General features: G+C 61.8%; 45 protein-coding genes. 19 read left to right on the top strand and 26 right to left on the bottom strand.

Annotation, left to right across the window (positions count from 1 at the left end; genetic code table 11):
- Positions 1-752: 752 nt before the first annotated feature.
- Together ACFE70_RS11925 and ACFE70_RS11920 are read right to left on the bottom strand one after the other, a co-directional pair.
- Positions 753-2,861 carry an IPT/TIG domain-containing protein gene (locus tag ACFE70_RS11925; protein ID WP_375417973.1) on the bottom strand — a complete coding sequence of 703 codons (2,109 nt, stop codon included), beginning with the start codon at positions 2,859-2,861 and terminating at the stop codon, positions 753-755.
- A gap of 799 nt (positions 2,862-3,660) precedes the next feature.
- Complete coding sequence (locus ACFE70_RS11920; RefSeq protein WP_375417972.1) at positions 3,661-5,208, bottom strand: DUF4394 domain-containing protein; 1,548 nt, start codon at positions 5,206-5,208, stop codon at positions 3,661-3,663.
- Positions 5,209-5,484: 276 nt separating this feature from the next.
- On the opposite strand from ACFE70_RS11920, the gene ACFE70_RS11915 reads away from it, so the two are divergent.
- The 3 genes from ACFE70_RS11915 (at position 5,485) to ACFE70_RS11905 (ending at position 7,855) form a co-directional block, all read left to right on the top strand.
- Positions 5,485-6,096 carry an RNA polymerase sigma factor gene (locus ACFE70_RS11915; protein ID WP_375417971.1) on the top strand — a complete coding sequence of 204 codons (612 nt, stop codon included), beginning with the start codon at positions 5,485-5,487 and terminating at the stop codon, positions 6,094-6,096.
- A 171-nt stretch (positions 6,097-6,267) separates the two neighbouring features.
- On the top strand, positions 6,268-6,648 hold the full coding sequence (locus ACFE70_RS11910) for a hypothetical protein (protein ID WP_375417970.1): 381 nt from the start codon (positions 6,268-6,270) through the stop codon (positions 6,646-6,648).
- Between the two features lie 511 nt (positions 6,649-7,159).
- Positions 7,160-7,855: a hypothetical protein gene (locus tag ACFE70_RS11905; protein WP_375417969.1), complete on the top strand. Its 696-nt coding sequence runs from the start codon at positions 7,160-7,162 to the stop codon at positions 7,853-7,855.
- Positions 7,856-7,917: 62 nt separating this feature from the next.
- Here ACFE70_RS11905 and ACFE70_RS11900 read toward each other — a convergent pair whose 3' ends face one another.
- The 10 genes from ACFE70_RS11900 to ACFE70_RS11855 form a co-directional block, all read right to left on the bottom strand.
- Positions 7,918-10,527 (bottom strand): DEAD/DEAH box helicase family protein, encoded by a 2,610-nt coding sequence (locus ACFE70_RS11900; RefSeq protein WP_375417968.1) that lies wholly within the window; start codon positions 10,525-10,527, stop codon positions 7,918-7,920.
- Positions 10,528-10,536: 9 nt separating this feature from the next.
- Positions 10,537-12,384, bottom strand: coding sequence for a DNA methyltransferase (locus ACFE70_RS11895; RefSeq protein WP_375417967.1), 1,848 nt, complete (start codon positions 12,382-12,384; stop codon positions 10,537-10,539).
- A gap of 10 nt (positions 12,385-12,394) precedes the next feature.
- Complete coding sequence (locus ACFE70_RS11890) at positions 12,395-13,120, bottom strand: toll/interleukin-1 receptor domain-containing protein (protein WP_375417966.1); 726 nt, start codon at positions 13,118-13,120, stop codon at positions 12,395-12,397.
- A 274-nt stretch (positions 13,121-13,394) separates the two neighbouring features.
- A complete protein-coding gene (locus ACFE70_RS11885; RefSeq protein ID WP_375417965.1) occupies positions 13,395-17,141 on the bottom strand; it encodes a M1 family aminopeptidase in 3,747 nt (1,248 codons plus the stop codon).
- A gap of 186 nt (positions 17,142-17,327) precedes the next feature.
- On the bottom strand, positions 17,328-18,227 hold the full coding sequence (locus tag ACFE70_RS11880; RefSeq protein ID WP_375417964.1) for an ABC transporter ATP-binding protein: 900 nt from the start codon (positions 18,225-18,227) through the stop codon (positions 17,328-17,330).
- A gap of 322 nt (positions 18,228-18,549) precedes the next feature.
- On the bottom strand, positions 18,550-21,087 hold the full coding sequence (locus tag ACFE70_RS11875; RefSeq protein ID WP_375417963.1) for a TonB-dependent receptor domain-containing protein: 2,538 nt from the start codon (positions 21,085-21,087) through the stop codon (positions 18,550-18,552).
- A 223-nt stretch (positions 21,088-21,310) separates the two neighbouring features.
- Positions 21,311-21,682 (bottom strand): hypothetical protein, encoded by a 372-nt coding sequence (locus tag ACFE70_RS11870; RefSeq protein WP_375417962.1) that lies wholly within the window; start codon positions 21,680-21,682, stop codon positions 21,311-21,313.
- A gap of 90 nt (positions 21,683-21,772) precedes the next feature.
- Positions 21,773-23,098, bottom strand: a complete 1,326-nt coding sequence (locus tag ACFE70_RS11865) for a helix-turn-helix transcriptional regulator (RefSeq protein ID WP_375417961.1) — start codon at positions 23,096-23,098, stop codon at positions 21,773-21,775.
- A gap of 351 nt (positions 23,099-23,449) precedes the next feature.
- Positions 23,450-24,616 (bottom strand): PA14 domain-containing protein, encoded by a 1,167-nt coding sequence (locus ACFE70_RS11860; protein ID WP_375417960.1) that lies wholly within the window; start codon positions 24,614-24,616, stop codon positions 23,450-23,452.
- Positions 24,617-24,931: 315 nt separating this feature from the next.
- Entirely contained in the window at positions 24,932-26,221 is a 1,290-nt protein-coding gene (locus tag ACFE70_RS11855; RefSeq protein WP_375417959.1) for a helix-turn-helix transcriptional regulator, read from the bottom strand.
- Between the two features lie 134 nt (positions 26,222-26,355).
- Between ACFE70_RS11855 and ACFE70_RS11850 the strand changes: the two genes are divergently transcribed.
- The 6 genes from ACFE70_RS11850 to nfi all read left to right on the top strand — a co-directional run bounded on the left by ACFE70_RS11850 (position 26,356) and on the right by nfi (position 34,811).
- Entirely contained in the window at positions 26,356-27,201 is an 846-nt protein-coding gene (locus ACFE70_RS11850) for a ribonuclease H-like domain-containing protein (protein ID WP_375417958.1), read from the top strand.
- 411 nt (positions 27,202-27,612) lie between these two features.
- Positions 27,613-28,644 carry a T9SS type A sorting domain-containing protein gene (locus tag ACFE70_RS11845; protein WP_375417957.1) on the top strand — a complete coding sequence of 344 codons (1,032 nt, stop codon included), beginning with the start codon at positions 27,613-27,615 and terminating at the stop codon, positions 28,642-28,644.
- Between the two features lie 327 nt (positions 28,645-28,971).
- Positions 28,972-31,185, top strand: a complete 2,214-nt coding sequence (locus tag ACFE70_RS11840; protein WP_375417956.1) for a T9SS type A sorting domain-containing protein — start codon at positions 28,972-28,974, stop codon at positions 31,183-31,185.
- Between the two features lie 262 nt (positions 31,186-31,447).
- Positions 31,448-32,293 (top strand): OmpA family protein, encoded by an 846-nt coding sequence (locus ACFE70_RS11835; protein WP_375417955.1) that lies wholly within the window; start codon positions 31,448-31,450, stop codon positions 32,291-32,293.
- Positions 32,294-32,397: 104 nt separating this feature from the next.
- The gene (locus ACFE70_RS11830) at positions 32,398-33,972 is read left to right on the top strand and encodes a serine hydrolase (RefSeq protein WP_375417954.1); all 1,575 of its coding nucleotides are present in this window, start codon (positions 32,398-32,400) and stop codon (positions 33,970-33,972) included.
- A 149-nt stretch (positions 33,973-34,121) separates the two neighbouring features.
- Positions 34,122-34,811, top strand: a complete 690-nt coding sequence (gene nfi / locus ACFE70_RS11825; RefSeq protein WP_375417953.1) for a deoxyribonuclease V — start codon at positions 34,122-34,124, stop codon at positions 34,809-34,811.
- A 75-nt stretch (positions 34,812-34,886) separates the two neighbouring features.
- Here nfi and ACFE70_RS11820 read toward each other — a convergent pair whose 3' ends face one another.
- Genes ACFE70_RS11820 through mnmH form a run of 4 tightly spaced genes read right to left on the bottom strand, consistent with a single transcriptional unit; the run spans position 34,887 to position 38,275 of the window.
- Positions 34,887-35,759, bottom strand: a complete 873-nt coding sequence (locus tag ACFE70_RS11820) for a glutamate--tRNA ligase family protein (RefSeq protein ID WP_375417952.1) — start codon at positions 35,757-35,759, stop codon at positions 34,887-34,889.
- On the bottom strand, positions 35,741-36,811 hold the full coding sequence (gene selD, locus ACFE70_RS11815; protein ID WP_375417951.1) for a selenide, water dikinase SelD: 1,071 nt from the start codon (positions 36,809-36,811) through the stop codon (positions 35,741-35,743). The genes ACFE70_RS11820 and selD overlap by 19 nt, the downstream gene beginning before the upstream one ends.
- Before the next feature lie 20 nt (positions 36,812-36,831).
- Positions 36,832-37,221, bottom strand: a complete 390-nt coding sequence (locus ACFE70_RS11810; protein ID WP_375417950.1) for a VOC family protein — start codon at positions 37,219-37,221, stop codon at positions 36,832-36,834.
- Positions 37,211-38,275 (bottom strand): tRNA 2-selenouridine(34) synthase MnmH, encoded by a 1,065-nt coding sequence (gene mnmH, locus ACFE70_RS11805; protein ID WP_375417949.1) that lies wholly within the window; start codon positions 38,273-38,275, stop codon positions 37,211-37,213. Before mnmH ends, ACFE70_RS11810 begins: the two co-directional genes overlap by 11 nt.
- Before the next feature lie 230 nt (positions 38,276-38,505).
- Between mnmH and ACFE70_RS11800 the strand changes: the two genes are divergently transcribed.
- The 9 genes from ACFE70_RS11800 (at position 38,506) to ACFE70_RS11760 (ending at position 47,279) form a co-directional block, all read left to right on the top strand.
- On the top strand, positions 38,506-39,978 hold the full coding sequence (locus ACFE70_RS11800; RefSeq protein ID WP_375417948.1) for a NuoM family protein: 1,473 nt from the start codon (positions 38,506-38,508) through the stop codon (positions 39,976-39,978).
- A gap of 169 nt (positions 39,979-40,147) precedes the next feature.
- Complete coding sequence (locus ACFE70_RS11795; protein WP_375417947.1) at positions 40,148-41,572, top strand: NADH-quinone oxidoreductase subunit N; 1,425 nt, start codon at positions 40,148-40,150, stop codon at positions 41,570-41,572.
- A gap of 73 nt (positions 41,573-41,645) precedes the next feature.
- Positions 41,646-41,816 (top strand): hypothetical protein, encoded by a 171-nt coding sequence (locus tag ACFE70_RS11790; RefSeq protein WP_375417946.1) that lies wholly within the window; start codon positions 41,646-41,648, stop codon positions 41,814-41,816.
- Positions 41,817-41,881: 65 nt separating this feature from the next.
- The gene (locus tag ACFE70_RS11785) at positions 41,882-42,592 is read left to right on the top strand and encodes an HNH endonuclease (RefSeq protein WP_375417945.1); all 711 of its coding nucleotides are present in this window, start codon (positions 41,882-41,884) and stop codon (positions 42,590-42,592) included.
- Positions 42,593-42,728: 136 nt separating this feature from the next.
- A complete protein-coding gene (locus ACFE70_RS11780; RefSeq protein ID WP_375417944.1) occupies positions 42,729-43,235 on the top strand; it encodes a DUF1990 family protein in 507 nt (168 codons plus the stop codon).
- Entirely contained in the window at positions 43,219-43,935 is a 717-nt protein-coding gene (locus ACFE70_RS11775) for a DUF1990 family protein (protein ID WP_375417943.1), read from the top strand. The genes ACFE70_RS11780 and ACFE70_RS11775 overlap by 17 nt, the downstream gene beginning before the upstream one ends.
- 156 nt (positions 43,936-44,091) lie before the next feature.
- Positions 44,092-45,204 carry a glycoside hydrolase family 18 protein gene (locus ACFE70_RS11770; RefSeq protein WP_375417942.1) on the top strand — a complete coding sequence of 371 codons (1,113 nt, stop codon included), beginning with the start codon at positions 44,092-44,094 and terminating at the stop codon, positions 45,202-45,204.
- Between the two features lie 445 nt (positions 45,205-45,649).
- Complete coding sequence (locus ACFE70_RS11765; protein ID WP_375417941.1) at positions 45,650-46,693, top strand: NAD(P)-dependent alcohol dehydrogenase; 1,044 nt, start codon at positions 45,650-45,652, stop codon at positions 46,691-46,693.
- A gap of 64 nt (positions 46,694-46,757) precedes the next feature.
- The gene (locus tag ACFE70_RS11760) at positions 46,758-47,279 is read left to right on the top strand and encodes a DinB family protein (RefSeq protein WP_375417940.1); all 522 of its coding nucleotides are present in this window, start codon (positions 46,758-46,760) and stop codon (positions 47,277-47,279) included.
- A 68-nt stretch (positions 47,280-47,347) separates the two neighbouring features.
- On the opposite strand, the gene ACFE70_RS11755 is transcribed toward ACFE70_RS11760, so the two are convergent.
- The gene (locus ACFE70_RS11755; protein ID WP_375417939.1) at positions 47,348-48,592 is read right to left on the bottom strand and encodes a pyridoxal phosphate-dependent aminotransferase; all 1,245 of its coding nucleotides are present in this window, start codon (positions 48,590-48,592) and stop codon (positions 47,348-47,350) included.
- Positions 48,593-48,826: 234 nt separating this feature from the next.
- On the opposite strand from ACFE70_RS11755, the gene ACFE70_RS11750 reads away from it, so the two are divergent.
- Entirely contained in the window at positions 48,827-50,584 is a 1,758-nt protein-coding gene (locus ACFE70_RS11750) for a catalase (RefSeq protein ID WP_375417938.1), read from the top strand.
- Positions 50,585-50,707: 123 nt separating this feature from the next.
- On the opposite strand, the gene ACFE70_RS11745 is transcribed toward ACFE70_RS11750, so the two are convergent.
- The 9 genes from ACFE70_RS11745 to ACFE70_RS11705 all read right to left on the bottom strand — a co-directional run bounded on the left by ACFE70_RS11745 (position 50,708) and on the right by ACFE70_RS11705 (position 57,502).
- The gene (locus ACFE70_RS11745) at positions 50,708-52,726 is read right to left on the bottom strand and encodes a M1 family metallopeptidase (RefSeq protein WP_375417937.1); all 2,019 of its coding nucleotides are present in this window, start codon (positions 52,724-52,726) and stop codon (positions 50,708-50,710) included.
- 160 nt (positions 52,727-52,886) lie between these two features.
- Positions 52,887-55,268 carry a glycoside hydrolase family 3 N-terminal domain-containing protein gene (locus ACFE70_RS11740; protein ID WP_375417936.1) on the bottom strand — a complete coding sequence of 794 codons (2,382 nt, stop codon included), beginning with the start codon at positions 55,266-55,268 and terminating at the stop codon, positions 52,887-52,889.
- 110 nt (positions 55,269-55,378) lie between these two features.
- Positions 55,379-55,654 (bottom strand): DUF2442 domain-containing protein, encoded by a 276-nt coding sequence (locus ACFE70_RS11735; RefSeq protein ID WP_375417935.1) that lies wholly within the window; start codon positions 55,652-55,654, stop codon positions 55,379-55,381.
- A complete protein-coding gene (locus ACFE70_RS11730) occupies positions 55,638-55,871 on the bottom strand; it encodes a DUF4160 domain-containing protein (protein WP_375417934.1) in 234 nt (77 codons plus the stop codon). The genes ACFE70_RS11735 and ACFE70_RS11730 overlap by 17 nt, the downstream gene beginning before the upstream one ends.
- A gap of 125 nt (positions 55,872-55,996) precedes the next feature.
- Positions 55,997-56,170 (bottom strand): hypothetical protein, encoded by a 174-nt coding sequence (locus ACFE70_RS11725; protein ID WP_375417933.1) that lies wholly within the window; start codon positions 56,168-56,170, stop codon positions 55,997-55,999.
- Positions 56,171-56,183: 13 nt separating this feature from the next.
- Complete coding sequence (locus tag ACFE70_RS11720; protein WP_375417932.1) at positions 56,184-56,303, bottom strand: DUF2442 domain-containing protein; 120 nt, start codon at positions 56,301-56,303, stop codon at positions 56,184-56,186.
- Positions 56,300-56,704 (bottom strand): type II toxin-antitoxin system VapC family toxin, encoded by a 405-nt coding sequence (locus ACFE70_RS11715; protein ID WP_375417931.1) that lies wholly within the window; start codon positions 56,702-56,704, stop codon positions 56,300-56,302. The genes ACFE70_RS11720 and ACFE70_RS11715 overlap by 4 nt, the downstream gene beginning before the upstream one ends.
- Complete coding sequence (locus tag ACFE70_RS11710; protein WP_375417930.1) at positions 56,701-56,943, bottom strand: hypothetical protein; 243 nt, start codon at positions 56,941-56,943, stop codon at positions 56,701-56,703. Before ACFE70_RS11710 ends, ACFE70_RS11715 begins: the two co-directional genes overlap by 4 nt.
- Before the next feature lie 55 nt (positions 56,944-56,998).
- The gene (locus ACFE70_RS11705; RefSeq protein ID WP_375417929.1) at positions 56,999-57,502 is read right to left on the bottom strand and encodes a hypothetical protein; all 504 of its coding nucleotides are present in this window, start codon (positions 57,500-57,502) and stop codon (positions 56,999-57,001) included.
- Positions 57,503-57,671: the final 169 nt, after the last annotated feature.

The following is a 57,671-nucleotide window of genomic DNA, read 5'->3' as shown; positions in this document are numbered from 1 at the left end:
AAGAGTTTTTTAGCGAAGTTCCTTACTCCTTACCCAAGCCGTAAGGAAACGGCTCCCTGCGTCACGGCGCGGAAGCGGCGTCAGGCTGCTCATTCCCTACCCCCCTCCCTCTCGTCCAACCCACCCGTGGGTTGTCGCTTAGTGTCGGGTTTGGACTGGTAACGGGGGGTAGGGGATGGGCCGCAGCTATTGCGGCCTGTTCTCCGCTACGGCGTTAAGCCGTCGGAAAGTCCACCCACTCCCCGGAAAAGCCGTGAGTGGACTACCTGCTAATAGCGTGCATCGCGCGCGTGAGCCAGCCAGGTACGGTGCCGGCTCCGGCCTGAGCTGCCCGCCGGGCAAAGGGCAGAGAAAACCGAGACCAGCGCCACTTGTGCTCTTGCTGGCGCCCGGTAGCCAGGCCGATGGAACGCAACGCTAGCGTCAGCCGGAAAGCCTCAGTTCCCTACCCCCTCTTCAAGAGGAAACCCGCCGCAGAAGACATCTCCCCCCCCCGCTATTTGCCACCTGTTTTGCCAGCCAGCTACCAGCATTTGCTTTCCTACCCCTTCGCTCCCGCGGGAGGGGGTAGGAAGGTCAGATTGCGCTGGGCGCCAGGTGTGCGAGTGTGTAGCGGACTTCCTTTGACTTGCATAAACCACCGTTATTTCTCAGCTTCCTGCGCCAAAAGTGCCAGAAATGAAAGTGGCAAAAACGAAAATCCCCGCTCTGAAAAATCAGAGCGGGGATTTTTGAAGAAGCAAACGAAGCCGCTAGTTTTTCTGAATGCGGCGCACCGCGACCTGCGTACCCTGGCGCACCTCCAGCAAGTACACGCCGGCCGCCAGCGCGGCGGGCAGGCGCAGCTGCTGGTCGGCGGGCAGGGCGGCCGGGGCCAGCACCACCCGGCCGGTGAGGTCGCGCAGGGCGACGGTGGCGGCGCCCGTCGTGGGCAACGCTACCGTGAGGCGGTCGGTGGCCGGATTAGGAAACACCTTCAGGCCGGGCAGCGCCTGGCTGGCCTGCGCGGCTAAGACCAGATTGAAGGCGGCTGAGCTAGTAGCAGTCCCGCCGGGCGTCACCACCGTGATAGCGCCTGCACTGCTGCCCATATCGCTGGGCACCACAAAGGTGAGGCTGGTGGCTGATACCACTGTGAATGCAGGGATGGCGAAGCTGCCGATGCGCACGGCCGTGGCGCCCGTGAAGTTGGTGCCGGTCAGCGTCACCATCGTGCCCGAACCGCCTCCGGTGGGCGTGAAGCTGGTGATAGTGGGGGCCGGCGCCGTCACGCTGAACGTGGCCGCGGCCGAGGCGCCGCCGCCCGGCGCGGGGCTGGTAACGACGACATTATAGGTGCCGGCCGCCGCAATGGCCTCGGCCGGCACGGTGGCCGTGAGCTGCGTGGCCGAAACCAGCGTCGTGAACAGGGCAACGCCGTTGAAACTCACCACCGAGTTCGCCACGAAGCCGGTGCCGGTCACCGTCAGCATAAAGGCGCCGCTGCCGGCTACGGCCGTGGCTGGCGCCAGCGAGGCGATGGTGGGCGCCGGGTTAGGCACCGTCACGGTGAAGCTGGTGGCGCTGGTGGCCGTGCCGCCGGGCGTGGTGACGGCAATCGGGCCGCTGCTGGCGCCCGCGGGCACGGCGAAGGTGATGCTCGTGGCCGATACCACCGTAAAGCCCGTGATGGCTGCGCCGTTGAGCGTGACGGCGGTGGCGCCGGTGAACTCCGTGCCAGTGAGCGTAACGCTGGTGCCGCCCGGACCGCTGGCGGGCGTGAAGCTGACGATGGTCGGCGCGGCGGCTTCCGGGGCGAAAGCCACGCCGCGAAACGCGGTGTTGGTGCCGGCCGTGGCAATGGCGGCCGGCAGGGCGACCACGCTGGGCGCGGCGTTGTAGCCGGCCTCGTCAGAAACAAGATACAGGCGGCCGGTGCCGCTGGCGGCCAGCGAAACGGCGGTGCCGCTGCTGCTGGTGCCCATCAGGCCGCGCAGGCCCGCCGCGCCGCTGATGGCGCCGTTGAGCACCCAGGCGCCTCCCACCAGGCTCCACTTCTGAATGCCGCCGCCGGCCGTACCGCGGTCATCGGCGATGTAGAGCACATCGACGCCGGGCACGGCGGCGCTCAGGTCGGCGAGGTAGAACGCGTTCGGGCTGGAGCCGGGCGCGCCAGGAAAGCCCGGCAGCAGCGTTACGGCCTGCCCCTCAGCGGTCGGCAGGCCCGTGCCGACCTGGCTCAGGCCGACGTAAGGGCTCGCCGCGCCGGTCACGTACAGGTTGCCCCCGAACGTGTTGATGGCGCGCAGGTTGGTGGGCTGCTCGTTGAGCGGCGTGGAGGCGAAGCCGCCGAAGGGCACGTAGCGCACGCCGGAGTTGGCGCCCACGGCGTAAAATCCTAGCCCATCGGCCGTCGCCGCCGCGCGGATGCTTGCCTTGTCAAATGCGTCGCCCGTGCTGGTGCTGGTATCGAAGCTGCCGTCGGCGGCAATGCGGCCAATCACGCGCGTCACGTCCGTTGTTTCGCTGGCGCCGATGGCCGGCGTGCCTGGTGCGGCGCCGTAGCCCGCCAGCACGAGGTAGCGGCCGTCGGCCGAGCGGGTCAGGTTTAGCTCAGAGGTGGCCGTGCCGCTGGCGGTCAGAATGCGATTGTTGCCGCTGACCGAGGTAGGCAGGTCGATGGTCCGCACGAGCGTCCCGTCGGGCGTGTACTCATCCAGGAATACGGCCGCCGCCGCCCCCGAGAGGATTTCCGAGCCGTCGCCGACGCGGGCCACCACGATGTTGCCGGGCCGGAAAGGGGCGGCCAGCAGGGGCGCGGGCTGCAGAAAAAGGGTGGTGGCCAGGCCAGCCATTAGTTTAGAAAAGTACAAATATTTCATGGACAAGATAAAAAAGAGGAAATGAGAATAAAAAAACGGTCACTGAATTGTCAACCGATGCCCCAAATATAGCTCCTTGCTTCCTAAATGGGGGTAGGAAGAGGAGAAGAAAGGATTTTTTGTTGTTCAGGCGGTAGATTTGGTATGACCCTTAAACTTCTTTTACGAGCCTTTTCGCTGCATTCGTTCGCTGGAAAGTCAACAACTCAACCTCTTATAGTACTATTGATAGGACGACGCAGCGGCTGGTGCTTACCTTTAAAAAAAGGCCTGGCCGCTACCAGTTGGCCGCGAGCAGGGCAACTAGCGCGCAGAGGGACTCCAATCACGTCGCTAGTCAGAAGAAAGTCCGTAGTATTATGTGCCCCTCACACCTCGGTGCGCTGGCCTGCGTTTGGCCAGGGTAGAGCAGTGCGCGTTTTCTAGTCCAGCGTGGTAGGCGGATGAGGTGACGAGTACAGTGTGCTGCTCGCTTCGTTGAGGCAGCCTGAGCCCCATTGCGCCAGGCCGCTTCCGCAATTCGCAATTCGAGGCGGCAGAACAGGTCCTCCACCGAGTTGCGCCGCCGGTTGCGCCAAATCAGAAGCCATGACCTAAGAGTGACCCGGCCAACGGCCCCGGCAGGGAGCCGCCAGAAGTAAAATCATCTTGAAAACTCAAGGCAGCAACCGCCATTTCCTACCCCCCCTTCAAAGCAGAAATGCCCGCAAAGCGACCCGGAAACAACAACGCCCCGGCCAAAAGGCCGGGGCGTTGACTTGTTCGCTAAGCAGGGGGTAGGGACTTGCAGAGGGCCAGGCTAGAAGCCCAGGCCGATGGTGAAGCCCTGGGCCGAGTCGCCGAACTCGCCCAGCGCGCGGGCCGCGCCCGTGGCCGTGTCGATGCGGTAGAGCCGGGTGCGGCCGGCCGAGGAGAGCAGAGCATAGGCGATGCCGCTGCTGCCGCCGATGTCGAAGCCGGTAGCGGCGTCTACGTTCACGCCTAGCGCCCCCACCTCTACCAGCGTGCCGTTGTTGGGCGGCAGCTGCCGGAAAAGCTTGTCCGACGCTACATCAATGTCGAACAAGGTCGTGGTGGTGGTGCCGGCCACGTTGTTGGCGTAGGCCGCGCCGGTCACGGCTGGCGCGCCCGGATTCAGGGCGCCGTCCACGGTAGTAGCGCCGTCGAGCGGATTGATGCGCAGATTCTGGCCGGTGTTGCTTACCACGCGCAGGCGGTCCACGACGGGGTTGAAGTCCACACCGAACGAGGTGCCCATCAGCGGAACGCTCAGGGCGGCTACGAAGGTGGCGGCGCCCGACGAGGCGTTGAGCGTGTAGAGGCGGCCGGCGCTGCCTACGGCATAGATTTGGCCGTTTACGGGCCGGAAATCAATGCCCACAACTGATTCGCCGGCTTGCAGGCCGGCGATGGGCTTGGCCACGGTGCTGCCAGAGTTGGTGGGGTTGAAAATCAGCAGGTTGCTGGCTGCATCAACAGCATAAGCCACCGGGTTGGTCGGGATGGCAATGCCGGTGTACATCAGGTCTTTGTCGTACTTGGCCAGAATGCGGGCATCGCCGGTAGCCAGGTTGACGGTGAAGAGCGTGGGCTTTTTATTGACCTCAAACAGGGCCAGAGCCAGGTCGGAGCCGGGCGCAATGTCGAAGCCGCCGTTGCCGGTTGCTTTCAGCTTGAGGTCGCCGACTTCCACCAGCGTGCCGTTGTTGGGCGGCAGCTGCTTGTAAAGCTTCTGGCCCGCCACGTCGATGTCGTAGAGGGTGGTGGTAGCAGCGCCGGCCACGTTATTCGTGTAAGCCACGGCGGCGATGCGGGCGCCACCGGCCCCGTTGATATCGCCGTCGACGCTAACCACAGTGCCGGTTTCGGGGTTCAGGCGCAGGTTCTGGCCGTCGGCCGTCACCAGGCGGATGCGGTCCACGGTCGGGTTGAAGTCAAAGCCCACCACGGTGCCAGCCAGGGCCGGCGCAAATGGCGCAGTGCCAATGGCGCGCGCGGCGCCGGTCCGCGGGTTGATAACGTAGATTCGGCTGGTACTGCCCACGCCGTAGAGCTGCCCGGTGGCCGGGCGGAAGTCAATGGCCAGAATGGTTTCGCCGGGCTGCAAGCCACTGATGGTCGCGGAACTTACCGGGCGCTTCGGGTCGGCGCCGGCAAACATATCCAGCTGCACCCCGCCCGCCAGGGCGTAAAAGTCGAACGTCAGTTCGGCCTTTTTGGCGTCGCTTATCCCCGTGCTGCCCGTCGGGTTCTGCGTAACGTCGTCCAGGTCCTTGTTGCAACCAGCCAGGGCGAAAAGGAGGGTGGCACAAGCTGCGAGCCTGCCGACGGAATAGGGCGTTCTCATTGGTTTAGGTGGTAAGGAAGTGAAAGATAAATTTGTGAAGAGTTGATGAAGAAGCTACGACGAAGAGATTTCATCGGATTGTTCAATTCTTAGCAGATTGCCATTTTATTTTAGTTGCTCTTCGGCCCGGCCTGATTATCACTATTCTGGTTGCAGTGCTGGCTAAGGTGCTGCCCACTACCTGACTTACTTGCTGCCAGCGGAGGGGGTAGGGAATAAGGCGCGTCCGGCCCCGCCATAAAACATTGCCTTACCTTGAGCGTCTGCCGCCTCACAATGGACCCGTTCTCGCTTTCCCTACCCCCGCCTTCGCCCCTGATGTCGGCCGCCGCCCAGGACCAGCAGATTCAGCTGGCCGTGCGCGAGCAGCGCGGACGCCTGCTGCGCTTTATTCAGCGCCGCATCCCCGACCCCGACCAGGCCGAGGACATCCTGCAAGACGTGTTCGCCGAGCTGGTCGAAAGCTACCGCGTGCTCAAGCCCGTCGAGCAGGCGGCAGCGTGGCTGTTCCGGGTGGCGCGCAACCGCATCACCGACCTCTACCGCCGCAAAAAGCCGGTCAGCCTCGAAGCCGAGTTTGCCGCCGCCGAAGCCAACCCCGACGGTGAGGGCCTGCTCCTGGCCGACCTGCTGCCCGCCCCCGACGACCGCCCCGAAAACCGCCTGCTGCGCGAAACCCTCATGGATGCCCTGAGCGCCGCCCTGGCCGAGCTGCCCGCCGCCCAGCGCCAGGTGTTCGTGTGGCACGAGCTGGAAGACCGGAGCTTCAAGGAGATGGAAGCCGAAACCGGCGTGCCGCTCAAAACCCTGATTTCGCGCAAGCACTACGCCGTGCTGCACCTGCGCAAGCGCCTGCAAAAGCTCTACGATGAGCTGTTTACGGATTGAGGGGGTAGGGATTAGCGCGAAAAGGCGGTCAGGCTGAACGCAATGAAGCATCTTTACTGCTGACTAGCTCAACCGTTTGCTCAAACTGAATGCTTCCCCGGTAGAGATGCTTCGACTCCGCTCAGCATGACGTTCCGCCACTCATATAACTTATAATTACCCCACCCCAACATGAACCGTACCTTCTGGCTGCTCCGCGGCCTTCGCTTCGCCCTCTTCGGCGCGCTCTTCCTGGCCCTGGCCGGCTTCGGCACCATGAGCCTCTGGAACTGGCTGGTGCCGGCCCTGTTCCACGGCCCCCTCATTTCCCTGCCCCAAACCTTCGGCCTGCTCGTGCTGAGCCGCATCCTGTTCGGCGGCTTCGGCGGCGGGAGCCGGGCGGGCGCCTGGGCCCGGCAGCGCCGCGCCTGGCAGCAGCGCCTGGCCGGCCGCCTCGACAGCCTCTCGCCGGAGCAGCAGGAGCAGTTCCGGCAGCAGATGCACAGCCGGTGCAGCATGGGCTGGAAGCAAGCCGCGTCAGCAGTAGCCAAAGAGCAGGCCCAGCCCGCGTAGGGTGCGGGGCTGGCCCCCGCCCGGCGTCCGCGCCGTCGGGCTGGCGGCGCTGGCTCCCTTGCCACATCACGGCTTCTCCGTCAGGCCGATGCCAGCCCCGCGCCCCCCCGCACTAAACCCCTCCCTTCAAGAAAGCTCTTTTCCCCTCGTGGGAAGGAGCTTTTTTTATAGCCTCGCACCGCGACTGGCGGTGCGCTCAATCAGAGGCAGTCATCCCATCGCACTGCCCGGCCTGAAAAATATTCTGCTCCGACTAAAAAATACAATGCTCGGGCCCGATAATATTATACTCTTAATTAAAAATATTCTACTCGCGGATGAAAACACAACCCTGCGCCTAAATAATAGCCAGCTCGGCCTGAGAAATATGCTACTCCGAGCCAAAAACTCGCTTTTAACCCCTAAACAGGCCGGAGCCGGGCTCATTTGGGACGGTAGCCAGCTGCCTGTACCTTAGCAGCCAACCGGCCGGGAAAGGCCGGGCTTATCCATCCTTTATTCCACTTATTTTATGACCGACGTAGAAATTAACTTCCAGGGCATGGCCCTGAACGTACTCAAGCTGCTGAGCGAGGCCCGCCCCCGCTGGGAGCTGCTCTATAAGAAGCTGCTGCCCGATTTCACGGCCCTGGAAACGGCCCTGGCCAGCTTCGACGACAAGGCCCAGCAGCGCAGCGGCACCGGCAGCCAGGGCTACACCGAAGCCAAGGACCTGGCCGAAGTCGCCGCCCTCGACGCGGCCATGCCCGTAGTGCAGGGCCTCAAGGCCCTCTACCAGGACGGCCAGCACCCGGCCCTGGCCACCGTGGCCGCCCACACCCGCACCAAACTCGACGCCCTGCGCGGCCTGACCCAGGTAGCGGCCCTCGAAAGCCTCTACCAGACGGCCCTACCCCTGGCCGCCGAGCTGGCCGAAGAAATGGTGAGCGCCGAGCAGCTTCAAGCCCTGCACGAGCGCACGGCGGCCTACAAGCCCCTCATCGGAGCGGCCCGCCAGCAAATCAACAGCGGCAGCGTGCTGCGCGAGGCGGCCGTGCAGCACCTGGGCGAAGCCCGCGCCGCCCTCGCCCGCCTCGACGTGCGGATGCCCAACCTGCAACCCCTGCTGCCCGAGCTGGTAGCCCAGTACCAGCAGGCCCGCTTCCTCGTGAACGCGGGCAAAGGCGGCGCCAAAGCAGCCCCCGCCCCGGCAGTAACACCTGCGTAGTAGCAGAGGGTAGGAAACGGAAAAAGCCCCGGCTGCGCGAGCGGCCGGGGCTTTTTTGGGTTTTACTTGTTAAATAAATCTGGTGTTGAAGTTTGCAAATCCTCAAAATCATCGGGCTGCATTCGCTCGAACTCAGTTTGCATGACCTTCAAGTAATGCCACTGCACCTTGGTGAGGTCGGTGGCCCGTTCGCACCAAGCGCGGGCGGCCTCGTCTTTGCGGGCTACGTCCACATCTTCGCGGCCTTTAGTTTCAACCAGCCAGTGGGTACCGTCAGGCTGCCGCATTACAAAATCAGGGTAGTAGTGGCGCAGACTGGTGCGGGTGTCGGTGTAGGCAATGGAGAAACCGAAGCTCTCGGGCAGCTTGGCGAAGGCCGCTACGTCGGAGGCTTGGTCGAGGAATTTGGCAAAAGCTTCTTCAAAATCGTTGTCGCACACCACGTAGTTAAAAATGGTGCGGGCCGACTCAAATAACTGGCGGGAGGTTGGGAAGGCGGGGGTGCCGGATAGGGGGCGTCCCTGGTGCAGCAAATCCGGCTCTTTAGTTTCTAAGAGTAGTGGGCGCAAAACCTTCTCGAAGGTTTCAGTCACTACCCAATTAACCTGGGACGTGCTCAGGGCTCGAATAACATTTGGGTCTCTTAAATCCACCTTTTCCCGAAATAAACGCTCGGCCAAATATTGGCGGATTTTGGGCACGAGCGTTGGAAATTGGGAGGGTAGCTTCAGGTTCTCGGCAATGCGCTTGGCATAGTAGCCGATGACCTCTTCGGCTGTAGCGGGCGGGGACAACTCATATTCACGCTCGAACAGCTTTTCCTTAGTTACCACGTCGGTGGCCTCGTACTTGAAGCTCTGATTGGCTTGGCCGGGCTTGCTTTTCACCCGCAACGAGCTAATTGGAAACTTGTCCACATCTAGCGCTTCAATCTCATCGCGCAACGTCTTTTTGCGCACCAACAGCGGCGTGAGGTCGGGCAAGCCGACATCCATAGCTGCCTTTTCCGGCACTGGCTCAATTGCAACAATGCGCAGCTTGTCTTTGCCGACCTCAAACGTGCCAAATTTCAAGCCTTCCGACTTTTCCAGGTCGTCGATAAACTCCAGGAATTTCTTGTTGCCGATAATATCTACCCGCTCGGTAAACCCGCTTTGTGTGAGGTGGCGAAACATCAGGCGCAGCCCCCGCCCGATGGCCTGCTCCGGCAGGATGTTAGCCTTGGACGTGTAGGGTCGCAGGCCCACAACGACGGTCACATTTTGCACGTCCCAGCCTTCGCGCAGCATCATCACCGACACCACGGCGTTGACCGGCGACTTATCATCGTCAATGTCGCGGGCGGCTTTGCGAGCCTCGTCTAAATCCTGGGTTGAAACCTCGCCGCTGCGGTCGGTGTGAATCGTGAGGGCCCCCTCACCGGCAAATTCTGCCGGGTACTTGGTTTGCAGCCAGTGGGCTACGTCGTCGGCTTCTTTCGTGCTGTTCATCATCACGAACAGCACCGGCTTTTTATTCAAGGAATGTAACTGCTCCCGGTACTCGCGCCAGCGCTCTACGCCCGCAACCAGAAAGCCTTCGTAGCGGACGCTAGCAATGTCGGAATTTACCTCATCTACCCGCGAGAGCCCTTTGATGGGCCGCTTTACCAGCCGGTCGTTGATGGCTTGCTTGAGCGGATAATCGGAGGTCGTCCAGGGAAACAGGGCGCCGCTGTTGAAGCGCGGCGTGGCCGATACGTCCAGCTGCAAGGCGACCGGGCAGCGCTTGTGCAAGCGCCGAATAGTTTGATTCCATTCGCTGTCCTCGTCGTGGGTGTGGTGCGCCTCGTCGTTGAGCACCAGCACCGGGCCGGAGCGGGCGGCAATGCGGGTCAGGAAGTCGTCGGCACCATTGGCGCTAGCGCCGAGGGTAGGCGGCACCATACCTAGCAGTGCCGCCAGTGGGCCGGGCACGCCCGACGTGGCCGGCGGGCGCTCATAGAGCTGCTGAATGTTGGTGAGGTACAAGCCGCCTTCGGAGCCGCCAGCTTCGGAGTCGCCGCGCATATAGGCCCGGAAGTCGTCCCACAGCCAGCGGTAGTCCATCGGCAAAATGGGGTCATGCCGGAAGGTGAAGTTGCCCGCGAAATCGGTTAGCAGGCGCTCTAGCACGATGATGTTGGGGGCCAGCAGCAGGAAGGTTTTGGCCCAGCGTTCATCGTGGGGGTAGCGCACGGCGTTGAGGTAGTGCCAAGCCACGGCCAGCGCCATCACTTTGGTTTTGCCGCTGCCGGTGGCCATTTTCACGGCGAAGCGGGCGAATTCGTCGTAGGGCGGCAGGCGCATTTCCTGCCCCTTCACGGGCCGGGCGTAGGTTTCGAGCAGGGTAGCCCGCGTGCGGATGCCCTTCACCTCGTAGAGGTAAATCATGGTTTCCACGGCGTCCTTCTGGCCGTCGTGGTACTGAAAGCGGCGGCCATCGGGCAGGCGGTGGTCGGTGCCGAACCAGTGCCGGAGCAAGTCCCGCGTCACGTCGGTAATGCCCTCGTAGCCGCCGCGTCGCCACGCTTCTACCGCTGTGCGGATGGCCGGCACGCAGGGCGCGGTTTTGAGCTGGTCGCGCACATCTAGCAAGTCCAACTGGGCAACGTTGGGGTCAGTGGCTTTGGCTTTCTTGGGGCGGGGAGGCATAATAGAATCTTATAGAATATCGAGGTCGAACTGTTTGGTCGTGTCGTTGCCCAGAATGTCAATCACCTTCACCATGACGCGGTAGGTGCCCGGCTGCGGGTAGAGGTGGGCGGGCGTTTCGAGGGCAAGCTGGGTTTGGCGGCGGGTGCGGTAGCTCTGCCACTGGTTATGAAAGGTGTCGCCTTGGTAGTCCCAGTCCACGGCCCAGTAGTCCACATATTGGCTCCAGTGCGAAATAGCCTGGCGGGCTTGGTTGGGCACGTCGTCGGGGTTCACCACAAAGTCATTAAGCCGCAGACTCACCGTCCGGGCTTTTTGCTTCACTTGTACGTCCACGTAAGCCAGCTCGGCAAAACTGATGTCACCCTGCTCCACGGCTTTCTTTTCCAGCACTTCGCGCGGAATCTGGTAGAAGCTCAGCTGCACCTTGTGCTGGGCCGCCATGCGCTGGGCAGTATCGTTGAGGTCGAAGGCAAACTCCCAACCCAGGATGTGCAGCGTGTTGGTTTGGGGGCCGTCGGACTTGCCGGCCGCCTGCCAGAACTCTTTCAGCGTGGCCTTGATATCGCCTTCTGTCACGGGCGCGTCCACGCTACCAATGTGAACCAGCGCCCGGCCCTTGCGGCCGTGCAGCCAGGCATAGCCGGGTAGGGATTCGGCGCGGTAGAGCTGAAGCATAAAGTCGCGGTAGGCGGCTTCCTGCGCGGCGCGCTGGGCCGGCTCGCTGAACTGATGCGCCAGCCACTGCTGCCGCTCATACTTGCCCAGGTTTTGCACCGCGAAGGGCTTGACGCCTTCGATGCCCAGCAACCGCTTGCGGGCCGTGTGAATGGCGAAGCGCCCCAGGTCGCAGGTCACCCAGCGGCGGCCCAGCTTCTCGGCCGTGGCCGCCGTGGTGCCGCTCCCGCAAAAGCAGTCCAATACAATATCGCCCTCGTTGCTGCTGGCCTTGATGACGCGCTCAACTAAAGACTCAGGCTTCTGAGTCGGATAATTTACGTTTTGAATTTTATCTGCGGGCTGCAACATTGAAAGTCGCCATACATCATCAATCGTCCGCTCATCTGTTTCAATGTATTGCACTTGCCCAAAAGAATCCTTTGCATTCACAATAGACCCTTTTTCTTTGCTCCAAACCCGTTTGATTTGTTTGACTGTTTCGCCTCGTTTTTCGGTTATTTTATTGAACTGATATTTATTGGACTTGGAATACCAGAAAATGACATCGTGATTGGAGGCAAACCTATTTATGTTGCCCTGAAATTTATTGTAGTAATACCAGATAATTTCATTGCGAAAATTTTCATATCCGAAAACATCATCTAAAATCACTTTGGAATAGTGCGCAACGTGCCAATCCAAATGCACATAAATAGAACCATCCTCAGTCAGCAAATCGCGTAGAATTACTACCGTTTCATAGAACCACTGCAAGTAGCTATCCAAGCCCCGGCCCCAGGTGTCGCGGTAGGCTACTTGCTCAATCACCGACGGCTGCTTAGTGAAGGAAGTGCCGCCCGATACTTCCTCGTCGTCCTCATCGCCGGCGGGCGCGGCGGGCACGGTCGCGGTGAAGGAGAAATTCGCGCCGGTATCAAACGGCGGGTCGATGTAGATGAGGCGCACCTTGCCGGCTAGCTCAGGCAGCAGGGCGGGCAGCACATATTTCTTGTCGCCCCAAATCAGGCGGTTGCGCCATTCGGTCGGCTTGCCCTGCGCGAACAAGGAATACTGGTCCTGACGGAGCTGGGCGCTTTCGTTCACCGTTTCCACGGTCTGGAAGGGTAGGGCCAGGCGCAGAGGGGTAGCGCGGCGGCCATCGGGCAGGTATTTGCCTTCCCATCGTAGTTCAGTCATTCAGCAGAGGTTATTTCGGTTTGGCGCGGGGGGTAGGCTTTTTGGCGGCGGCTTTCGCAGTCGGATTCGGGGTAGGCTTGGCAGCGGATTGGTCCTTAGCCGCCGCTTTGTTTTTGGCAATGGCCCGGCGTCTAGCAATGGCCTTGGCTTTGGCCGCTGCCTCCGCAGTGGGAGCAGTTTTAGCAGCGGCAGGGGTTATGCGCTTAGGCACCTTGGGGGCCGCGGCTTTTGCGGGAACTGCCGCTCTAGCTGCCGCTGGTTTCACTGCTCCGGCCTTTAGCCCAAAGATTTTCATCAGCATCGCGCAGAGCCGAGCCATTTCTTTATTTCGCTGAGCGGTATTAAGCGCCTCTAGTGGTTTATCTGGTTTGTTGAATGCCTGCAACTTGCTAAGCGGCGAGTTGGCGAAATGGCAGTGTCCTACTACAACTGTTAGCAACGTCACGCCTTCTTGCTTGGCGGCTAGCAGTAACGGCGGCAACTCATCGGAGTGGATGAAGTCAGAAGCCATGAAATTGGCGCTCACCAGCAGAATGCCTACGCGGGCCGTAGCGAGTTCTTTCTTAATGCGCGCAAACCACGGTTCGCCGGCTTTCAGGTTCTGGTCGCTCCAGATGCGCAGGCTATGGTCGCGGCTCAGCGGGGCTAAGTGCTTTTCTACCAGTTTGCGCCACTTCTCATCGGCGTGGCTATAGCTAATAAAAACGCTGGTGCGGGCGAGGGCGGCAGTAGGCATGAAGCGAAAGTACGGCAGCAATGCCAACGAAACTAGGCAAAATTACCCCAGCCGCGAGAGCAGCTCAAACAGCAACTGATTGACGTTGTGGTTGACCTAAGCTGGCTCGCCTTTGTTTTGCAAAGACGTGTAAAGAAAAGGCGGATTCGCTTTACACGTGCTTGACTACATGTAAAGCAAACCCGCCTTTTCTTTACATGAGCATAAATCGAAAAGCGCCGACCGCGTCATCGCAGCCGGAGCTTCCCGATACTTCCAAATCCCTACCCCCTCCCTACAGCTCCTTCACATTATCATCCAGCTGCCGGTCGATAATCAGATGATAAGGATCCACGGCCACAGAGGCGGGCTTTTGCGCCACGATGAAGCTTAGCTTGTTGTCGCCGGGGCGCAGGCGGCGCTTCACCAGCAGCAAAGGCGGCACGGGCTTTTTGTCCTTGCCCAAGGCGGGGAAGATGGCTACCGGCAGCCGGTCGCGGGTTTGGTCGGCGGGGCGCTGGTTGCCGAGGCTGTCGGCGTAGAACTTGCTGCTTTTCACCGTGAAATCGACCTGGTAGCGGCCATCGGGCAGCTGCTTGCTCGTGGCGGCGCTCACGCGGTTGTCGTAGAGGGTGATGCGCTCGAACTGGTCGGTGAGGTAGGCTTGCAGCGAGTCGGGCGCGGCCTGGCGCAACGCGCTGATGAACTCCGGCGAGTTAGTATAGGGCGGCGGCTGGAAGGCCACGGCGGCCACGTACTTGCGCAGCGCGCCATTCAGGACGGCTTCGCCCAGGTAGTCTTGCAGGGCATACATCACCACCGAGCCCTTGCGGTAGTGGATGTAGGGCTGGTTTTCGACCAGGGCCAGCGGCACTTCCTTCTTGCTCTCGAAGGCGCGGCCTTGCAGGTAGCGGTTCATGTCAAATTTGAGGAAGCGCTGCATGGTCGTCGGGCCGTTGTGGTGGCGCAGCACCATCAGGGCCGAGTATTCGGCCATGCTCTCGGCCATCAGGGTGCTGCCCTGCACGTTGCCGCCGATGACTTGGTGCGCCCACCACTGGTGCGCCACCTCGTGGGCCGTCACGTAGTAGGGGTAGTTCAGGTCCTCAGGATTCTGGTCATCGACGTTCGCCACGAAGCCGATGCTCTCCGAAAACGGCACCGTGTTGGCGAAGCTCTGGGCAAAGCTCTGGTACTTCGGAAATTCCAGAATGCGCAGCTGCTGGTGCTGGTAGGGCGAGAAGTTGCGCGAGCAGTAGCTGAGCGCGTCCTTGGCGCCGGCGGCCATGCGCTTGAGGTTGTACTCGTGGCCCGGCTGGTAGTAAATCGTGACCGGAACCGTGCGCCGCCCCACCGTGTCCACCCATTTATCCTGGTAAATCTTATAACGGGCCGAGAGGAAGGTGTAGAAGTTGAGCATCGGCCGGTCCATCACGTAGGCGAAGTAGCGGCGGCCGTTTTGCACCCATTCCCGCTGCAAGTAGCCGGGCGCGACGGCCGTCTGGTCGGCCTCGGTGCTGACCGTCGTGCGGAACCGAATCCAGTCGGCGTCTTTGCTGATGTAGGTGTTCTGGCGGGCCTGCAGGTCGTTGACGGCGGCCAGGCGCGGTTTGGGCTTCAGGCCGTAGTTTTTGCGGTCCTGGTCGCCGTCCAGCTCGGCGCGCTCGCGGTAGCCCAGGCCGGGCAGGTAGCCGCTGCTGATGAAGGTGCCGTTGTGCACGATGTCGGTGTTCGTGCCCGCGCTCGGAAAGCCCCGCTCCTGGTAGGTCAGGTCCAACGAGAGGGGTAGGGAATCGCCGGGCGCCAGCGGCCGGGCCAGCCGGTAGAGGCGGAAGCCCAGCGCGGTGTCGTTGAGCGCCAGCGTGGCCTGGCCGGGCGCCCCCAGCGCCAGACTGCGCACCCGCGGATGGTTCTCCACGGGCACGCTTACAATCACCGTATCCAGGGCCCGCGCGTGCTTATTGACCAGCGTAAACGCGCCCCTGAACCGCACGGCGCGGGAACTGGGAAAGATGTCGGTGTCCAGGCTCACGGCCGTGATGCGCGGCTGCGGCACGTCCTGGTAGCGGCGAAACTGCTTTTCGTAGGCCACCTGTTGCTGCTCGCCTTCCTTGGGCGTGCGGTACTCGTTGAGCACGTTGGTATTGTAGAAGATATAGCCGCCCGCGCCCAGGCTGATGAGCAGACCCAGCGCCAGGGCGGCGCTGCTGGCCGGGCTCCAGCGGCGGCGCGCCTCGCGCAGGCGGCCGGTGCTATCGGTGCCGCGCACCCAGAGCAGCACGGCGGCCAGCACCAGCAGCAAGGCCACGCCCGCCCACAGCAGCTTGGTCCACCAGAAGGCGGGTAGGAAATGCCCGTAGCCATTCATGGCCGAGTACGGACCGGGGTTCGAGCCACCGCCAAAGCCCAGCAGCCGGTGCCCCAGCCCCAGCTGGGTGCGAAAAATATTGGCCAGGTAGTAGGCCATCATCACGGCGTAGCCCAGGTATTTGTTGTTGACCACCACCTGCGTGACCATCGCTAGCACGCACATCAGCATCAGAAACGGCAGTTGAAAGAGAAACAGCGCCTGGAGGTAAAGCCCGATTTCGTAGTTGAAATAGCCCTTGAAGGTCTGAATGACCAGCCCGCAGACCAGCACCACCACCAGCAAGACCACCTGCACCAGCCACAAGGCCATGAGCTTGCTCAGGAACGGCACCCAGCTCGGCACCGGCACGGCGTCGGCAATCTGGGCCACGCCCGCCTGCCGCTCGCGCCAGACCAGCTCGCCGGAGTAGAAGATGATGATGGCGAGCAGAAACAGGAAAAACGAGCCCAGCGTGAGCTGAATCACCTCGCTCGTCACCGGGTACGTGGGCGTGTCGAAGGTCTTGCCCACCTGCGCCGAGTTGGCCAGCAGAAAAATGACGCCCGCCCCCGCGATGGCCGCGAAGTAGCGGCTGCGCACGATGCCGCGAAACTCCAATATGGTCAGGCTCCACCACTGCCGCAAACTCATCGCGCCGGAAAATACCTGCGTCACTTGCGGCAGCCGCATCCCTACCCCCCCGCCGGCGCCCAACCCCACCCCCGGCCCCTCCCCGATGGGGAGGGGTGCGTTCAACGATTCTTGTCTGGCACCCCTCCCCATCGGGGAGGGGCCGGGGGTGGGGTTGGCGGGACTAGGGCTGGCCACGCTGGCCCGGCGCGCTTTCTTCGATACCTTCTCCGAAGCAAACGATGAGAACCGGAACCGCGCGTAGCAGAGCGCCAGCAGCCCCAGCCCCACGCCCAGCCACACCGCCCGGTTGAGCAGCACGAAGCCCGAGAGGGGCAGGAGCAGCGTGTTTTTCTCCACCGGCGTCCAGTAGCGCGTCGTGAACGTCAGGGCCGAGAGGCCAAACGCATCCAGTGCCGCCACCAGGTGCTCGTTCTTGAGGTCATCGAGGTAGGCCGAGGAAATCAGATACGCCACCAGCAGCAGCACCGCGCCGATGTAGGTGCTCAGGATGTTGCGCGAGAGCGTGGCCAGGGTAAAGAAGATGGCGCCCGTGAACAGCAGGTTCGGCAGCACGAACGTCAGGTAGGGCCACAGGTAAGTGCCCGGCGGCGTGGCGGCCAGAAACCAGTCGGCCTGCACCCAGGGCATGATGCCGGCCAGCCCCGCCCCCAGTCCCAGCCCGCTGAACACGAGCACCGCAATCAGATAGGAGCCCAGAAAGCGCCCGCCCAGATATCCAATTTTGCTGATGGGCGTGGTGTAGAACAGCGGGTGCGTGCGGTGCTCAAAGTCGCGGTACACCGGGTTGCCCATCAAGGAAGAGGCGATGATGACGCCAAACACGCTCAGCACCGCTACCGTGATGGCCACCGAGTACGGCGCGTTCACCTTCACTGCCTGCCCGTCGCCGCCCAGGCTTACGTTCACGCCCGTGCCGAAGCCACCGCCGGCGGCGGTGACCAGCAGAAAGGCCATCAGGAAGAGCAGGGCAAAGTAAATCCAGGTGGCGGGGCGCTTGAGGCGGTATTTGAGTTCAAAGAGGAGTATGGGTAGGAACATGGGGGTAGGGATTTTGAGATTGGAAGTTGAGTTGTCGTTCTTGGCGGCAACCCCATCCCCTAGCCCCTTCCCCGATGGGGAAGGGGAACTAGTTCTTAATTTCTAGCCTAGAATCGGTACTAAAGATTAGAGCTAGCACTAGTCCCCTTTCCCCATCGGGGAAGGGGCTAGGGGATGGGGTTGCCGTCAAGCCACCACCGCGCCCCGGCTGCGCACCTCATAGCCCTGAATCTCCGAGAAATACACGTCTTCCAAATCTGGATTAACCGCCTCAAATCCCGAATCCGGCGCCAAATCGGCCAGCACGTGCACCACCGTTTTGCCCGCAAACAGCCGCGAGCTAATCACCTGCTGCGCCGCTTGCAGCGCCGGCAATTCAGCCTTTTCAATCAGCTTGCGCCAGATTTTGCCCTTCAGGTTATTCATTACTGAGAGCGGGTCGCCGGTGAGCAGTACCTCGCCCTTGTTGATGATGGCCATGTGGCGGCACAGGTCCGACACGTCGCTCACGATGTGGGTGCTGAGGATGACCACCAGGTTCTCGCCAATCTCGCTTAGCAGGTTGTGGAAGCGGTTACGCTCGGCCGGGTCGAGGCCGGCCGTGGGCTCGTCCACGATGAGCAGGCGCGGGTTGCCCAGCAGCGCCTGCGCGATGCCGAAGCGCTGCTTCATGCCGCCGGAGTAGCCGCCGACGTGCTTTTTGCGCACCTCATACAGGTTGGTTTGCTGAAGCAGCGCGCCCACCATCTCCTTGCGCTCCCGGCTGCTGGCAATGCCCTTGAGCGTGGCAAAATGGTCGAGCAGCTCCTCGGCGCTCACGCTCGGGTACACGCCAAACTCCTGCGGCAGATAGCCCAGCACCCGCCGCACGGCCTCCTTATTATGCAGCACGTCGATGTCATCGAGCTGAATGCTGCCTGTGTCGGCGTCTTGCAGCGTGGCGATGGTGCGCATGAGCGAGCTTTTGCCCGCGCCGTTGGGCCCGAGCAGGCCAAACATGCCCGTCGGAATTTCCAGGCTCACGTTCTTGAGCGCCTGCGTGCCGTTGGGGTAAGTCTTGGAGAGATTGTTAATCGAGAGGGCCATGAGCTTGCCGAAAGGGTTAGCGGTGGGAGAGGGGGGTAGGGAAAAGCCGGGATAAGCAAATGCAAGTCAGGATGTTGGTTTATCGCCGGTCGCGCTTTATCATTACAGCACCGAAAAGCGGGCCTGGCCTCAAAGATAAACAGGTACTTTGTAAAACAAGCTACTTGGCCAACATTTTATCGGACTTAGATTAATTCAATATCGCCTTTCTGAGCAGCAAGGATAGCGCACCGAGGCCCGGAGTTGCACACAGGAATAGGAAATTTTATATTCCCTACCCCCTCGGTGCAGCTCCGGGCCTCGGTGCGCGAAAAGCCGCCTGCTACTGCCCGCCCTGCTTGCTGCCGCCACCCTTCACATCGTCATTGGAGATGGACTTGCGCTGCTTGCCCTGCTGGGCCTGGCCGAAGCGGTAGTTGAAGCTCAGGCGGAAGCCGCGCTGGTAGGCAAAGTAGGACTGCTGCTCCTGGATGGCGGGCGTGTCGAGCGTACTACGGTAGCGCCAGCGGTTGTTAAAGGGCGAGGCGAAGTTGAGCACCAGGTCGGCCTTGTCCTTGAGAAACGTCTTCTTGGTGCCTAGCTGGTAGTACAGGTTGGCCGGGCCCCGGCCCTGCAGGTCGGGCGTGGACAGCGAGCCGAACAGGAAGCCCTGAATGGTGAAGTTTTTGGGCAGCTTGTACGACGTGTTCAGGTTCAGGCCCGCCGTGAAGCCGCGCCGCACCAAACCCAGCGCCGGGCTGCGGCGCACGATGTACTGCACGTCGGGGCCACCGCTGATGTCCCAGCCCTTGGCGGGCTTGGCCGAGCCATAAAAGTTGAGCTGATAAAAAGTGTTAGCGGCCACGTTTAGGTAGGTCTGCACCGTGGCGGCAGGGCTGAGGGGCTGGCTGCCGTCGTCGGGCAGCTTGACCTCACCGGGAGGCCGGCGCACGCCCTCAATGGCATTACCGGTGCGCCGGATTGAGCCCGAAATATTCAGCGACGTGGTCTTAATCAGCGTGTTGTAGCTTAATTCGTAGGAGTCAGTCAGCTCCGGGCTCAACTCCGGGTTGCCCACGCTGATGTTGAGCGAGTCGGAGCGGTCCACAAACGGGTTGAGATAGTCGATATACGGCCTCGTGATGCGCTTCGAGTACGCCAAGCGCAGGCTCGTGGCGTCGCTGAACGCGTACTGCGCGTTGCCGTTGGGCAGCAGGTTGGTGTAGGTTTGGGAAAACTCGCTGCCGGTGGTGCGCACGTTGGCGGCGAGGCTGGTGCGCTCGGCGCGGGCGCCCAGGCTCAGGTTCAGCTTTTTGAGTGGGCTGAACGAGTAGGTGCCGTAGGCGGCCTGCACGTTCTGGTCGTAGTCGAAATCGGTGTTGCGGCCGGGCCGCTGGGTCAGCGCGCCGCCCGGCGTGCTGGTGCCGGTCACGTCGGCCACCGAGGCGGTCTGGCGCCAGATGCTTTTCAGGCCCATTTCCAGCGTCTGCTTCTCGCCAAAAGGCTGCGTAAAATCGGTTTGCAGCGTGTATTCGGAGCCGGGCGTGCGGCCCCGGCTGCGCTCACGGTAGTCGGCCAGCGCCACTTCCTGCGCCTGCGGGCCATTATACTGGTCAAAGTCGTAGCCGAAGCTGCCGTTGGTGCGGGAAGCCTGGCCCAGCACGCTCCACTCGCGCCGGGCCTGCTGAAACGTGCGGGTGTAGGTGCCGGTCAGCTCGCCGGTGAAGCCGCTGAACACGTTCTTCGTGTCGCGCACGAACAGCTGGTTCAGGGCCGGGTCGCCGGCTTCGTAGCGGTTGAGCAAATCCTGGCGCTGGCTGCCGATGTAGCGCCGCAGCGCGCCGCCCAGCGAAAAGCTGTGGAACTCGGCCGGGTCAAAGTCCAGCCCCAGCGTGGCGTTCAGCCAGGTGCCGCCGTAGCGCCCGCTGCCGGTTTGCGTGAGCTGCGGCACGAGGCCGGCGGGCGTGGTCAGGAAATAGTCGTCGCGCACGCGCTCCAGCCGCGAGGGCCCGTACCAGCCGCCTACGCCGGCCGAGGAGTTGAAGCCGACTTTGCCCTTCTTGAAATTCAGCGAGCCGTTGAGGTTGGAGTTGCGGTTGCCACCCGAGGCGCCCACGCGCCCGTTCAGGCCGCGGTCCACGCCTTTTTTCAGCACGATGTTGATGATGCCGGCCGTGCCCTCGCCGTCGTACTTGGCCGGTGGCGTAGTAATGATTTCGACGCTTTTAATCTGGTCGGCGGGAATGGATTTGAGCGCGTCGGCCAAGTTGCTGGCCAGCGATGGCGAGGGCTTGTTATTAATCAGCACCTTGAAGTTGCTCGAGCCGCGCATCGTCACCTTGTCGTCGCCATCCACGGCCAGCAGCGGCGCCTTGCGCAGCACGTCGGCCGCGGTGCCGCCGGCGTTGCTCACGTCCTGCTCCGCGTTATACACGATGCGGTCGGGGCGCACCTCCACCACCGGCTTCTGGCCCACAATCACGGCCTCGTTCAGGGCGGTGGCGGCGGTGGGCAGGCGAAAAGTGCCCACGTCGGTGGCGCCGGCCGTGGCTTCCACGGCGCGGGTGCGGGTGCCGTAGCCCACGTAGCTCACCCGCAGCCGGTAGGAGCCGGGCGTGAGCTTGCTGATGCTGAAGCGCCCGTTATCGTCGGCTGCCACGCCCGTAATGGCCTTTTCGGCGCCGGGCGGCAAGAGCACCACCGTAGCATACGGCACGGGCTTGGCGCCGAGCGAGTCGAGCACCGTGCCCGTGAGCGAGCCGGTGCCGGCCGGGGGGGTAGGGACGGCCGGCAGCGCCGGCTGCTGCGCCCAGGCCGAATCAGCCAGGAAAATGGGAGCGGCCAGCAGTGCAGCCAGCAGCAAGCGGTAGCAAGGGGTCATGGTTGGGAAGGGGAGTAGAGAATGGAAGGCAGGCCAAGGAATCCAAAACGGGCGCCAGTGTTGCAGCTCGGCGCCGGGAATTATAGGTTACTTAATGATTACCCGACGCGAATCAAGCAGTGCTGAGAGCCATCTATAATAGGAGGTATATCGAAAGCGAGCCGCGCATTATTACAGAGTGGTGAAAGGTAAGCAGCCCGAGTACCGCCGCCGGGCCGATTCGTTACAGGCGGCCGTCGCCGCTGGCCGGGCCCATCAGCATCCGCGAGGGCTTGCTGCCGGTGATGTCCAGCTCCAGCACCGCTTGCTGCCCCGCCGTATTGCGCAGCAAGGCCGTGGAGCCGGCCTCGAAGCTGAGCCGCGCCCGCTGCTTGGGCAGGAGCACGGCCAGCGTCCGCAGCGCGCCCGCGCGCTGCCGCTCCCGAATTTCGACGGGCACGGGGCCGGTATTCTGGGCCGCCACGCGGAAGGCGCCGGGCTGGTCGCCGCCCAGCACAAACTGCTCGTTGGGCTGGAGCAGCAGGTGCGAATGGATGGTAGAGGGGGGGCTCGCCGCGCTCAGCAGGAGCAGGGGTAGGAAAAACGAGGCGTTCATGGTAGAAAGGAAAAGGGTGAAACGATGGCCCAAAGGTCCGGATCCTACCCCCCCTGCCGCGCCCCAAATCCCGATTTGGGGCGTCCCAACTTATGATTTGGGCCGGGCCGCTTCGCTTGGCGCCTGCCCGGTCAGCTTCTTGAATACCCGGTTGAAAGTTGATTTGGAGTTGAAGCCGCTTTCCAGGGCCACGCCCAGCAGCGAGTAGTGGGCCCGGCGCGGCTCGGCCAGCTGGCGGCGGGCTTCGGCCACGCGGTAAGTATTCACGAAGTCGTTGAAGTTCTGCCCGCAGCCCGCGTTGATGACTTTGGAGAGCACGGCCGGGCTCGCGCGCAGGCGCCGCGCCAGCTCGGCCAGGGTCAGCTCCGGCTCCAGATGGGGCTGCGCCGTGACCATCAGGGCCAGCAGCTGCTCGCGCAACTCCAGCAGCTCCGGCGGCAAGCCGGCCGCCAGCACGCCCCCCACCGACTCTGCCCCTGCCGCCGATTCTCTACCCCCCTCCGTCGTCCCAAGCCTCGCCCCCAAGGTCAGGGCCGTGGGGCCCGCTGCCGCTGGCTGAAGCGCCGCTGCCAAAACGGTTGTAGTAGCCGGCGGCGGCGCCATCGCGGCCTCCGCCGGCTCAAAGCGCAGCGGGCTGGTCGCGGCGGCGTAATTGGCTTGCAAGCCTACAACGGCCAGCGCATAAATCAGCCCGCCCCGCACGGCAAATGCGTACCACGCCGTATCATAGTCGAAAGGCCCAGCTACCACTTCCAGCCCGGTATAGATAAGGCTGAGCGCCAGGCCGGCCAGCAGCAGAATGAGCACCTGCCGCAGTCCGGCAAAGCGCAGCCGCTCGGTTTCGGAAAAGTTGTCGTCGAGGTAGCGGCGGTAGCGGCGGTAGGCGCGCAGCGTGGCCCCGCCATAGCCCAGCAGCAGCGCGTAGCCGAGGTAGGCCAGCGGGCCGGCGAGTTCATCGAGCCAGGTGGCGGCGCCACCCTTGGTGCCAAAATGGTCGGGTAGGGATTCTTTGTGCAGGCCCCGGCGCCACCCTAAATCCAGCAGCGCGGCGCCGGCAAACAGCCCAATTTCAAGCAGGCCCGGCAGCAAGTGCCACCCGGCACCCGGCCGGAGCCGGAACGCCTGGTTCGTAAGGGCCCGAAAATAGAGGTACCACAGCGGGCCCAGCAGCAGGTTTACCTGCCAGGGCACGTAGAACATAAACGTCGAGTGCGCATCGTGGCTGTCGTACCAGCCGGCGTAGCCCAGCAGCCACTGCGCCACGGCCAGCGTGGGCCAGGCGATGAGGCCGGCCAGCAGCAAATCGGGGCGGGCACCCGTGCGCGCCGCCCGCACCAGCAGAAACAGCACCAGCAGCGCGCCCGGCACCACAAAGGGCAGCAACAGGGCCGAATGAGCGTTGAAGTGAAACAGCATCGCACGCACGCAGTGGAAGAGCCCGCCCGCCAAAAATACGGGCCCGCTGGTGTTCGCCGCCCGGCGCTGCCGCTATCTTTTCGGGCCGCCAGCATCTCGAAGCTGCCCCATCGTTGGCCCCGGCCCCGGCTGCCTGTTTCCGCGCCGGAAGTTCCACTGAGCGGCGTTGGCACGGTGCGGCGCTGCCTTTTCTTATAAAAGCGTGCGGGACAAGTTCTCCAAGCTTCCGCCTCAGCAAGCCCGGCGGGCAAGTCGGTTGGGCTTCGATTGGTTTTCCCTACCCCCCTCTGAAAACATGGCTGCGCGCCAGGGTGCTGCCTGCTGGCTCACTGGCGGCCGGAGGCGGTAGGCTTACCGGACGATGATTTCCACCCGCCGGTTGCGGGGCCGTTGGTGGGGGTCGGCGTTGTCGGCGATGGGGCGGGCACCGCCGTAGCCGCGCGCCGTGACGCGCGCCGAGTCGATGCCGTGCCCGATGAGGTAGGCGCGCACCACGGCGGCCCGCTGATAGGAAAGCAACACGTTCCTGGCCGAGTCGCCCACGTTGTCGGTGTGGCCCGCAATTTCCAGCCTCATCGCCGGGGCGGCGCGCAGGCGTACCGCCAGGCGTTCCAGCTCCGGGCGCGAATTGACGTGCAGCGTGGCCGTAGACTGCACAAAATAGAGCTGCGGCAGGGGCAGGGTTGTGCCTTTGGCAGCCGCATTCAAGTCGGCCGCGGGCGCGGGCGGCCGGGCTGGGCGGCGAAGCGTAGAGGAGAAGCCGGCGGCGCTGGCTGGCCGGGGCGAGCGCCCCCGTTTCGGCGCCAGCCGCCCCGCCCCGCGAAGGGCCGCCACGGCCTTCGGCGGGCCGGCGGGCCTGGACACGGGCCAAGCTTTGGGCGGAGCGGGCAGGTATGTAAACAGGTAGCCCTGGTCGATGGGCCGCGGCGCGGGCGGCGCGGTGTTGCGGCCATCAGCCGGGAGAATAGCGTCGGCCGAAAAGGCAGGTGGGTCGCCGGGCAGGTCCCAGCCGAGAAACGCGCGCCCCATGCGCTCCTCCTGGAAGTACTCGATGCGCACCGGATAGTAGTGGCCCGCCCGGAGCGCCAGCCAGCCCGTCGCCGTCAGCGGCGGCTGTGGCCGCCATTCGTCCAGCAGCAGGCGCCCGCCGACCCAAACCCGCATCCCGTCGTCGGTGATAATGCGAAACGTGTAAGTGCCCGTCAGCGGCGCGTAGAGGTAGCCGGTCCACCGCACCGAAAAATGGCCCGCCGGGTAGCCGGCCTGGGGCGCCCGAAAGCTCCAGTCGAAATCAATGGCCCGGTCGACCCGTTGGCCCGCCATCTGATTAAAGGCCACGCCCTGGTAGTAAATGGCCCGGAGCCCATCGCCCAGCGGCAACGCCTCCGGCTCCGATTGGGCCGCGGCCGGCCGGCTGCCGACAAAGGCGAAAGCAGCGCCAGCTACCCGCGCCGCCAGCCCCAAAACACCCGGCCGGCCGCGCCGCCCAAGAATTCGAAAAACAAAGCGACCAGTCATTTTCAAGCTTTATCAAAAATCCCTACCCCCCCAACCCGGATAACCCGGCCGAGCGGCGCTGCCGGGCGATTAGATAGTCCAGCCCCGCCACTCGGCCGGGGCGCCGTCCTGCCGGGGCAAGCGGCAGCAACCACGTGGGGCAAAGGTCGGGCGCCGCTGGGCCGGGGGCGCTTCAGGTTATGATATGGGGCGTCCCAACTTATGATGTGGGCCGGTTGGGGCGTTATTAGTCGGTTGGCCCACGACCTCTCCCCGCCAAGTGCGGCCGGCGCAGTGAGTCAGTCCGGTCGGATAGCGCTGCCCGCCTGCCCCGGCCTATGCCGGCCGGGCTACTTCGCCGGGTGCCTGCCCGGTGAGCTTCTTGAATACCCGGTTGAAGGTGGACTTCGAGTTGAAGCCGCTCTCCAGGGCCACGCCCAGCACGGAATAGTGGGCAAAGCGCGGGTCTTGCAGCTTGCGGCGGGCCTCGGCCACGCGGTAAGAATTAACAAAGTCGCTAAAGCTCTGCCCGCAGCCCGTGTTAATAATTTTCGATAACAAGCTGGGATTGGTGCGCAGGCGTTGGGCCAGCTCGGTCAGGCTGAGTTCAGGTTGGAGATAGGGGCGCCCGGTGGCCATCAGGGCCAGCAGCCTTTCGCGCAGAGCCAGCAGCTCCGGCGGCAGCGGCGCGGCGGCCTCGGTCAGCTCCGGCCCGGCCCCCGTCCTGGCCGGATTCCCGGCCGCCGCTGGCCAAGGAGCTTTAGGCGAGCCCGGCCCAGCTTGCGCCGCCCACGCGGTGGCCGCGCCCGCCCAGCTGCCGGGCCCCGCCGCCCCAGCTAGTTCCAGCCGGGGCCGGCCCACGGCCGCCACGTAGCCCGCCTGCAGCCCCACTACGGCCAGCCCAAACACCAGCCCGCCCCGCACCACGAAAGCATACCAGATTTCCGAGTAGTGAAATGGTCCCAGCCAGGCGTCGAGCGCCACGAAGCTCAGGCCCAGCCCAAAGCCGGCAATCAAGACCAGCAGCAGCGAGCGTTGGCTGAGCAGGCGCCACCGCTCGGCGCCCGACCGCTCGGCGTCGAGGTAGTGTCGGTACCGGCGGTAGTCGTCGAGCGTACGCAGCCCGTAGCGCAGGAGCGAGACGTAGCACACCAGCGCCAGGGGCGCCACCACGTACCCCAGCAAGGCCAGGGCGGGGCTGAGCGCCCCGGGGTAGCCGGCCGCCGCGCCGTGGCGGTAACCCAGGCCGAGCACGGCCACCCCGGCAAATAAGCTCATCTGGGCCAGCCCCGGCAGCAGGTGCCGCCCGGCCCCCGGCGCCCGCAGCCGCGGGTTGGTCAATACCCGCAGATACAGGTAGCTCACCGGCGCCAAAAGCAGCTCTGTCGGCCAGGGCAGGTACAGCGGCCCCGGCTGGGCTGGGTCGAGCGGGGCCACGCACCAGCCGGCCGTACTAAGCAGGCACTGCGCCAGCACAAACACGGGCAGCAGCACGAGCAGGGCCACCAGCAGCCCGGCTGCCTGGGGGCGGCGCCCGGCGCTGAAAGCCAGCAGCAGCGCCAGGGCCACGCCCGGCCCCAACAGCGGCAGCAGAAAAACGGAATGAAAAAGGGAGAAATATACCACGGCTAAACCCCGCTTCTGAGGGACCCGGCCGCAAAGGAACGCGCCGGCTGCGACTCGGCGCCGGCCGGAGGCTGCCCCGAAAAATTTGGCCTCAGGCCGTCCCGTCCGCTACCTTAGCCCAGCTACTCGCCCTTTTGCCGCCGCCCGCCATGCACATCCTGCGCCACGTCGATTTGACCAAAGTCTTTTTTGTGAACATCGAAACCGTGCCCTGCCACGACTGCCACGCGCAGCTCGACGAAGCCCGGCAGGCCCTGTGGGCCAAGTTCAGCGCCCAGCGGCACGCCCAGGAGCTGGCCGAGGGCAAAACCCCCGCCGAGCTGTTTCAGCACGCCGGCCTTTACGCCGAGTTCGGCAAGGTCGTGTGCATCTCGGTCGGCTACTTCCGTCCTCTCAAGGACGAGACGCTGGAGTTCCGGGTCAAGTCCTTCGCTGATGACGAGGAGTGCAAGGTGCTCGGCGGCTTTGCCACGATGCTGGCCCGCCACGCGCCGGCCTCCCACGAGTACCGCCCCCGGCTCGACACGGCCGGGCCCGGCGGCCACTTCCTCTGCGCCCACAACGGCCGCGAGTTCGACTACGGCTATCTGGGCCGGCGGATGCTGATTTGCGGGCAGCCCATTCCGCCCATGCTCGACGTGGCCGGCCATCAGCCCTGGGATTTGCCCCACCTGCTCGACACGATGGAGCTGTGGAAATTCGGCGATACTAAAGGCTACATCTCCTTGCCCACGCTGGCCGGCATCTTCGGCATTCCTTCGCCCAAAGACGACCTCGACGGCGCGCAGGTCGCGCAAGTCTATTACGAGGAGAAAAACCTGGCCCGCATCGTCCGCTACTGCGAAAAGGATGTCATCACCACCGCCCGCGTCTTCCTGCACTACGCCGGGCAGCAGGCCCTCTGGCCCGAAGTGCAGCTCACGCAGGTGCCCTGGCCGGCCGGCGCGCCGGCGGTGCCCTCGCTGCTGCGCGTGGCCTAGCGGCTATTCCCTACCCCCCTCTGCTGATTAAAGCCACCTCAGGGCAGCCCACCGGCTGCCTTTTTTTGTGCCCCGTCCCGAAGTCCGGCGCGGCGCAATTAAGAGCATACATTCAATTAATACTATTTGGATTTAAATTACATTTTGTTGAAGTCTGTTCAAGCAGATAAATACCTTAATTGTTTTTATTGGTAAAATACCAATAAATTTGATTATTTATCTCAAAAAGCCATAAATAAGACTATGATTTAAATTTAAGTCCTATATTTGTGCAGGTTAAAAGGCGCCGCTGTTCATGTTTCTATAAGCCGTATTCGTTAGTAGTTGTTAAAAAAATTATAAAGCAAAGTTAGTAGTACGTTATTCCCTATCCCCCTTCCGCAGTTGATTCTACCGCTACTCCCTATCCTTATGAACAAGCGCCTTTTATCCTTTTTATTGTGGCTGGCCGGTGGGCTATCCTGCCAAAGTGCCCTGGCGCAAGCCACCGCGCCCAGCCAGGGTGGCGAAGTAAGCTTGGTCCGGGTGACGGCCACTACGATGGAATTGCGTTTCGGCAACTTCGGCTCAGGGCAGGGCCGCCTGGTGACGATGGCCGCGGCGCCCCGCGGAATGTCGGGCTCGCTCGTGCCCACCAATGACATCTTTTATACAGCCAACCCAACCTTTGGCCAGGGCAGTCCGCTTGGCAAGGGCTTCGTGGTTTACAACGGCTCCGGCCACTCCATCATCGTGACGGGCCTGCAGCCGGCCACGCGCTACTACGTTACAAATGCCGAGTACAACAGCGTGGCTGCCAGCATCGCCTACAATGCTAATGCCAGCAGCATCGCCGCCAGCACGGCGCCGCCGCCGGTAGCCCGCACCACGCCGGCACCCCTGCCCGTCGAGTTGACGGCGTTTGCCGGCACTGTCGATGCCAACAGCGCGGTGCAGCTGCACTGGACTACGGCCACGGAGCGCAACAGTGCCTCCTTTGCCATTGAGCGGTCCCTGAACGGTGAAACCTTTAGCAAGGCCGGCCGCGTGGCCGCCGCTGGCAGCAGCAGCTCTCCGCTCACCTACCAGTGGCCTGACCCCCAGCCCCTAACCCAGCCGACCTACTACCGTTTGGGCCAGGCCGACCGCGACGGGGCGGTGCACTACAGCGTTATCGTCGTGCTGCGGCCCGCGCCGCGCCTGGCCCGGCACCTCGAAGTGTTCCCCAATCCCAGCGCGGGCCAGCCCATTCAGCTCTCGCTGCAAGGCTACGAGCGCGAGACGCTCACCCTGCGGGTGGCTGACCCGCTGGGCCGCCTGGTGCTGGCACAAGTGCTCACGCCGGCCGCCGCGCAGTACCGCACGGCTCTTCCGCTGCCCACGGGCCTGGCCGCCGGCACCTACGTGCTAACCCTGGCCGGCAACGGCCGCCCCGTTCAGAAACGCCTCATTATCGCTGATTAAGTTTCGGTCAATCAACTTCTGTTTTCCCCATCCTGTGGCAACTACTGCCACTATTTACGTGACGTGATGCTACCCGCAGTTCCAAATTTATAAGCTTACTTACTATCGGGCCGGTGATGCGCAGCCGCTAAGCCAGCCGTCCTCTATTCCTATTACCAGCTAAAAGGCTTCCCCACTTCGGGGAAGCCTTTCGCGTTTTAGAGGGTCCAGCAGCCGAGGCAGCCGACGGCTCGGAGGGCTGCCGCGCACTACCAAAACTTCTTAGTATTTTAATATTTAGCTTAATTAACAGGAAGTTGGCAACATTTTTTTGTACGAAACACCCTGGTGGCTCAGTTCCTCGTATATTTGATTGGCAGTTTACTCCTGTTATTTGTTGAAACCATGCAAAAACCTCTAAACAATCATCAATTCGCGCTTGCTCTTTGGTCGCGCTTTCTCCTGACCAGCCGCGCCGGACTACTAGCCGGGCTAACCCTTTTGCTGCTGAGCGGCCTGGCCAACCCAGCGGCAGCGCAAAACAGCTTCTACAAGAATTCGCTCACCATTAACGGCCAGCGCTATTTCACCATTAAGGGTGATGACGTGTTGAGCCGGGATTTTAGAAGCGTCAGTAGCTTAGGGACATTCGACCTTAGTAGCAATAGCTCTACTCCCAAGGAGTTGCGCATAAACGATGCGTCCGCTAACACGCTTAATAATGAGGGCTTCGACGTGCGTAGCACGCAGCTACTCTACCGCGTCTATTTGAGTAATACTGACCCCTTGGCGCTGGACAGTCTGCCTTTCACTCCTTTGCAGTTGGCTCTGCAGCTTGAGGGTGGCAACAACCAAGCATTCAGCAAGACTTGGTACAACAACTCTACTCAGCCCAATTTATTTGCTACGGCCACTGGCCCCGGCGTATATACCCTGGAGCTATATTTTCAGGGAGAACTGGTCAATAATGCGGACGAGACGCTTAACTCTGAGATTCTGGACAACAACGGCGGCAACCGCTACAAGACTACGTTTGAAATAACTACCAATAGTCCCCCGCCGGCAAGCTGGACAGGGCGTGGCGCAACACCTAGCTGGTTTGACGAGGCAAACTGGTCAACTAATAGTGTTCCCAACCAGTTTACAGATGTTACTATTCCTTACGTTTCAGGCAGGACAACTATTGTTGAAATTGGCATCCCCAGCTTGGTAGCATCCGTGCGGACGCTACGTTTGGTAGGTAATAGAAATCAAATCGGAGCTAGGCTTAGGCTTCTGGGTGGTGAGCTACGGGTTTATGGTGATTTTATCGATCCCAATGGGGGATTCTCACAGTCGCGTACCAGCATATTCTCGCTGGCAGGCGTTACGCAAACTTTCGACGGGGCCACCTTCTCCAACGTGCAGATTGAGGGGGGCGGCACCAAAACGCTCACGAATCGGATGGATGTAGTCATCCGGTTGGAATTTATCGGACGGGGCGGCGTCTTGGTTACTCGTTCTGACAACATGGTGGTATACAACGTCAGCATGGAAGATGGCTCTTTAGTAAGGGGTGAAACCGAAAGCAGCTACGTGTTAGGCATTCTGCGCACCACTAAGCGCACCCTCAATGAGGGCGAAACAAACGCCTTTAGCGGCATTGGTATTGATTTAAAGGCGGAGCAGGGAATTCCAGGCGGCGTCCTCGCCACTCGGACTACAGGCTTTGTTTATGAAGGGGTAGGAACGAGCCGTAGCATCGGCCGTAGCTTCAGCTTCTCGCCTGATAACCCGGACCCTTTGACGTTCACCATTGCCTTCCATTACCGGCAAGGTGACTTGAATCTTCGTTCAGGTAATGAGCAGGACTTGCTGCTGTTCAGTTCAGAAGTTGGCACCATTCCTTTCACTAACCTGGATAAAACCACACTTGATCCGGTTAATAATGTTTTGACCAAGACTTCAATCAATGGAAGCTTAGGCGGCGTATTCACCCTGGGCGACCGGGTAAACCCGCTGCCGGTAACCATCAAGAGCTTCACGGCCGAGGCACAGGGTGCCAACGCGGTGCTGAGCTGGGTTACGGCGCAGGAAATCAACAGCAAAGGCTTCGAGGTGCAGGTTTCCAGCGACGGCAAGAACTTCCGCACCCTGGAGTTCGTGGCCTCGGCTTCGCCCAACAGCAGCGCCCCCCGCAGCTACCGCTTCCGCGACGCGGAGGCTGGCAAGCAAGGCACCCGCTACTACCGCCTGCGCCAGCTCGACCTTGATGGCAAAGCCCAGTTCATCGGGCCTAAATCGCTCACCTTTGGCGCGCCTACGGTCGCCTTAGTGCAGGCTTTCCCCAACCCGTTCGGGGGCGAAATCAACCTGAAGCTGCAAACGGTGGCCAGCGGTCAGGCCACGGTGAGCGTGCTGGATGGGGTAGGCCGCCGGGTACGTACCTGGCAGCCCACGCTGCAAGTAGGCGCTTCCGACCTGCAGCTGCCCGGCTTGCAAGCTTTGTCGCGCGGCCTCTACGTAGTCGAGGTGCGCTACCAGGATGGCCAGGTGCAGCGCCTGAAGCTGATGAAGGAGTAGTCTTTCTGCTTTATAGCAAGTTGCTTTCAAAAGCCCCGCGCCTCGCGCGGGGCTTTTTTGGTAGCCTCATTCGCGGGCGCCGGCCGGCCTGTGAGCCGGCCTGGTCCTGGTTTCCGGGGCTGCCGGCCCCGGTGCCGGCTGGCGGACGGGCGATGACCCGTTGGGCGCGGAGGGGAGGGTAGGGATGAAGCCCAGCCGCTGCCGAAGCACAACGCTTATCTTGCCAACCTGATTTTATCCTCTGGCTTGGTCTGCCCTACCTGTGTTACGTTTTTCTTCTTATAAAACTCTGTTGGCCCGCCGCGGTGGCCAGGCCGCCGCTGGCCTGCTGGCCCTGCTGGCCGTCGCCGGCTGCGAGCCGGCGTCGCCGGTCAAAACTGCCCGTGCGCCCCAGCCGGCAGCCAACTCCCGGCCAACCGCGGCGGCGCCGGCTTCCACGTCCGTTGCGGCTGCCGACGGCTCCGCCCAGCTTGCTGCCCCCGCCGCGGGAGTCAGTGTGCCCGCCGCTATCCGCAAACGTCTCGCCGCCCTCATCGCTGATTCGGCGGCCCGCGCAGCCGCGGCATCCCCTACGCCACCGGCCAGGCCCAGGGGGCCGGTGCTGCGCGACACCCTCGGCAACGGGCGGGCGGCTCGCCTGCTCGGCGGCGCCTTCGACCGCGCTTCGCTGCGCTACCGCCGCGACCCGGCCACGCCGCTCATGCTCAAGCTGGCGCGGCGCGCCACGCTCATGGTGGGCGTCAATTCAAGTGAAAGCCGCCTCTACCGCCTGTTTTCGGACCCCACCGCGACGCTGACCAAGCCCCTGGCCCTCGACCGGCTCTCCTTCGAGCCCGGCCAGGCGCAGCTTGGCGCCGAAGCGGCCCAGCAGCTCGGCAACCTGGCGGCCTTGCTGCACACGTTTCCGAAGGTGCAACTGCGCCTCAACGGCCACTCAGCCACCACCGAGCCGCAATTCTGGAAGCTGGGCAACGCCCGCGCCCGCGCCTGCCTGGCCGAGCTGGTCAAGCAGGGCGTGGCCCCGGCCCGCCTGCACACCGAATGGCTCGCGCCCCAGCCCAAGGACCCGCACCCGCAGGGCCTGAGCGTGCGGGTGATAGCCAAGTAGCGCGGACTTTGTAGTCCGCGCGTGAACGAACTAAGCGGTGCATTCGCGGACTACAAAGTCCGCGCTACTTTCCCTACCCCCTCCTCTCACCTTAACCTGTCCCCATGCATCCCCGCCGCCTACTCCCAGCCCTTGCCGCCCTGCTGCTGGGCGCCGCGGCCCCGCGTCCGGCCGCCGCCCAGGCGGCTCCGGCCAAGCCGGGCATCACCGGCCCGCGCTTTATTCAGGACAGCCTCGATGCCTACGTGCGCCGCGGCCTGCGCCTGTGGAATATTCCGGGCCTGGCCGTGGTGGTGGTGAAAGACGGCCAGACGGTCATCGAGAAAGGCTACGGCACCCGCGCGGTCCCTACCCCCGGCGCCCCGGCCGAAGCCGTCGACGCCAACACGCTGTTCATGATTGCGTCGAACTCCAAGCTGTTCACGGGCACGGTGCTGGCCCAACTGGAGGAGGAGAAAAAGCTGAGCCTGAGCGACCCGGTGCGCAAGTACCTGCCCGACTTCCGGCTCTACGACTCAACCAGCACGCGCCTGGTGACGGTGCGCGACCTGATGGCGCATCACTTCGGCACCAAGACCTTCCAAGGTGACTTCACGTTCTGGAACTCCAGCCTGAGCCGGGCCGACATCGTGCGCCGGATGCGGCTGCTCAAGCCCGGCGGCCAGTTTCGGCAGGACTACGGCTACTGCAACTCCGGCTTCGTGGCGGCGGGCGAAATCGTGCCCGTGGTGAGCGGCGGGCTGAAGTGGGAAGACTTCGTGCAGCAGCGAATTATTGCGCCGCTGGCCATGAGCAACACCTACCCGCTCACGGCCGGCTACGCGCAGCGGGCCAACATTGCCCTGCCCTACAGCACCTCGTTCGGCCCGCTTACCCGCCTGCCGTTCGATAATATCGACAACCTGGGGCCGGCCGCCAGTCTGGTTTCCAGCGTGCACGACCTGAGCCACTGGCTTCAGTTTCAGCTTGACAGTGGGCGCTATGAGGGCCGGCAAATCATGCCCTGGGCCACGCTGCGCCGCACCCGCGCCGGCAACACGCTCATCTCGGCCCGCAAGTCGCCTATTTTGCCCAGCCACTTCAGCACCTACGGGCTGGGCGTGTTCAGCTCCGACTACAACGGCCGCCAGCTCTTCAACCACACCGGCGGCGCCGACGGCTTCGTGACCGGCGTGTGCTTCGTGCCCGAAGAGCGCCTGGGGCTGGCTGTGCTCACCAACCAGGACAACCAGAGCTTCTTCGAGGCCCTGCGCTACCAGCTGCTGGATGCCTACCTGGGCGTGCCCTACGTGGACCGCAGCCGGCAGCTCTGGCTTCGCAGCCAGCCCGGCCAGGCCGAAGTCAACCAGGCCGTAGCCACGCTTAATGCCCGCGCCGCCAAGCGCAAAAAGCTGCCCCGCGCCCTGAGCGCCTACGCCGGCACTTACCAGAACCCGCTTTATGGCCCCATCACGGTGGAGGCCAAAGGCAAGCAGCTCGTGGCCCGCTTCGCCAATCATCCGCAGCTCACAGCCACGTTCGACTACCTCGATGGCGAGCAGTTTCGCACTACCTATTCGTCGCCGATTTATGGCCCCCAGCCCGCCACATTCACCGTGGAAAACGGGCAGGTCAAGGCCGTAGAAATCCGGGTGAATGAGTTCATCGAGCTAGACCCTTACCTATTTGTGAAACAGTAAGGGGTAGAGAAATTGCTCGTCATGCTGAGCTTGCGAAGCATCTTATCACCGTCGGACGACACACTAATCAACCGTTGAAGTTTCGTTCTACCTTGATAGGATGCTTCGCAAGCTCAGCATGACGTTCCTTTTAACTCATAACTCATAAAATGGCCTACTACCGCCCGCCCGGCCCGGCGCCCGACCCGGCGCTGGTGCGCAGCCTCACCGAGCAGCAGCAGGAGCTGGGCCAGCGCCTGCGCGCCGAGCCGCTGGCGCGGGAGCCGCATCTGATTGCGGGCTGCGACTCATCGTTTCCGACGCCGGAGACGATTTTGTCGGTGTTCGTGGTGCTGGAGTTTCCGTCGCTGACGCTGGTCGAGAAAGTGTACAGCCACGGCGTGGTGCCGTTTCCTTACGTGCCGGGCTTCCTCTCTTTCCGCGAAGCCCCCAACGTGGTGCAGGCCTTCGCCAAGCTGGAGCATAAGCCCGACGTGATTATGGTCGACGGCCACGGCATCGCGCACCCGCGCCGCGTGGGCATCGCCGCGCATCTGGGCGTGCTGCTGGATATGCCCACCTTCGGCGTGGCCAAGCAGAAGCTTACGGGCACGTTTGCCGAGCCCGGACCGGCGCGCGGCAGCCTCTCGCCGCTCACCGACGCTAAAACCGGCGAGCTGATTGGCGAGGTTATTCGCTCCAAGGACAACGTCCTACCCCTGTTCGTGAGCCCCGGCCACCGCTGCGACCAGGCCACGGCCACCCGCCTGACGCTGGCTTGTCTGAAGGGCTACAAGCTGCCGGAGCCCACACGGTTGGCGGATTATTGGGCCGAGGAATTCAAAAAGGAAATTCGTTGAAAAGCCCTGCGAGACACTGCGTTTTAACACTGCGGAACACCGCGTGAAATAGCTCTCACGCGGTGTTCCGCAGTGTTAAAACGCAGTGTCTCGCAGGGTTGATAAGGATTCGCCAGCTTCGACGGGAAGATTAAGCAGCTGGGCAACAGCGGAGTACACCACGGCGGGGCCGCCCGGCGCGGCCAGAATCCCTACCCCCCCTTGCGACTTGGAGAGCTTGCGGCCGGCCGCATCGGTCAGCAGCCCGTGGTGAAAAAACTGAATCCGGGATGGGTTGAACGCCCGCGTTTCGGGGAGTTGCGCGGCTAGCCAGAGCTGCGCGGCGGTGCTGGCTTGCAGGTCCAGCCCGCGCACGATGAGCGTGGTGCCGAGCCGCAAGTCATCGGCTACGGAGGCAATCTGATAGGCGGCTACCCCATCTTTCTTACGAATAATAAAGTCGGGCATGACCTCCGCGAGAGCTATACTCGTGTTGCCCTGCCAGCCATCCGGCAAGCTGATTTGGGTGCCGGCCAGCACGCGCGCGCGCCACGCCGCGCCCGGCGTTCGCAGACCGAGGGGGGGTAGGGAATCCGAAACAGCGGCGGCCGGGCCAGCCGCGGTGCGCGAGCGGTGCGAGGCATACACCAGGCCCGGCTGCTGGCTCAGGCGACGCAGCAGGCGATTGTAGTCGGGCAGATAAAGCAGCTGCGAGTAGTGCCGCAGGAAGTCATCCGGGCCGCTCGGGCCGTGGTCGTAATCCAACCCCAGCCAGTCAATGACCCGGAAAATGTTGTCGAGATAAGGCCGGCGCAAGCGGGCGCGGTCGAGGTCGTCGATGCGCAGGTGCAGCCGGCCGCCGGCTCGTCGCGTCAGCAGCCAGGTGAGCACAAAATTCACGGCGTTGCCCAGGTGCAGGTAACCGGAGGGGGTAGGGGCCAGGCGCCCGACTACCGCACCAGCACCCACGGCTCATCTGCTTGATGTGCTCGCAGCGCGCCGAAGCTTTCCAGCGCCAGCCCATGCTGCGCAAACACGGCCTGCACCGCCGCTTCGCCGCCCGGCGCCACGCAGACGAGTAGTCCCCCCGAGGTTTGCGGGTCGCAAAGCCAGTGGCGCTGCTCGTCCGTTATCGGGGCCCCAAAACCTGACACCTTATGGCCGTAGCTCTGCCAGTTGCGGACCGTGCCGCCGGGGATGGCGCCCTGCGCGCGGTAGGCTTCGGCGGCGGCGAGGCGCGGCACTTTGGTGAAGTCAATCTCCGCCGTCAGGCCGCTGCCCTCGCACACTTCCGAGAGGTGACCGAGCAGGCCAAAGCCAGTTACGTCGGTCAGGGCCGTAACTTCCAAAAGTGGTCCTAAATCGGCGCCGATTTTATTGAGCTGCCGCATTTGGTACGGGGCCACTTGCTCATCCTCCGGGCGCAGAATGCCGCGCTTCTGGGCTGTGGTCAGCATCCCTACCCCCAGGGGTTTGGTCAGGTAGAGCCGCGAGCCGGCCGTGGCCGTGTCGTTGCGCTTGAGGTTTTTCTCCTCGACCAGGCCCGTGACGGCCAGCCCAAATATCGGCTCCGGCGCGTCAATGCTGTGGCCGCCGGCCAGCGGAATACCCGCCTCGGCGCACACGGCGCGGCTGCCTTCCAGCACCCGCGCCGCAACTTCCGGCGCGAGCTTATCAATGGGCCAGCCCAGCACGGCAATGGCCAGCAGGGGTCGCCCGCCCATCGCGTACACGTCGGAAATAGCATTGGCCGAGGCGATGCGCCCGAAGTCATAGGCATCATCGACGATGGGCATGAAAAAGTCGGTCGTGCTGATGACGCACTGCCCGGCCGGGCCGCCCGGCAGGCGGTACACGGCCGCGTCGTCGCGCGAGCTGTTGCCGACCAGCAGGTTGTCGTAGTGCAGGGGGGGTAGGGCGCTGTGCAGAATCTGGTCGAGCACGGCGGGCGCGATTTTGCAGCCGCAGCCGGCGCCGTGCGAGTACTGGGTGAGGCGGATTTGGTCGGTTTTGGGCGTCATGATTAGCTTATCTTCTTGATTTAGAGAGTCCAGGCGGCGTGTTGCAGCACCACGCGGTAGCCGTCGGGGTCCTCAAACGTGCGGCCCAGCTGGTCCCAGTAAGGATTGTAGGACGCCACCGGCGCGAAGCCGGCGGCCTGCATTCGGGCTACGACGGCGGTCCATTCGGTGGCCTCCGGCAGGTAGAACACGAGTAGGTTGTCGGCGGTTGGCGCCCGGCCTACTTTGTGGCCGGGCTCGTGCGTAAATTCCAGGTGATAAGGCGCCGCTTCGTAGCCCAGCATGACCCCATCGAAGCCGTTGTGACCGGTGAAGGAAGCCAGCTTTTGCAAGCCCAAGCCCTCCTGGTAGAATCGGAGCAGCGCCAGCAGGCTATCGGTAGGACGAGCAATTCTAATTTTAGGAATCATTCTCAGCCAAATCAAACAGGCGTCTTGGAGAGTCGTCAGGAACGGAAGTCACCAGCACCCGCGCCGCATTCGCCGCGGCGTCCACGCCCTCTACCGGCACCGGCGTCACCGACGAGTTCACCTTTTGGCTCAGCCCGTAGCCGTAGGTTTTATCGTAATAATCGAGCACCAGCTCCACCATGCGCGGCATGTCGCCGGTCTCGATGGCGGTCAGCGCCTGCTGCGTGGCCAGTCCGCCGAGACGCTTGCTCAGGCGCTGCACGGCGTCGGCTAATAAGCCAGCATCCTGACTGCCGTATTCCTGGGCCAGGTAGGCTACGCGGGCGGCACGGGGAGCTTCCAGCACCAGCAGCGGGGCCTGGCGCATTTGCTCAAAAAATGGCTTGGGGATAATCAGCCGGCCGATTTGCAGGCTCTCATCCTCGACCCAGACGGGCTTATCCAGCGGCAGCTTGCCTAATTCCTGGGCCAGATTATTCTCAAACTGCTCCTGCGTGGGTGCCGCCGGCTGCCCGATGGCGCCGAACGACGAGCCCTTATGACAAGCCAGCCCTTCCAAATCCAGCACCGGCTCGCCCAGCCGGCGCAGCTCGTGCAGCACGTCGGTTTTGCCCGAGCCGGTCAGTCCGCCCAGCATCCGCAGCGGTCGGGGCCGGGTGAACTCGGCCAGCACGGCGCGGCGGTACTCCTTATAGCCTTTATCGAGCAAATGTACCTCGAAGCCCGCCAGCTCCAAGAGCCACTGCACGGCGCCGGAGCGCATTCCGCCGCGCCAGCAGTGCAGCCTTACCCGCTTATCGGGCGCGATTTTGCGGGCCCGCTTCACCAGCTGGCTCATCTTGGGCCCGAAAAAATCCAGGCCTAGCAGCACCGCTTTCTCCTGGCTCACCTGCTTGTAGGCCGTGCCGATGCGGGCGCGCTCCTCATCCGAAAACAGGGGCAGGCTGACGGCGCCCGGCACGTGGCCCTGGGCAAACTCGATGGGCGCCCGCACGTCGAGGATGGGCAAGTCGGCGGGGGCGGTCAGGAAATCTGGGAGGGGTAGGCGGGGCATCAGCACGAAGTTACCGCCGGATTGGCTTCCCTACCCCCTGTCATCCTGAGCAACGCGCAGGACCTTATCCCCGCGGAACGAAACCAGAACAGCTGATTACTGCGGGGGATAAGATGCTTCATTCCTCAGCATGACAGTTAGGCCCTAGCCCGGCAGTGCGTAAGTTTGCGGCACTTTGCCGGTAGCGTGGGGCCGTGGGCCCGGCCGGTTTTCCTCTGTCGCACCCGTTCATGCTGACTGTTTTACTGCTTTTTCTCCCCCTGGCCGCGGCGCTGCTGCTGTTGCTTGTCAAGGGGGCCGCCGCCCGCACCCTGGCCCTGGGAGCCGCTTTACTCGAATTTGGTCTGGCAATAGCCGCTACTATTCAGCTCCGCGCGGGCGGGGGCACCCGTAGCCTCGACTTCAACCAATCCTGGATTGCCTCGGCCGGCATCAACTTCCACCTCGGCCTCGATGGCCTGAGTTTGCTGCTCGTGCTGCTCACCACCTTCCTGGTGCCGCTGATTCTGCTGGCCTCGTTCCGCCACGACTATCGCAGCGCGCCTTCTTTTTACGCCCTGGTCTTGTTCATGCAAACCGGCCTCATCGGCGTATTTGTGAGCCTAGATGCGTTTCTGTTCTACTTTTTCTGGGAGGTCGCCCTGATTCCTATCTACTTCCTGGCCGGCGTCTGGGGCGGCGAGCGGCGCGTCCAAATCACCTTTAAGTTCTTCTTATACACCATTATTGGCTCGCTGTTCATGCTGGCCGGCTTCGTGTATCTGTACCTGCAAACCGGACCGGGGGTAGGGACTGCCGCGCATTCCTCCGAGTTGGCCGCTTTCACCAACCTCAAGCTCAGCGCGAGTGAGCAGGGCTGGCTGTTCTGGCTCATCTTCGCCGCCTTCGCCGTCAAGATGCCCGTTTTTCCCTTCCACAACTGGCAGCCCGACACCTACACCGAATCCCCCGCGCCGGCCACCATGCTGCTTTCGGGCATCATGCTGAAAATGGGCATCTACGGCTGCCTGCGCTGGCTCTTGCCCATCGTGCCGCTGGCCCTGAGCGGCCGGTTTGGCGGGCGTTTGGTGATGGTGCTCGCCGTCATCGGCATCATCTACGGCGCCATCATTGCCATCCGGCAGCGCGATATGAAGCGCCTCATCGCCTTCTCCTCGCTCTCCCACGTGGGCCTGATGGCAGCCGGCGTGTTCTCGCTCACCCTCAACGGCTTGCAGGGCGCCGCTATCCAGATGCTGGCCCACGGCGTGAACGTGGTCGGCATGTTCTTTATCATCGACGCCATCGAGCGCCGCACCGGCACCCGGCACATCCCCGACCTCGGCGGCCTCACCCGCCGCACGCCGCTGCTGAGCGTGTGCTTCCTGGTCTTGCTGCTCAGCACCGTGGCCCTACCCCTCACCGGCGGCTTCGTGGGTGAGTTTCTGCTGCTGGCCGGCGTCTATCAGTACAACCCCTGGCTGGGCGCCGTCGCCGGCCTGACCATCATCTTCTCCGCCGTCTACCTGCTGCGCCTCTATCAGCGCGTCATGCTCGGCCCCGACTCCGCTCACTCCGCTACCATCCCCGACCTGACCGGCTCAGAAATGGCCGTGCTCGTGCCGCTCATAGCTCTCGTGTTCTGGATTGGCCTGTTTCCGGGCACCTTCCTGCACCTGTCCGAGCCGGCCGTGTCGGGAATATTGGACTTGGTGAAAAGGTAGGGGGGTAGGAAAATCACCTGTCATCCTGAGCTTGCGAAGGACCTTCTCACGTGAGAACGACGCAGTAATCAATGATATACTGCTCGTTGAGGCGTGATAGGATGCTTCCTTCGTCAGCATGACAGACGATTATAGGACAGGCGTTTTTTGGATAGCCTATTAAGATTACATGACTTCTATCATTCTCCTCTCCGTCTTCGGCATCGTCAACCTGTTCCTGGGCTTCCTGCGCTCGAACCGGCTGCTGCTGCCCGTCACGCTGCTGCTGCTGCTGGCCGTCTTCGGCCTCAACACCCTCGACTGGAACCGCGGCGACGCCGCCTACCTCGGCCAGAGCTACCTCAACGGGATGCTGGTCGTCGACAACTTCGCCGTCGCCTTCACCGGCATCGTCGTGCTCACGGCCGTGCTGCTGCTGCCCTTCTCGCGCTCCTATATAGCCAATCAGGAAGCCAACCTGGCCGAATATTACTCGCTGTTGCTCTTCTCGCTGGTCGGCGCCATCATGATGGTCGGCTACAATCACCTCTTGATGCTATTCGTGGGCATCGAAATCCTGAGCGTGTCGATGTACGTGCTGGCCGGCTCCGACAAGCGTAATGTGCGCTCCAACGAGGCCGCGCTCAAGTATTTCCTCATGGGCGCCTTCGCCACCGGCATCCTGCTCTTCGGCATCGCTTTGCTCTACGGCGCCACCGGCACCTTCGAGCTGAGCAAGCTCGCCGCCGCCATCCAAAGCCCCACCAACGCCTCGCTCCAGCCCATGACCTACATCGGCATCCTGCTGATGCTGGTCGGCATTGCCTTCAAAGTCGGCGCCGCGCCCTTCCACTTCTGGACGCCGGACGTGTACGAGGGCACCCCGATGTTCTTCACCGCTTATATGAGCACCGTGGTCAAGACGGCCGGTTTCGCCGCGTTTCTGCGGCTGCTGGTCGTGGCATTTCCGGCGGCGCAGGATTTCTGGCTCCCCACCGTGTCGGCCATGTGTGGCCTGACCCTGCTCATCGGCAACGTCGGCGCGGCCGTCCAGACCAGTGCCAAGCGGATGCTGGCCTACTCCAGCATCTCGCACGCCGGCTACTTGCTCATCAGCCTCGTCGCCATGAACGGGCAGCTCGGCGGCCCCTCGGCCAATGGCTTGTTCTTCTACTCGTTGGCTTATTCTATTGCCACCGTCGCCGCATTCGGCGTGCTCAAGCTCGTGGCCGACCAGCGCGGCCGCGAAGACTACGCCGGCCTCAACGGCCTCGCCCGCACCAACCCGCTGCTGGCCTTCTCGCTCACCGTTTCGATGCTTTCGCTGGCTGGCATTCCACTCACGGCCGGCTTCTTCGGCAAGTTCTTCGTCTTCACCGCCGCCGCCGACCACGGCTACATCGGCCTCGTCGTGTTCGCCGTCATCATGAGCATGGTCGGCATCTACTACTACCTGCGCCCGGTCATCGCCATGTACCTGCAACCCGCCCCCGAAGGCTCGGAAGGCGCCCCCGTCGTGGTAGATGGCACGCAGTCGGCCACGCTGGTGCTGCTCATCGTGCTCACCGTGGCGCTAGGCGTGCTGCCGGGACTGGTGAGCGGGCTGTTGAAGTAAATAGTCACGTGCCTTTGCTGCATAAATCGTTCAGCATCCGCGTTATCTTCACGAACCAAACTACTTTGTCGTCATGGTTATTGAGATGAAAAAGGATGCCACACCCGACGATGTGCGGGCAGCGCTGGAGCAGCTAGCCGCCGCGAAGGCCGAGGAACGCAAACGCAAGCGTCTGCAATCTTTCGGCGCCTGGAAATCGGCGGTTGATGGCTTGGACTTCCAACGCGAGAGCCGCAATGAATAAATATTAAAACGAGCGCTACTATTGAACTCTATCTCAAAACGTCATTTATAATAAGAGACTATTCTGTGAGAGACGAAATTAAAAAGATACGAGACTTACTTGATACAGTCGAAGAGTCTTTAGCGATAAAGGATGAAGAAAGTGTTAGGGAGACCTTTGACATTTTCGAGCTTCCTCAAATCATTAAGGACATCGTTGATTTTCTGCAACCTGTAATTTCACCTTATGAAATGGACATATACTGGTTCATTTTCAGACATTCGGTTTTAGAGACAGGTGACGTTTTCCTAAGAGTAAGTAATGGAAGGTTAGCAAAAGGCATAGGAACAAAATTTAAAACATTCGATAAACAGAATTCACGTTTTGGCGAAAAAACAGTTGCTGAGAATTTGAGGTCTTTAGAAGTCCTAGGTGTAATAATGAAATTTGGCGATACAACAAGGGAAGGTACACTATACAAAATCTTTTTGCCTGAACAGATACAGGTTTGCAAAGAGAGAATGAAAATTCATCAATTGGATTCACTGCCGAGTGTTGACCCGCGCAAGGAACAAGACTACTATAACATCAAGGAGAACAGATTAAGGATTTTTGAGCGGGACGAATATTTGTGCTACAAATGCAACAAGCAACTAACGCGATTCAATGCTACATTAGACCATATTCAACCTGTCAGTGAAGGCGGTGATAACTCGTATGACAATCTTGCGACGAGCTGTTTTCATTGCAATTCTAGCAGGCGTTCAACACCTATTTCAGACTTTATTGCCAGTTAGACTAGGGAAGTATGTAGTATGCTACTTGTGTAGAAGCGCATTAGATGAATAAGCATCTTACGTAAATTCCGCCCCATGCCTACCCCCGCAACCCGCCGCGACTGGCGCGGGCCCCTACACCGCCCGGCGCTATGCCGTGGCGCTGGCCCGGCCCCGCCTGACGCCCGCCACGCTCATGCAGCGGGTGAAGTGCGACTTGCCCAGCTTCGCGCCCGGCCTGCTGGCGGAGTTTGAGAAAACGCAGGGCCAAGCCAACTGCCTGGCTGTGGGCGACGAGTTTCACATCCGCATCCTGGGGCCGTGGAACGGCTCGGTGCGGGTGACGGCAGTGGGCGAAACCTACTTTGAGCTGATAACCCTGGATGGGCACCCCGAGGCCGGCCGCATCCGGTTTGCGGCGCACGCGCACGGGTCGCAGGCGGGCGCGCTGGAGTTTGAAATCTGCTCCTGGGCGCGGGCGCGCGATGGCCTCGTGGCCTTCGCCTACGACACGCTCGGCGTGGGCCGCCACGTGCAGGAAGCTACCTGGCGCACCTTCTGCGAGCGGGTAGCCGTGGCCGCCGGCGGGCAGGCGCTAGGCCCGGTTTCGGTCGAAACGGTGGTGCATGACCCGGCGGGAACGCGCCATGAGCACCACGCCTGACCGCGCCCGCACTGCCACAGAAACGGCTGCCGCGCAAGCCGTGGCAGCAGCGCCTAACGCTACGGCTGCCGCGCAACTGCTGGCCCGCTACCGCTCGCGCTTATTAGTTTACCAAGATGCGCCGGTCAACTTCGACGCCGAGCGACTAGCCGACTTTGCGCCCGCCAACGGCTGGAACGTGGATGATTATGCCATTTCCCTACCCCCCGAACCAGCCGGAACGCCGCGCCCAAACGGCTCCTTCGCCGCCGCGCAAACGGTGCTGCGTCGCTACTCTTTCCCGCCGCCCCAGTTGCTGACCGGCATTTTCGACCCCAGCCAGCCGCTGGAAAACCGGCTAATGCTCTTGCGCGGCCGGTTTCTGGGCTTTTCGTTCTGGTTTGGGGTGCGCGTGGGCGGCGTCTGGGATGAAGTGCGCGACACGGCCGCCGGGCCGGAGCAGGTGTGGGGCTACTTCTACCGCACGCTGCAAGGCCATTTTGAGCGCGGACAAATCGACTTCACGCTGCACAAAAACCTGACTTCCGGCCAGGTCACGTTTCGTATTCACGCCGTATCGCAGACCGGGCGCATCCGCAACCCGTTTTACTGGCTGGGTTTTAAGCTGTTCGGGCGGCGGCTGCAACGGCGGTTTGCGCGGGCGTCACTGTGGCGGCTGCAACAGCAGGTGCGGGAGATGCTAGGGTACTTGGAAGGCTGAATATGGGTGCTGCCAGGCCGCTGTTCGGTTCGCGTCTCGGTGCCTGAACGATGCTGCCAAATGGTGCTACCGAGTAAATCCCTACCCCCCTTGCCGGCGCCAACGGCACGGACGCCCTATATTTCATGGTGCTTCAGCTCACCTATTAGCTTGCTCATGAAAAACACGCTTTACCTGTCTATGCTGCTTTTAAGCGCAACCGCCTGTGCAACTGCGCCTAAGGTGGTAAACTCAGCTAAACCCAGCGTCGATATTATCGCCTATTATGCCGGCGATTCTGTCGGGTTTAAAAAGTATCCTGCTGATAAGCTTACGCATATTATCTACAGCTTTCTGCACTTGAAAGGCAACGCCTTTACCTTCGATAAGCCCCAGGATAGAGCCGCCGTGAAGGCGCTGGTAGAACTCAAAACTAAAAATCCGAGCCTTAAAATTCTGCTCTCTTTAGGCGGCTGGGGCGGTTGTGAAACCTGCTCGCAGGTATTTTCAACAAGCCAAGGCCGAACTGACTTCGCTTTATCAGTGAAAGAAATCCTGGTGGCTACCCAGACCGACGGAATTGATCTGGATTGGGAATATCCGGCCATAGAAGGCGTGCCGGGCCACCGCTTCGCCGCCGAAGACCGGCACAATTTTACCCTGCTGGTGCAGGCGTTGCGAAAAACGCTGGGCAACACGTATGAAATCAGCTTTGCCGCCGGCGGCTTTACGGAGTATCTGAAAAAATCCGTGGAATGGAAGACCGTTATGCCGCTGGTAAACCGGGTCAACCTGATGAGTTATGACCTGGTGAATGGCTACAGCACCACGACCGGCCACCATACCCCGCTCTACTCAACGCCGGTGCAGCTTCAGTCGGTTGACAATGGCGTCCGGTTTCTTGATTCGCTAGGCATCGATTCGAGGAAGATTGTCATTGGCGCCGCCTTTTACGCACGTATTTTCAGCGGCGTTAAGGCCGCTACTAATGGCTTGAATCAAGCTTGCAAGTTCAAAAGTAGCCTTGATTACCGGTATTTTACCGACAGCCTATCCGCGGCACAAGGCTTTGTAAATCATTGGGATAACCTTGCCAAAGCTCCGTATGCTTACAGCAAAAGCCGTGGCGAATTCGCCTCATTCGACAATGAGGAATCTATGCGGCTGAAGACTCAGTATGCCGTAGCCAAAAAGCTGGGCGGAATTATGTTCTGGGAGCTGACCGGCGACAAACCTCAACACGGTTTGCTGGATGCTATTTATACGGCCGCGCATCCTGCACGTCCTTAGCCTGGGCGGCTGGTATTCTACTGTGCGGGCCGCTATTTATACGAGGCTGTGCGGACAGTAAGTAAAAGGGTTGTTTTCAACGCAAAAAGAACGTCCTGCTTTATCAATTACTGTCCACACGCTCTAGCGTTTTGCGCGCGAGTGACTGCGCAGCTGCAATAACAGCTGCGGGAGCTGCTGGCGCACCTGAGGAAGCAGCAGTAAAGACGGGTCTCCCGGCTTATGCCGTCCTGCAATTCGCGTCTCGGCACTCGCATCGTTCGCACTGACAGGAGGGGGTAGGGATTTGGCTAGTCGCGCAGTTTGGTAGCGTCGTTCGATGCCAAGACAGAGGCTCGTTCCAACGGCGGCCTTGGCAATTAGAAACTCAGCGTTAACCTTAAGCGGGCTTAGGAGTTAAACGGGCGGTTACAATTCGCACTCTTTACCTTCTACCAAACCCTTTATGCACCCTACGAAAGCCTACGCCGCACCCGCAGTTCACGCCCCCCTGACCCCCTTTTCCTTTGAGCGCCGCGATGTGGGGCCGCACGACGTGCTGATTGACATCAAGTTCTGCGGCGTCTGCCACTCCGATTTGCACCAGGTGCGCGACGAGTGGGGCGGCGCGCAGTTTCCGCTCGTGCCGGGCCACGAAATCGTGGGCATCATCCGCGAAGTCGGCGCGCACGTGACCAAATTTCAGGTTGGGCAGCCAGCTGGCGTGGGCTGCATGGTGGATTCCTGCCGCGAGTGCGAGAGCTGCCGCGAGGGCCTGGAACAATACTGCGAGCCCGGCTTCACGGGCACCTACGGCGCGCCCGACAAGGTGAGTGGCGGCCTGACGATGGGTGGCTACTCGAATCAGATTGTGGTAAATGAAGATTTCGTGCTGCGCATCGCCGAGGGCCAGCCGCTCGAGCGCGTCGCGCCCCTGCTCTGCGCCGGCATTACCACCTACTCGCCCCTGCGCCAGTGGAACGTGCAGCCCGGCCAGAAAGTAGGCGTCATCGGCCTCGGCGGTCTCGGCCACATGGCCGTGAAAATCGCCGCCGCGATGGGCGCCGAAGTTACCGTGCTCAGTACTTCGCCCGGCAAGGAAGCCGATGCGAAAGAGCTGGGTGCCCACAAGTTTATCGTCACCAAAGACCCGGCCGCGCTCAAAGAAGTCAGAAGCTACTTTGACCTGATTATTAATACCGTTTCGGCCCCCATCGACCTGAATCAGTACCTCCAGCTGCTGCGCCGCGATGGTACGATGGTGCTGCTGGGCGTGCCGCCCGAAGCCCCGCAAATTCAGATTTTTAACCTCATTGGCGGCCGGCGGCGCCTGGCCGGCTCACTCATCGGCGGCATCGCCGAGACGCAGGAGATGCTGGATTTCTGCGCCGAGCACGGTATTCTCTCCGATGTGGAAGTTATTCCGATGGCCGACATCAACGAAGCCTACGAGCGGATGCTTAAAGGCGACGTGAAGTATCGGTTCTCGATTGACTTGGCTACTTTATAGAGCGGAGTAAATAAAAGAACGTCATGCTGAGCCCTGCGAAGCATGACGTTCTTTTTGGTTACGCATGTCCTCATCCAATGCAAACCTGCCCGAGGTCTGGCTGCGCGGCCCGCTGCCGGACGTGCCGCCGCTGCTTCAGCCCGTGGCCCATGCGCTGCTGCAAGCCCGCGAGGAGATAGCGGCGGCGCTGACTGATTTTCCTGAAAGCCTACTCTGGCAGCGTCCGGCGGGCGTGGCGTCCGTCGGGTTTCACTTGCAGCACCTGGCCGGCGTTCTCGACCGCCTCACGACCTACGCCCGCGCCGAAGCCTTAACTGCTGCCCAGCTGGCTGCTTTGGCTCAGGAAGACCAACCAGCCGCTGCCGCCACGACGGTAGCAGATTTAGTTAGCGCTTTCAATCAACAGGTTGACAAAACCCTGAGCCAATTAAAAACGACGCCCGAAGTCGGGTTGACGCAGCTGAGGGGGGTAGGGCGGGCACAGCTGCCGAGCACCGTGCTGGGACTGTTGTTTCATGCGGCCGAGCATACCCAGCGCCACATGGGGCAGTTGCTGGTCACGGCGCGAGTGCTGCGCGGCAGCTAAAGGCTGCGTTCTGGACTTGGCGCGGGCGCGTTCTTTTGAAAATGAAGAGAGCGTGCTGGGCGAGTGCTTTACGCCGTGGCGGCCGCAATCAGCGAGTCATTTGCCGCAACAAGGGCTGGCTGCCGGCCCGGATACACTTGCAGGGCGTGTTCCAGGCAGGTTAGCGCGGCGTCGAGGTCGGTCAGGTTCAGCACGTAAGCCAGACGCACCTGCTGGCGACCCAGGCCGAGTGTTTTATAGAAGCCACGGGCCGGCGAGAGCATGAGCGTGGCGCCTTCGTGGGAAAAGTCTTCCAGCAGCCACTGGCAGAAGGTTTCGGCGTCGTCGATGGGCAGTTGCGGCATCACGTAGAAAGCGCCGCCGGGCACCCGGCACACCACGCCGGGCAGGGCTTGCAGGCGCCGCACCGTGAAGTCGCGCCGGGCGTGATACTCGGCGCGGGTCGTGTCGAAATACGTGGGGGGTAGGGCGGCGGCGGCTTCGCCCAGCAGCATTCCGAGGCCGGGCGGCGAGATGCGCATCTGCGCAAAATGAAAGGCGGCCCGCCACACGGCCGGGTTGCGGGTCACGAGCGCGCCGATGCGGGCGCCGCACACGTTGTAGCGCTTGGAAATCGTGTCGAGCACGATAACGTGTTCTTCGCTGCCGGGCAGGCTTAGAGCGCTGGTGGCCTCGGCGCCATCGTAGCAGAATTCCCGGTAGGCCTCGTCAGATAAAAAGTACAAGTCGTGCCGCTTACAGAAATCCAGCAGCGCGGTCAGCTCCGCGGGCTGATACACGTAGCCGGTCGGGTTGCTGGGGTTGCAAAGCAGCACCGCCCTGGTGCGGGGCGTGACCACCCGCTCGAAGTCGGCTAGGGGGGGTAGGGCATAGCCGGTTTCCACGTGCGCCGTCACGGTCACAATCGTGACGCCCGCCGCAATAGCAAATGCGGTGTAAGCCCCGTAGAATGGCTCCGGCACTATCAGCTCGTCGCCCGGATTCAGGCAGGTGAGCAGCGCGAACAGAATGGCTTCGGAGCCAGCCGTAGTGACCAGAATATCCTCGAACGCGGCCGGAATGCCAGCCCGCTCATAGTAGCCGACGAGCTGGCGGCGGTAGCTGTCGGTGCCGGCGGCGTAGCTGTAGGTAAGGGCGTTGAAATCAACCCCTCGCACGGCGGCCAGCAGCTCGGGCGCGGTTTCCAGGTCGGGCTGGCCGATGTTGAGATGATAAACCCGCTTGCCGGCTTTTTTGGCGGCTTCGGCGTAGGGCGTCAGTTTCCGAAACGGGGAGGGCGGCATAGCCTGCCCGCGCTGGGAGAGTCGTAGCATAGGGCGCAAAGTTAGGCAGACTGATGCTGTGATGGAAGCAAAAAGCCTCGTTAAGCTGTCTATCATGCTTCGCAAGCTCAGCACGGCGGATGGGGGTAGGGGCGTGACCTTCTAACTTTTTATCTTTGACCCCACAGCCCACAATTTTGCCCTCGATTCGGCTAAACAACTGCCCCGCCGGCCCGTTACTAAGACACTGCCCAGATTCCTTCACCTTTTAACTTCCGTATTTTTATGAGCGACAACCCCCAAGGCGAAAACGGCACCGCCGTCACTGGCAGCGGCAGCGCTGCCGACCGCCGTATGGCCGCTGGCGAGCAGGCCCAGACCCTGACCACCCGCCAGGGCCACCCGGTGTATGACAATCAGAACTCGCGCACCGTGGGCAACCGCGGCCCCGTGACGCTGGAAAACTACCAGCTGCTGGAGAAAATCAGCCACTTCGACCGCGAGCGCATCCCCGAGCGCGTGGTCCACGCCCGCGGCGCCGGTGCCCACGGCACGTTCGAAGCCTACGGCACCGTGGGCGGCGAGCCCATCGAGCGCTACACCCGCGCCAAGCTCTTCAGCAAAAAAGGCAAGGAAACGCCGGTGTTTACCCGTTTCTCCACGGTTATCCACAGCGGCCACTCGCCCGAAACCCTGCGCGACCCGCGCGGCTTCGCCGTGAAGTTTTACACCGAAGACGGCAACTGGGACCTCGTGGGCAACAACCTCAAGGTGTTCTTCATCCGCGATGCCATCAAGTTCCCGGACGTGATTCACTCGCTGAAGCCGGACCCCATCACCAACCGGCAGGATGGCGGGCGCATCTTCGACTTCATGAGCAACACGCCCGAGGCGATGCACATGCTCACGTTCCTGTTCTCGCCCTGGGGCATTCCGGCCAACTACCGGCAGATGCAGGGCTCGGGCGTGAACACCTATAAGTGGGTGAATAAAGAGGGGGTAGGGACGCTGGTGAAATACCACTGGGAGCCCCAGCAGGGCATCAAGAACCTGACCCAGCCCGAAGCCGAAGCCATTCAGGCCAAAAACTTCAACCACGCGACTCAGGATTTGTACGAGGCCATTGAGGCCGGCAACTTCCCCAAGTGGGAGCTGCGCGTGCAGCTCATGGAAGACGGTGAGCACCCCGAGCTGGACTTCGACCCGCTCGACGACACCAAGCTCTGGCCCGAAGACCAGTTCCCGCACCTGGCCGTGGGCATGATGACGCTGAACCGCAACCCGGAGAACTACTTCGCCGAAGTGGAGCAGGTGGCTTATGGCACTGGCGTGCTGGTCGATGGCCTGGACTTCTCGGACGACAAGATGCTGCAAGGCCGCACCTTTTCGTACTCCGACACCCAGCGCTACCGCGTGGGCACCAACTACTTGCAGCTGCCTATCAACGCACCCAAGAAGCACGTCGCCACGAACCAGCGCGACGGCCAGATGACCTTCCACGTGGACACGGCCCCCAGCCAGAACCCCCACGTGAACTACGAGCCCAGCTCCATCAACGGCCTCACCGAGAGCCCCCGCGCCGGCCGCGACCACGAGCCCATGTACCAGGCCCGCCTCGTGCGCCAGAAGACCGACCGCCACGGCGACGTTGATTTCAAGCAGGCCGGCGAGCGCTGGCGCCTGCACAACGACCTGGAGAAAGAGGACCTGATTAATAACCTCAGCGACGCCATCAGCGCCGCCACGCCCGAAATTCAGGCCCGCATGGTGTCACTGTTCAGCAAGTGCGACCCGGAGTACGGCCAGCGCCTGCAGGCCGCGCTCGACATCATCGCCAAGAACCCCAGCGCCGCCACCGGCCGCTACCTCGGCCGCCGCACCGCTAATGGCAGCAATGGCCAAAATGGCCACGCCAGCAACGGTAATGGCCAGAACGGCTACGCCGCCAACGGCAACGGCCAGAGTGACGCTCACGGTCAGCCCGGCGCCAACGAGGCGGTGAAGCAGGCCGAGGAAATGGCCCACGACGCCAAGCCGTATTAGCAATTCTGGTTTCTTGTAGTGAAAAACGCCGCCTTGTGAAGGGCGGCGTTTTTAGTTTGGCTGGTTATCTACTTGAAAATCCCTACCCCCCTTTCCGCGGGGAAAGGGGGGTAGGGATTTTGGTTAATTCCCCACCGGCACCGCTAGCGGCTGCCAGCTATTGTTGCCCGCATTATTGTCCGGCAGCACACCGTCGGGGTTTAGCCGCACCCGCGTGAGCGGCGCCTTGGAGGCGTAGCGGAAGGTCCAGGTGCTGCCGCGCTGCCAGATTTCGACGGGCAGATTTACGCGGCCCACTTTGCCGCCGGCTTCAGTGACTTCGACCGTGACGGGCATGGCCAGCTTGTCGCGGTTTTCGACGGTGATGAGCGCGCCCTGCGCCGGGTCTTGGTTGGCATAGCTAACCGTGGTGATGGCCTGGTCGAGCTGATAGTTCTGGTAGAACCAGCCCTGCCAGAACCAGTTGAGGTCTTCGCCGCTGGCCTCGTTCATGGTGCGGAAAAAGTCGCGCGGCTGCGGGTGCCTGAAGGCCCAGCGGCGGATATACTGGCGGAAAGCGTAGTCGAACCGCTCCGGCCCCAGCACTTTTTCGCGCAATAAGTAGAGGCCGTAACCGGGCTTGCCATAAGCGGCCATGCCCAGGTTGCGGGGCTGAATCACGTCGGGCGTGGTCATCAGAATGTCGGCGTTGGGGTTGCGCAGGTAGCTGAGCAGGCGCAGCACCGCAATGCTGTCGCTGGCATATTTCCTATACTCGCCCTTATTAAAGTCGCGGGTCGTGTAGATGTTGATAAAGGTGTTGAAACCCTCGTCCATCCAGGCGTATTTACGCTCGTTCGAGCCCACAATCATCGGAAACCAGTTGTGGCCGAACTCGTGGTCGGTGACGCCCCACAGGTCGCCCCGCTTGGCGTCGGCGCCGCAGAACACGATACCCGGGTACTCCATGCCGCCCACCGGCCCGGCCACGTTGGTCGCCACGGGGTAGGTGTACTCAAACCACTGCCGGGAGTTGAATTCGATGCTTTTCTTGACGTATTCCGTCGAGCGGTTCCAGGCCGAGTCCTGCGCCACTTCGGCGGGGTAGAGCGACATGGCCAACGATTTGCGCCCGCTCGGCAGGTTCATCTTGGCCGCGTCCCAGACAAAGGAAGCGGACGCGCCCCACGCCACGTCGCGGGCCTGCTGGCAGCGGAAATGCCAGGTCAGGCGGCCGTTGCGGCCCGTCGGGCGCGAGCTGGGCTGCGTCACTTCGGCCGGCGTGCGCACCAGCACGGTTTGGTCGGAGGTGCGGGCTTTGGCCAGACGCTGCTGCTGGGTGGCCGTGAGCACCTCGCCAGGGTTCACTAGCTCGCCAGAGCCGCCGACGAGGTAGCTGGCCGGCACGTTGATGGTGTAGTCGAAGTTGCCGTATTCGAGGTAAAACTCGCCGGAGCCCAGGTAAGGCAGCGTATTCCAGCCTTCCACATCATCATAAACGGCCATGCGCGGATACCACTGCGCGACCTCATAAATCTGGCCGTTGGCCGTCTGCTGCCGGCCCAGCCGGTCGGAGCCGTATTGCGGAATGAAGAACGAGTAGGCGATTTTAATGCCCAGCCGGTCACCGCCCGGCTTCATGGCTTCGGGCAGCATAATCTGCATCCGCGTGTCGCTGATGCGATATTGCGCCTTCTGGGTTTTGCCGTGCAGCGTGATGCTGACCGACTGCAAACTGTCGCCGCCCGCCACGCCCGAGGCCCCAAATCGCGCTGCCCCGTTGCGGGCGCCCTGCACGGGCGTGTTCAGCGCTCCCCTGGAGTTGCGCTTAAACAGGTTCTGGTCCAGTTGCAGCCACACAAAGGGCAGCCGGTCAGGCGAGTTGTTGGTATAGGTGATGTCGACGTTGGCCCGCACAGTTTCGGTCTCCTCGTCGAGCGTCGCCGCGATTTTGTAGCTAGCCGCGTTCTGCCAGTAGGAAGCTGCGGGCGCGCCGCCGGCGGTGTGGGTCAGCGGCCCGCGCTCGGTCAGGAAGGTTGGCAGGAACAGGGCCTTGGGGTCGTAAGCCGGGGCGGCGGCCGGCGCCGTCTGCGCTTGCGCCGAAAGGGGGGGTAGGGAAACCGCAGCACCCAATAGTGTGGCGAAAAGAAGAAGTTTTTTCATGATAGCGCGAAGCTAGGCACTGCACGCCAGCAGTGCCAGCCACCGGGTATTCCCTACCCCCCATTCAGCGCCGAAACCCCGCGCGTTGGCGTTTTTTGGGGGGTAGGGAAACGCTTTTCGCGCTGCCGGCCCTTTTGCCAGGCGAAAATAAAAATCCGGTCTACTGCACCGTGATGCGCTGCGTCTGGTCGGCCACGCGCAGGTCGAACTCGCCGGCTTCCAGCACTTTTTCGCCCGTCGGGCTGGTGTAGGCCAGCTCTGCCGCGGGCAGGGTGAAGGTAACGGTTTTGGTTTCGCCGGGCTTGAGCGAAATCTTGTCGAAGCGGCGCAGGCGGCGCACGTCGGGCGCTATCTGGCTGGCCACGAGGTCGGACGAGTACAGCTCAACCACTTCCTGGCACGCGCGGGCGCCGGTGTTGGTAACCTGCACCGTGACTTTCACCTGGCCGGTTTTGGCGATGCTGGCCTGGTTTACGGCCAGCTGGCCGTACTTGAACGTGGTGTAGCTCAGGCCCGTACCGAACTCGTACTGCGGGTTGTAGTCGGCCTCGTAGTTATACACGCCGGCCGCCTTTTTCTGCTCCTCCGAATACTTGTGGATGTAGGAGCCCAGCGCGTTGGGGTAGCGCGGGTAGGTGTAGGGCAGCTTGCCGGACGGGTTCACGTCGCCAAACAGCACGTCGGCCAGCGCGTCGCCGCCAAAGTTGCCGGGCAGATACCCTTGCACCACCGCCTTCATGCCCGGCTCAAATCGGCTGATGACGCGCGGCCGGCCCTCCGTCAGCACCAGCACCACGGGCTTGCCCGCGGCGGCCAGGCGCTGCGCGAGCTGGGTTTGCAGCTCCGAGAGATACATATCATTCAGGTCGCCGGGCTTTTCGGCGTAGGAGTTTTCGCCCAAACACAGCACCACCACATCGGCGCGCTGCGCGGCGGCCACGGCCTCGTCGAGGCGGTCGGCCTGCTCTTCGTAGTACTTGGCGTTGGGCGCCGTGGCGTAGCTTACGCCGGGCACGTAGGTCACGTTCGCGGCCCCGACTTTCTTTCGCACCGCCTCCAGAATGGTGTTGTACTTGCCGGCGAACTCCTCGGTCTTTTCGCCCTGCCAGGAATACGTCCAGCCTCCGTTGAGGGTGCGCATGGAGTTGGCGTTGGGGCCGGCCACCAGCACCTTGGCAGTTTTGCGGAGGGGTAGGACCGCGTCCTGGTTTTTGAGCAGCGTCACGGCTTCGGCAGCGGTTTGGTAGGCGGCCTGCTCAAAGGCCTGGCTACCAAACTGGGGGTAGTTCTGGGGATTGGTGATGGGGTTTTCAAACAATCCCAGCTCCATTTTCAGGCGCAGCACGCGCCGGGCGGCGTCATCGACGCGGCTTTGCGGCACCTTGCCTTCGCGCACCAATTCGGTCAGGCCATTGCAGAACTCTTCGTACTGGTAGGGCGGCATGGTCATATCGATGCCCGCGTTGATAGCCAGCATGATGGCTTCCTTTGGTGTGGAAGCCAGGTGGTCGCGGGCTTGCAGGTTGCCCACGTCCTGCCAGTCGGTGATGACCACGCCCCGGAAGCCCAGCTTTTCCTTCAGCAGCTTAGTCAACAGCTCATAGTTGGCGTGCACGGGCACGCCGTTCACGAGGCCCGAATTAATCATAATCGAGTGCGCGCCCGCCTCAATCGCCGCCTTGAAAGCCGCCAGATGATACTCATACAGCGCCTCGGTCGAGATGTAGGCGTTGGTGCGGTCCTTGCCGGCCTGCGTCACCTGGTAGCCTAGGAAGTGCTTGAGGCAGGCGGCCACGTGCGTAGGGTTGCCCACGTCGTTGCGGTCGCCTTCGTAGCCCTTGATGATTTCGGCGCCCAACTCGGCGCCCAGGTACGGGTCTTCGCCCAGCGTTTCCCACTGCCGGGCCGAGCGCGGGTCGGCGCCCAAATCCAGCACCGGCGAAAACACCCACGGGATGGCGCTGGCGCGGGTTTCGTAGGCCGTAATCTCGGCGCCCCGCCGCACCAGCGCCCGGTTGCGGGTCGCCGCCTGCGCGATTTCCTGCGGAAAGAACGTGGCCCCGGCCGTGAACGTCTCGCCGTGAATGGCATCGATGGCGTACACCGTCGGGATTTTTAGCCGCGTTTCGGCCTGTGCCACGTCTTGCATCTGCTTGATGATGCCGTACCACGTGGCCGGCGTCGAGGCGCGGTTGTTGGTCGAGTTCTGGAACGAGCCGACGTGGTATTTCACCATCACGTCGCGCAGCTTGGTGAGGTCGATGCTGAACGGCGCATCGGCGGAGGTGCGGCTGGCGCCCAGGCCCACCACATCCAGGGCCACCTGCGTCATCTGGCCCACCTTTTCCTCCAAAGTCATCTGGCTGAGCAGCGCCTCCACCCGGCGGTCCACCTCGGCCGGCGCCAGGGGCTGGTAGGCCCTACCCCCCGCCGTCTTGCCCGGCTTGCTCTTAACCTTAAATTTTTGATTCTGAGCCTGCGCGCCAGTGGCGCCGACGCTTGCCAGCACGAGCGCCACGAGCGCCAAACGGAAACGATTCATACAACAGAGGGGGTAGGAAAGTACAGGCCTTGGCTTACTGACCTAAAAGTAGGCAGCCCAACCAATATTGCCCGGCCCCGCCTAGCTGATTTACCTGCCTGCTCCGCCCGCTACTCGCCGCCCGCCAGCAGCCCCGCGACCGCCAAGTCCTCGTCCAGCTCGTCCCAGTGCAAGCCCCTACCCCCGCCGCCAATCTCGACCCGCAACCGCTGCTCCGGCCGCGCCGCGTGCAGCCGCGGAAACCACAGCAGCGGCACGCTCACAGTGCGCCCGTCGGTCAGGCGCACGTGCATAGAATCTTCATCGAAGGAAACGGCTTGGGCCAGGGCCGTAGTGGGGCGGTAGGAGCGGGCTAGAGCCGGGCGGTTATTAGGTGAAGTAATCATTCCAGGCTTGTAAAAAAGGTTCTTGGTATTCTTTAATCAGCCGCGATACCGAATTTAATTCCGGGCTGCTGAATCCGTGATTATAAGCCAGTTCAATAGAGGTCAGCCAGAACTTAGCTTCATTTCCCGCTGCCCGCACATGAATATGCGGCGGCTCGTTCGATTCGTTGCTGTAAAAGAAAAAGCGGTATGGGCCGACGCGAAGAACTACTGGCATCTGAGTTCTATGTTGACAAGGATAAACGTCCGTGTTTAAACAGCGTCAGGCTCATCATCAAATTCAGGCCGCGGACGGGTAAACAACTCTGCGCGGAGCTTGCGCATATGTTCATTGATAGCATCTCATTCCTCATCCGGCAAGTCATCCGTGCCTTCGAGGATACGCATCGTTTCGGCCGCCAGCTTCTTATTAGCTTCAGACGGTTCCGTGAATTTGCGTATTAATTGATACACTTCGTCCAAGTGCTGCGGCGGCACGTGTTGTAGCTCTTGCACAATGGTTTCTATAGTTGTCATGGCTCAAAGCAATTTAGTATTCCAGCTCGTCCCAGTGCAAGCCCCTACCCCCGCCGCCAATCTCAACCCGCCGCTGCTCCGGTCGCGCCGCGTGCAGCCGCGGAAACCGGGAGTAAATGGGCGTATTCATCATAGCGTCCAGTTCACTAGCTGCAAGCCTTCGACACGCTCAAAATGCTTGGTATTGTTGGTTGCTAACTGCATTCCGTTGGCCATTGCGATGCCGGCAATCAGCACGTCCGTATGCATCAGCGGTTGCCCCTGCCGTTTTAAGTCAGCATAAATAGTCGCGGAGAGCCGCACCGACTCATTGGTAAGAGGCAACACCCGATAACGGCTGAGCAGCTCTTCCAAGCGTGGTAATTGAGCACGGGCGTCTTTGTAAAGCAGGCCATGCATGGCTTCATACTGCGTGAGCAAGTTGATATTAAGCTCCTTGTTCTGCTCGATGTACGAAATGGCCCGCGCGACTACCAGCGGATGCCCTTTCATAAAATAAGTGAGCGTATCAGTGTCGAGCAGGGTAGGCTTCATAGTTCGGGTACCGGCCGGTTGAACAGTGTCGCCCGCGTCCGTTGCAACTCCGCCTGGAAGTCAGCCCATTCTTCCTCCGTCCAGTGGTTGAGCATACCTGCAAACTGCATGGTCCATTCGGCCAACTCTTTGTTAGCCTCCGGCGGCGCTTTTAAGGCCAAGACCAGTTGATACACTTCATCCAGACGCTCCGGCGGCACGTGTTGTAGTTCTTGAACAATGGTTTCTAGCGTCGTCATAGCTCGAAAATTATAACTAACAAATGACTAGAATACAGAACTACTTTACAAAACATCAGTAATCGCCCCATGAAATATTCCAATCTGCAACAGAAGCGTAATCGTTGATGTCAATATCTACGGTAGAATCGAACTCATAGCCCGCAAAGTTTCCATTGTCGTCAACAGTTCTTATCATAGAAGTTGATGGAATCTGGGTATTGCTAACCTTGAAACCGTCTTTGTCAACAAGATATATTTCGAACGAAGTGGGTTGCTTCGCTTTTCTGTTTTTGCCGGCTTCAAATAGTAAAGCGTAATACAATTTACCATTACGAAATTTACTTTTAAATCTAATCTTAGACATTCCAATGCTTAAAAATGGGCCTTTAGATGGCCAATATTTGATGCTTGAATAATTAGCTGCAAGCTTGTTATCACTCTCAGTTTTTTCTTGTTGTGCCACTTCATACTTGTAACTTTCCCATTTCTCATACCCTATCAAGATTAAAATTATAGATATAAATAATGCGATTATGATTACTGTAATTTTCACTATGGCTGGTAAGAACTGTTTCATGATTTAATTAAACGGAAATTTTTTATGAACAAAACCCCGCGCCGGCTACTACAGCCAACGCGGGGTTTTGCTTGCTTTAGCTACCTGCCAAGCTACTACATATTCTTAATAATTTCCTGCCCGAACTCCGAGCATTTTAGCAGCGTGGCGCCTTCCATCTGCCGCTCGA

Source organism: uncultured Hymenobacter sp. (genome assembly GCF_964243305.1).
Lineage (GTDB): Bacteria > Bacteroidota > Bacteroidia > Cytophagales > Hymenobacteraceae > Hymenobacter.
Note: the sequence above shows the minus strand (reverse complement) of the source record. Positions and strands in the feature narration are given on the sequence as shown.

Bases quoted from the DNA above. Each gene is read 5' to 3' on its own strand.
- ACFE70_RS11900 (WP_375417968.1), bottom strand. From the start codon at position 10,527: ATGCCTCCCCGCCCCAAGAAAGCCAAAGCCACTGACCCCAACGTTGCC.
- ACFE70_RS11800 (WP_375417948.1), top strand. From the start codon at position 38,506: ATGCTGACTGTTTTACTGCTTTTTCTCCCCCTGGCCGCGGCGCTGCTG.
- nfi (WP_375417953.1), top strand. From the start codon at position 34,122: ATGGCCTACTACCGCCCGCCCGGCCCGGCGCCCGACCCGGCGCTGGTG.
- ACFE70_RS11760 (WP_375417940.1), top strand. From the start codon at position 46,758: ATGTCCTCATCCAATGCAAACCTGCCCGAGGTCTGGCTGCGCGGCCCG.
- ACFE70_RS11740 (WP_375417936.1), bottom strand. From the start codon at position 55,268: ATGAATCGTTTCCGTTTGGCGCTCGTGGCGCTCGTGCTGGCAAGCGTC.
- ACFE70_RS11830 (WP_375417954.1), top strand. From the start codon at position 32,398: ATGCATCCCCGCCGCCTACTCCCAGCCCTTGCCGCCCTGCTGCTGGGC.
- ACFE70_RS11895 (WP_375417967.1), bottom strand. From the start codon at position 12,384: ATGACTGAACTACGATGGGAAGGCAAATACCTGCCCGATGGCCGCCGC.
- ACFE70_RS11710 (WP_375417930.1), bottom strand. From the start codon at position 56,943: ATGACGACGCTAGAAACCATTGTTCAAGAACTACAACACGTGCCGCCG.
- ACFE70_RS11885 (WP_375417965.1), bottom strand. From the start codon at position 17,141: ATGTTCCTACCCATACTCCTCTTTGAACTCAAATACCGCCTCAAGCGC.
- ACFE70_RS11755 (WP_375417939.1), bottom strand. From the start codon at position 48,592: ATGCTACGACTCTCCCAGCGCGGGCAGGCTATGCCGCCCTCCCCGTTT.
- ACFE70_RS11845 (WP_375417957.1), top strand. From the start codon at position 27,613: ATGAACAAGCGCCTTTTATCCTTTTTATTGTGGCTGGCCGGTGGGCTA.
- ACFE70_RS11870 (WP_375417962.1), bottom strand. From the start codon at position 21,682: ATGAACGCCTCGTTTTTCCTACCCCTGCTCCTGCTGAGCGCGGCGAGC.
- ACFE70_RS11720 (WP_375417932.1), bottom strand. From the start codon at position 56,303: ATGATGAATACGCCCATTTACTCCCGGTTTCCGCGGCTGCACGCGGCG.
- ACFE70_RS11905 (WP_375417969.1), top strand. From the start codon at position 7,160: ATGACCGACGTAGAAATTAACTTCCAGGGCATGGCCCTGAACGTACTC.
- ACFE70_RS11770 (WP_375417942.1), top strand. From the start codon at position 44,092: ATGAAAAACACGCTTTACCTGTCTATGCTGCTTTTAAGCGCAACCGCC.
- ACFE70_RS11765 (WP_375417941.1), top strand. From the start codon at position 45,650: ATGCACCCTACGAAAGCCTACGCCGCACCCGCAGTTCACGCCCCCCTG.
- ACFE70_RS11745 (WP_375417937.1), bottom strand. From the start codon at position 52,726: ATGAAAAAACTTCTTCTTTTCGCCACACTATTGGGTGCTGCGGTTTCC.
- mnmH (WP_375417949.1), bottom strand. From the start codon at position 38,275: ATGCCCCGCCTACCCCTCCCAGATTTCCTGACCGCCCCCGCCGACTTG.
- ACFE70_RS11715 (WP_375417931.1), bottom strand. From the start codon at position 56,704: ATGAAGCCTACCCTGCTCGACACTGATACGCTCACTTATTTTATGAAA.
- ACFE70_RS11735 (WP_375417935.1), bottom strand. From the start codon at position 55,654: ATGATTACTTCACCTAATAACCGCCCGGCTCTAGCCCGCTCCTACCGC.
- ACFE70_RS11925 (WP_375417973.1), bottom strand. From the start codon at position 2,861: ATGAAATATTTGTACTTTTCTAAACTAATGGCTGGCCTGGCCACCACC.
- selD (WP_375417951.1), bottom strand. From the start codon at position 36,811: ATGACGCCCAAAACCGACCAAATCCGCCTCACCCAGTACTCGCACGGC.
- ACFE70_RS11920 (WP_375417972.1), bottom strand. From the start codon at position 5,208: ATGAGAACGCCCTATTCCGTCGGCAGGCTCGCAGCTTGTGCCACCCTC.
- ACFE70_RS11875 (WP_375417963.1), bottom strand. From the start codon at position 21,087: ATGACCCCTTGCTACCGCTTGCTGCTGGCTGCACTGCTGGCCGCTCCC.
- ACFE70_RS11880 (WP_375417964.1), bottom strand. From the start codon at position 18,227: ATGGCCCTCTCGATTAACAATCTCTCCAAGACTTACCCCAACGGCACG.
- ACFE70_RS11775 (WP_375417943.1), top strand. From the start codon at position 43,219: ATGAGCACCACGCCTGACCGCGCCCGCACTGCCACAGAAACGGCTGCC.
- ACFE70_RS11810 (WP_375417950.1), bottom strand. From the start codon at position 37,221: ATGATTCCTAAAATTAGAATTGCTCGTCCTACCGATAGCCTGCTGGCG.
- ACFE70_RS11860 (WP_375417960.1), bottom strand. From the start codon at position 24,616: ATGACTGGTCGCTTTGTTTTTCGAATTCTTGGGCGGCGCGGCCGGCCG.
- ACFE70_RS11725 (WP_375417933.1), bottom strand. From the start codon at position 56,170: ATGACAACTATAGAAACCATTGTGCAAGAGCTACAACACGTGCCGCCG.
- ACFE70_RS11705 (WP_375417929.1), bottom strand. From the start codon at position 57,502: ATGAAACAGTTCTTACCAGCCATAGTGAAAATTACAGTAATCATAATC.
- ACFE70_RS11750 (WP_375417938.1), top strand. From the start codon at position 48,827: ATGAGCGACAACCCCCAAGGCGAAAACGGCACCGCCGTCACTGGCAGC.
- ACFE70_RS11730 (WP_375417934.1), bottom strand. From the start codon at position 55,871: ATGCCAGTAGTTCTTCGCGTCGGCCCATACCGCTTTTTCTTTTACAGC.
- ACFE70_RS11910 (WP_375417970.1), top strand. From the start codon at position 6,268: ATGAACCGTACCTTCTGGCTGCTCCGCGGCCTTCGCTTCGCCCTCTTC.
- ACFE70_RS11915 (WP_375417971.1), top strand. From the start codon at position 5,485: ATGGACCCGTTCTCGCTTTCCCTACCCCCGCCTTCGCCCCTGATGTCG.
- ACFE70_RS11890 (WP_375417966.1), bottom strand. From the start codon at position 13,120: ATGCCTACTGCCGCCCTCGCCCGCACCAGCGTTTTTATTAGCTATAGC.
- ACFE70_RS11865 (WP_375417961.1), bottom strand. From the start codon at position 23,098: ATGCTGTTTCACTTCAACGCTCATTCGGCCCTGTTGCTGCCCTTTGTG.
- ACFE70_RS11795 (WP_375417947.1), top strand. From the start codon at position 40,148: ATGACTTCTATCATTCTCCTCTCCGTCTTCGGCATCGTCAACCTGTTC.
- ACFE70_RS11790 (WP_375417946.1), top strand. From the start codon at position 41,646: ATGGTTATTGAGATGAAAAAGGATGCCACACCCGACGATGTGCGGGCA.